Source organism: uncultured Senegalimassilia sp., assembly GCF_934630535.1.
Classification (GTDB): Bacteria; Actinomycetota; Coriobacteriia; order Coriobacteriales; family Eggerthellaceae; genus Senegalimassilia.
The window spans coordinates 172,104-212,967 of sequence record NZ_CAKTVU010000003.1; the positions used below are offsets into that span (position 1 = coordinate 172,104).

At 63.1% G+C, this 40,864-nt stretch carries 35 protein-coding genes and 1 tRNA gene (1 of these 36 running past the window's edge); 26 read left to right on the forward strand and 10 right to left on the reverse strand.

Going from position 1 to position 40,864, the window contains the following annotated elements:
- A protein-coding gene (locus Q0D52_RS03375; RefSeq protein WP_294380127.1) for a methyltransferase domain-containing protein crosses the window boundary here: on the reverse strand, positions 1-408 show its beginning. Its footprint begins 570 nt before the window's first position; only the first 408 of its 978 coding nucleotides appear in the window; it begins with the start codon at positions 406-408; its stop codon lies off the left edge, out of view.
- A 126-nt stretch (positions 409-534) separates the two neighbouring features.
- Here Q0D52_RS03375 and thyX point away from each other — a divergent pair, with 126 nt between their 5' ends.
- Both thyX and Q0D52_RS03385 read left to right on the forward strand, forming a co-directional pair.
- The gene (gene thyX / locus Q0D52_RS03380; protein ID WP_294380129.1) at positions 535-1,215 is read left to right on the forward strand and encodes an FAD-dependent thymidylate synthase; all 681 of its coding nucleotides are present in this window, start codon (positions 535-537) and stop codon (positions 1,213-1,215) included.
- A complete protein-coding gene (locus Q0D52_RS03385; RefSeq protein WP_294380131.1) occupies positions 1,208-2,464 on the forward strand; it encodes a DUF1385 domain-containing protein in 1,257 nt (418 codons plus the stop codon). Before thyX ends, Q0D52_RS03385 begins: the two co-directional genes overlap by 8 nt.
- Before the next feature lie 335 nt (positions 2,465-2,799).
- On the opposite strand, the gene Q0D52_RS03390 is transcribed toward Q0D52_RS03385, so the two are convergent.
- Complete coding sequence (locus Q0D52_RS03390; RefSeq protein WP_294361880.1) at positions 2,800-3,279, reverse strand: hypothetical protein; 480 nt, start codon at positions 3,277-3,279, stop codon at positions 2,800-2,802.
- Between the two features lie 458 nt (positions 3,280-3,737).
- Between Q0D52_RS03390 and Q0D52_RS03395 the strand changes: the two genes are divergently transcribed.
- A complete protein-coding gene (locus Q0D52_RS03395) occupies positions 3,738-6,317 on the forward strand; it encodes a DNA topoisomerase I (protein WP_294380133.1) in 2,580 nt (859 codons plus the stop codon).
- Between the two features lie 189 nt (positions 6,318-6,506).
- On the opposite strand, the gene Q0D52_RS03400 is transcribed toward Q0D52_RS03395, so the two are convergent.
- Positions 6,507-7,184, reverse strand: coding sequence for a TetR/AcrR family transcriptional regulator (locus tag Q0D52_RS03400; protein ID WP_294361882.1), 678 nt, complete (start codon positions 7,182-7,184; stop codon positions 6,507-6,509).
- 219 nt (positions 7,185-7,403) lie between these two features.
- Between Q0D52_RS03400 and Q0D52_RS03405 the strand changes: the two genes are divergently transcribed.
- Both Q0D52_RS03405 and Q0D52_RS03410 read left to right on the forward strand, forming a co-directional pair.
- Positions 7,404-9,155: an FAD-binding protein gene (locus Q0D52_RS03405; RefSeq protein ID WP_294380134.1), complete on the forward strand. Its 1,752-nt coding sequence runs from the start codon at positions 7,404-7,406 to the stop codon at positions 9,153-9,155.
- A 3-nt stretch (positions 9,156-9,158) separates the two neighbouring features.
- Entirely contained in the window at positions 9,159-9,695 is a 537-nt protein-coding gene (locus tag Q0D52_RS03410; RefSeq protein ID WP_294380136.1) for a cytochrome c3 family protein, read from the forward strand.
- 134 nt (positions 9,696-9,829) lie between these two features.
- On the opposite strand, the gene Q0D52_RS03415 is transcribed toward Q0D52_RS03410, so the two are convergent.
- Both Q0D52_RS03415 and Q0D52_RS03420 read right to left on the reverse strand, forming a co-directional pair.
- Positions 9,830-10,384, reverse strand: coding sequence for a FumA C-terminus/TtdB family hydratase beta subunit (locus tag Q0D52_RS03415; protein WP_294380138.1), 555 nt, complete (start codon positions 10,382-10,384; stop codon positions 9,830-9,832).
- On the reverse strand, positions 10,381-11,274 hold the full coding sequence (locus Q0D52_RS03420) for a fumarate hydratase (RefSeq protein WP_294380139.1): 894 nt from the start codon (positions 11,272-11,274) through the stop codon (positions 10,381-10,383). Before Q0D52_RS03420 ends, Q0D52_RS03415 begins: the two co-directional genes overlap by 4 nt.
- 437 nt (positions 11,275-11,711) lie before the next feature.
- On the opposite strand from Q0D52_RS03420, the gene Q0D52_RS03425 reads away from it, so the two are divergent.
- From Q0D52_RS03425 to Q0D52_RS03460, 8 genes are all read left to right on the forward strand, one after another.
- Positions 11,712-13,187, forward strand: coding sequence for an anion permease (locus tag Q0D52_RS03425; RefSeq protein WP_294380141.1), 1,476 nt, complete (start codon positions 11,712-11,714; stop codon positions 13,185-13,187).
- Between the two features lie 90 nt (positions 13,188-13,277).
- Entirely contained in the window at positions 13,278-14,123 is an 846-nt protein-coding gene (locus Q0D52_RS03430; RefSeq protein ID WP_294380143.1) for a fumarate hydratase, read from the forward strand.
- A 31-nt stretch (positions 14,124-14,154) separates the two neighbouring features.
- Positions 14,155-14,712, forward strand: coding sequence for a Fe-S-containing hydro-lyase (locus Q0D52_RS03435; protein WP_294361889.1), 558 nt, complete (start codon positions 14,155-14,157; stop codon positions 14,710-14,712).
- Positions 14,713-14,724: 12 nt separating this feature from the next.
- Positions 14,725-16,437, forward strand: coding sequence for an FAD-dependent oxidoreductase (locus Q0D52_RS03440; RefSeq protein ID WP_294380145.1), 1,713 nt, complete (start codon positions 14,725-14,727; stop codon positions 16,435-16,437).
- On the forward strand, positions 16,438-17,415 hold the full coding sequence (locus tag Q0D52_RS03445) for a succinate dehydrogenase/fumarate reductase iron-sulfur subunit (RefSeq protein WP_294380147.1): 978 nt from the start codon (positions 16,438-16,440) through the stop codon (positions 17,413-17,415).
- Positions 17,408-18,304 carry a CoB--CoM heterodisulfide reductase iron-sulfur subunit B family protein gene (locus tag Q0D52_RS03450; RefSeq protein WP_294380149.1) on the forward strand — a complete coding sequence of 299 codons (897 nt, stop codon included), beginning with the start codon at positions 17,408-17,410 and terminating at the stop codon, positions 18,302-18,304. Before Q0D52_RS03445 ends, Q0D52_RS03450 begins: the two co-directional genes overlap by 8 nt.
- 1 nt (position 18,305) lies before the next feature.
- Positions 18,306-18,860, forward strand: coding sequence for a hypothetical protein (locus Q0D52_RS03455; RefSeq protein ID WP_294380151.1), 555 nt, complete (start codon positions 18,306-18,308; stop codon positions 18,858-18,860).
- Between the two features lie 124 nt (positions 18,861-18,984).
- Entirely contained in the window at positions 18,985-20,742 is a 1,758-nt protein-coding gene (locus Q0D52_RS03460) for a helix-turn-helix transcriptional regulator (protein ID WP_294380153.1), read from the forward strand.
- Positions 20,743-20,779: 37 nt separating this feature from the next.
- Here Q0D52_RS03460 and Q0D52_RS03465 read toward each other — a convergent pair whose 3' ends face one another.
- Positions 20,780-21,217, reverse strand: coding sequence for a universal stress protein (locus tag Q0D52_RS03465; protein WP_294380155.1), 438 nt, complete (start codon positions 21,215-21,217; stop codon positions 20,780-20,782).
- A 330-nt stretch (positions 21,218-21,547) separates the two neighbouring features.
- Here Q0D52_RS03465 and Q0D52_RS03470 point away from each other — a divergent pair, with 330 nt between their 5' ends.
- From Q0D52_RS03470 to Q0D52_RS03520, 11 genes are all read left to right on the forward strand, one after another.
- Complete coding sequence (locus tag Q0D52_RS03470; RefSeq protein ID WP_294380158.1) at positions 21,548-22,702, forward strand: NADP-dependent malic enzyme; 1,155 nt, start codon at positions 21,548-21,550, stop codon at positions 22,700-22,702.
- Between the two features lie 4 nt (positions 22,703-22,706).
- Positions 22,707-23,606, forward strand: a complete 900-nt coding sequence (gene tmk, locus Q0D52_RS03475; RefSeq protein ID WP_294380160.1) for a dTMP kinase — start codon at positions 22,707-22,709, stop codon at positions 23,604-23,606.
- A 5-nt stretch (positions 23,607-23,611) separates the two neighbouring features.
- Positions 23,612-24,787 carry a DNA polymerase III subunit delta' gene (locus Q0D52_RS03480; RefSeq protein ID WP_294380162.1) on the forward strand — a complete coding sequence of 392 codons (1,176 nt, stop codon included), beginning with the start codon at positions 23,612-23,614 and terminating at the stop codon, positions 24,785-24,787.
- A 14-nt stretch (positions 24,788-24,801) separates the two neighbouring features.
- A complete protein-coding gene (gene ricT / locus Q0D52_RS03485; protein WP_294380163.1) occupies positions 24,802-26,406 on the forward strand; it encodes a regulatory iron-sulfur-containing complex subunit RicT in 1,605 nt (534 codons plus the stop codon).
- Positions 26,407-26,466: 60 nt separating this feature from the next.
- Entirely contained in the window at positions 26,467-27,930 is a 1,464-nt protein-coding gene (locus Q0D52_RS03490) for a nicotinate phosphoribosyltransferase (protein ID WP_294380165.1), read from the forward strand.
- Between the two features lie 51 nt (positions 27,931-27,981).
- The gene (locus Q0D52_RS03495; protein ID WP_294361901.1) at positions 27,982-28,884 is read left to right on the forward strand and encodes a DegV family protein; all 903 of its coding nucleotides are present in this window, start codon (positions 27,982-27,984) and stop codon (positions 28,882-28,884) included.
- A 63-nt stretch (positions 28,885-28,947) separates the two neighbouring features.
- Positions 28,948-29,883 (forward strand): DegV family protein, encoded by a 936-nt coding sequence (locus Q0D52_RS03500; RefSeq protein WP_294380167.1) that lies wholly within the window; start codon positions 28,948-28,950, stop codon positions 29,881-29,883.
- A gap of 3 nt (positions 29,884-29,886) precedes the next feature.
- Positions 29,887-30,864, forward strand: a complete 978-nt coding sequence (locus Q0D52_RS03505; protein WP_294380170.1) for an NAD(P)-binding domain-containing protein — start codon at positions 29,887-29,889, stop codon at positions 30,862-30,864.
- Positions 30,865-31,116: 252 nt separating this feature from the next.
- Complete coding sequence (locus tag Q0D52_RS03510) at positions 31,117-32,076, forward strand: 4Fe-4S cluster-binding domain-containing protein (protein WP_294361904.1); 960 nt, start codon at positions 31,117-31,119, stop codon at positions 32,074-32,076.
- A gap of 86 nt (positions 32,077-32,162) precedes the next feature.
- Positions 32,163-33,635, forward strand: coding sequence for a putative DNA modification/repair radical SAM protein (locus Q0D52_RS03515; RefSeq protein WP_294380172.1), 1,473 nt, complete (start codon positions 32,163-32,165; stop codon positions 33,633-33,635).
- Positions 33,632-34,483 (forward strand): TIGR03915 family putative DNA repair protein, encoded by an 852-nt coding sequence (locus Q0D52_RS03520; RefSeq protein WP_294380175.1) that lies wholly within the window; start codon positions 33,632-33,634, stop codon positions 34,481-34,483. Before Q0D52_RS03515 ends, Q0D52_RS03520 begins: the two co-directional genes overlap by 4 nt.
- 143 nt (positions 34,484-34,626) lie before the next feature.
- On the opposite strand, the gene Q0D52_RS03525 is transcribed toward Q0D52_RS03520, so the two are convergent.
- The gene (locus tag Q0D52_RS03525) at positions 34,627-35,868 is read right to left on the reverse strand and encodes a putative ABC transporter permease (RefSeq protein ID WP_294380177.1); all 1,242 of its coding nucleotides are present in this window, start codon (positions 35,866-35,868) and stop codon (positions 34,627-34,629) included.
- 342 nt (positions 35,869-36,210) lie between these two features.
- Here Q0D52_RS03525 and Q0D52_RS03530 point away from each other — a divergent pair.
- Positions 36,211-36,285: transfer RNA gene (locus Q0D52_RS03530), tRNA-Thr, on the forward strand.
- A 96-nt stretch (positions 36,286-36,381) separates the two neighbouring features.
- Complete coding sequence (locus Q0D52_RS03535) at positions 36,382-38,763, forward strand: HAD-IC family P-type ATPase (RefSeq protein WP_294380179.1); 2,382 nt, start codon at positions 36,382-36,384, stop codon at positions 38,761-38,763.
- A gap of 137 nt (positions 38,764-38,900) precedes the next feature.
- Here Q0D52_RS03535 and Q0D52_RS03540 read toward each other — a convergent pair whose 3' ends face one another.
- From Q0D52_RS03540 to Q0D52_RS03550, 3 genes are all read right to left on the reverse strand, one after another.
- A complete protein-coding gene (locus Q0D52_RS03540) occupies positions 38,901-39,536 on the reverse strand; it encodes a GNAT family N-acetyltransferase (RefSeq protein WP_294380181.1) in 636 nt (211 codons plus the stop codon).
- Positions 39,537-39,788: 252 nt separating this feature from the next.
- Positions 39,789-40,379, reverse strand: a complete 591-nt coding sequence (locus tag Q0D52_RS03545) for a helix-turn-helix domain-containing protein (RefSeq protein WP_294361910.1) — start codon at positions 40,377-40,379, stop codon at positions 39,789-39,791.
- Between the two features lie 297 nt (positions 40,380-40,676).
- On the reverse strand, positions 40,677-40,864 hold a 188-nt coding region (locus Q0D52_RS03550; RefSeq protein WP_294361911.1), incomplete at its 5' end, for a hypothetical protein.

Here is a 40,864-nt window from a genome sequence, read left to right on the forward strand (position 1 = left end):
ATCGGCCTGTTCAAGCGCCTCCGACATACGGTCGAGCATGCCGCGCGAGAAGTCGGCGGCGACCACCTTGTGGCCGGCCAGCCCGAGCGGCACGGCAAGCGCCCCGGTGCCGCATCCCATATCGAACACGGTTTCCCTGGGCTGGATATCCGCCAGCTCGATGAAACGTCGCGCGTAAGCGCTGGGTTCGGTGCTGGTGGGGAAGGTGTGGGAGCGGGAATCCCAGTAGGAGGGGTCATCGGCTTTGCGACGTACCTGCTGCAGCGCCATCCACTCCGCGTTCCAATCGGTGGTGGTGAGCTTCGGGATGAAGGGTTGCGCGTCGATGATGGATTCGGCGCCGTCAAGGGGGCGGCGAGCTGCCTGAGCGGCGGGTGCAGAGGGTTCGGGCGTGTTGTTTCCGGCCATTTTGAGCATCCCTTCTATGAAACGGCTTGGCGGCCGATATATTCGTTAGCACGTATAACCATAGTATCCGATTGCGCGCCCGCCTAAGCGACGGATGGGCAATCGTTCTCAGATAAGGAGCATACCATGCACGTAGAGCTGCTCTACCACACACCCGATCCGGAGCGCGCCATCGCCACGGCGGCGCGTTTGTGCTATGCACCTGTAGGCGCGGCCGAGCTGATGGAGACCATGCCGCCCGAGCGCATCAAGAGCGTGCTTACCACCATCATGTCCTCGGGGCATTTCAGCACTCTTGAACATGCAAGCTATACGTTCGCCGTCGACGGTGTGTCGCGAGCGCTTACGCATCAGCTTGTGCGCCATCGCATCGCCAGCTTCAACCAGCAAAGCCAGCGATACGTGAAGTTCACGGGCGACGTGGCAGTGGTCAAGCCTGAGAGCATCGCGGGCAACGCCGAGGCGTCCGAGGCGTTCGACAAGGCCATCCAGGCTGCGGTGGACGCCTACCATGCGCTGCTCGAGGCGGGCGTGCCCGCCGAGGACGCGCGCTATCTGCTGCCCAACGCTGCGGAGAGCAAGATCGTCATCACCATGAACGTTCGCGAGCTGCTGCATTTCTTCAGCTTGCGCTGCTGCAACCGCGCTCAGTGGGAGATCCGCGACATGGCGCACCGCATGCTGGAGCTGGCGCGTCCCACGGCTCCGTTCATCTTCGCCGACGCCGGCGCGCCGTGCGTGCGCGGTACATGCCCGGAAGGTAAGATGACCTGCGGAAACCCGTATCCGAAGGTCGTGCGTGAGTAACGTGGCGAAATCGAAGAGCGATCTTTCCCGCGCGTTTTCCGAGGACGGAGCGCGCAAGACGCACGTGGGCGGCCAGGCGCTGCTCGAGGGCGTGATGATGCGCGGCAAGTACAACTGGGCCGTGGGCGTGCGCGAGCCTGATGGCGGCGTGTACGAGGAGTCCCATGACCTTGCAAGCGGCCGCGCGAAGAACGGCTGGATGTACTGGCCGTGCGTGCGCGGCTGCCGTGCCATGGTGGAATCGCTGGTGCTGGGCTACAAGGCGTTGGAAATCGCCGCGCTCCATGCGTTCAGCGATGACGAGGAGGACGGGGCGGAATCAGCGCCGGCGCAACCGTGTGCTTCCGATTCTGCCGGCGAAACGTCTTCGTCCGACCCCTCTGATGCCTCGTTTTCCTGGAAGGACGATTTCGGCCGCCCCGACACCGTGATCGATGCCTTGGGTGTGCAGCGTGCGTTGGAGGTGGTCGCCGAGCCGGCCTCGGCCGATGACGCCACCGCTACGGCTGCAAGCGAGCCTTCGCCGAAGTCCGACGGCGATGCGGTGTTCGGCAAGAAGGAGATGGCGTTTTCCATGGTGCTGGGCCTGGTCATGGGTGTGGTGTTGTTCATCGTGGCGCCGGCGTTCATCACGAACCTGCTGGTGGGCGAGTACGATGCGCACACGCTTGCCTGGAACATCGTGGACGGCCTTTTGCGCGTTGCCGTGTTCGTGTTCTACATTTGGCTGATCGGGCGCATGAGCGACATCAAGCGCATGTTCGGATATCACGGCGCCGAGCACAAGACCATCCACTGCTACGAGCACGAGCTGCCGCTCACCCCGGAAAACGCGCGGCAGTTCCCGCGGCTGCACGTGCGCTGCGGCACGGCGTTTCTGATCATGGTGATGATCATCGCCATTTTGGTGTACACCGTCACACCGCTCAATGCACTTATCTCGGCGTGGGGCGTGCCCGATGGCGCCCCGAAGCTGGCGCTCGTTATCGCGGCGCGCATCGCGTTGATGCCGGTGATCGCGGGCATCAGCTACGAGATCACCGTGCGTTGGGCGGGCAGCCATCCGGAAAACCCGCTGGTGAAGGTGGTGCTGTGGCCGGGGATGCAGATGCAGTACCTGACCACCAACGAGCCCGACGATGGCATGCTCGAGTGCGCCATCGCCGCCATGCAGCAGGTGCTCGAGCGCGAGGAGCTTGAGGCGGCGAAAGCCGCCGCTGCGGCCAGGGGAGCTCAAGCGCAGGCTTAGCTGGTTACATAAGCGAAGAAGAAAGGCGGCTTGCGAGGGAATCGCAAGCCGCCTTCTGTATGTTGGGCGTTGCCAAGGATGGTCGCCGGCAGCGAACGGGACAGGTTGCGGGAAGCCCTGATACGCAAGGTTGCGTCTGGGAATTTGGCGTTAGGGGCCTCCGGCTTTGACCCGAATGCGCTCGCGTTCGACTAGGGTTTCAGTTTGTGGAGCGTAGGCTATGGACTTTGAGCGGAAATGCGATGCATGCAAAAGGAAAGCCCTTCTCAAGACGGTGCTTGGGAAGGGCTTTCGAGCTTTCGGTTGGAAAAGGCTTTGCGCCTTTCACGTTGCGTCTACCGGTTTGCGCAGGCGATGAGCGGGAGATATTGCTGCGCGGCGGCCGGGACGGCAAGGTCGATGCTTTGGCCGTAAGCGCTTACGGTGACGTAACCGGGTGTGTTGTACGTGGTAAGCGTGGCAGGGACGCCTGCGGCCGATCCGGACACGGTATTGGCGGGTACGGCGTTGGCGGGAAGGTCGGCAACCTGCCAATCCTTGATGTCGAGGTTCTCGATGCAGGTTTGCACCTGCGAGGAGGAGATGCCCGTGGCGTTGGCGATATCCCAAGTGTGGGCCAGAAGCGCATCGGAAACGGCGTCTTTGATGCCTGATGCGTCGATGGCGGAGTTCATGGCGGTGGTTTTAACACTGTTTGCGGCGTTAGTAACCGGGGCTGCGGTGGATGTGGCGGGCAATAACGCGCTTGCGCAGCCTATGCCCACGCAAACGATCAGAATGCTCCCAAGGCAAACTCCCAGTGCTTTTCGTACCATGCGACGCTCCCTTTCCGCCCGACGGGCGGCCTCCATGTTGCTTCGTACGGACAGGATGCCGTCGGTGATGCTGTTATACGACGATTGCGCTGCGAAGATGCGGCGGTTCGACGGCTCCTTGAAGCTAAGGTTACGCGAAGGCGGGCGGCGTGGACCGAGGTTCTCGAAACCATCGCGGTTCCTTCGCGCGCCGCCGACGAAATCAACACGCATTCTGCAATATCGCGGTATCGTCGCGTATAAGGCGGCCGGTTTTGCGTTGTTTGGGGCCTGGTGCGGGCGGCTCGCGCAGAATCGCAAGCTCATCTTCGCCGTCAATCGTGTATAGTACCCCCTGCGCCGCCCGCGACGTTTCGCCGCGCGGCGCGACTATCCCCGCACACGTAAAACTACGAATGGGGCAACCGTGTGAACGAGCAGGCTGCAAGGGCGGCCGGAGCAGGCAAGGAGGGTGCCGCATGAAGCTGGTGGTAACCGAGAAGAACGACGCGGCGACGAAGATCGCGGCGTTGCTGGGCGTGAAAAAACCCAAGGCCGACAAGGTGTATTCCACGCCGGTGTACCGGTTCGAGGTAGACGGCGAGGAATGGGTGACCATCGGCCTGCGCGGCCATATCCTAGAGCCCGATTTCACGCCTACCCTTATATATAAGAAGCGCGGCGGCTGGCGCGGCGTCACCGCGGAGGGCGAGGCCATCCCGGCACAGCTGCCCGCAAGCCTGGCGCGTCCGCCGTTCAAAAAGAAGAAGCCCTTCATCGAGGACGGCGTTGAGCTGAAGGCGTGGAAGATGGACGCCCTGCCGTATCTGATCTACGCGCCCATCGAGAAGCTCCCGAAGGAGAAGGAGATCATCCGCAGCCTGAAGAACCTGGCGAAGAAGGCGGACTCCATCGTCATCGCAACCGACTTCGACCGCGAGGGCGAGCTGATCGGCTCGGATGCCCTGTCGTGCATCCAGGAGGTCAATCCCACGGCGCCGGTTTCACGCGCCCGTTACAGCGCCTTCACGAAAGAGGAGATCACGCACGCGTTCTCCAACCTGGTGGAGCTTGATACCAACCTGGCCTCGGCCGGCGCGTCCCGCCAGGACATCGACTTGATCTGGGGCGCGGTGCTTACGCGCTATCTTACGCTCGTGAAGTTCGCCGGCTACGGCAACGTGCGCAGCTCCGGCCGCGTGCAGACGCCCACGCTGGCGCTGATCGTGGCGCGCGAACGCGAGCGCCTGGCGTTCATCCCCGAGGACTACTGGGTGATCAAGGGCGCCTTCGATGCAGCCGCGATCGCCGGTCCCACCGCCGGCGACGGCGAGCTTGCCTTCACGGCGCCGCACTCCACGGCCCGCTTCAAGGACGAGGCGGCGGCGAAGGCCGCCATGGCCGCTGTGGCCGGCGCGGCAAGCGCCACGGTGGCGGCGGTGGAGAAGCGCACGCGCAAGCAGCAGCCGCCCGTGCCGTTCAACACCACCAGCCTTATGGCGGCGGCCTCGGCAGAGGGCCTTTCGCCGGCGCGCACCATGCGCATCGCCGAAAGCCTGTACATGGACGGCTACATCTCATACCCGCGTGTCGACAACACGGTATATCCCAGCTCGCTCGATCTGTCCGAAGTGGTGAAGACCATCTCGGGCAACCCGGCGTACGCCCCGTATTGCCAGCAGCTGCTCTCCGCCGGCGAGCTGCACGCCACGCGCGGCAAGAAGGAGACCACCGACCATCCGCCTATCTATCCCACGGCCAAGGCCACGCCCGACGACCTGGCCCCGGCCGATTACAAGCTGTATAACCTCATCGCGCGCCGATTCCTGGCAACGCTGTCGGATGCTGCCGTGGTCGAGGGTACGAAGGTGACGCTTGAAGTGGGCGGCGAGCATTTCGCGGCCAAGGGCGACGTGCTGGTGACGCCGGGCTATCGCGCCATCTACCCGTACGGCATGAAGAAGGACGAGCAGCTGCCCGCTATGACCGAGGGCCAAAAGATCGCCTTCAACGGCGCCGAGTGCACCAAGAAGCAGACCGAGCCGCCGGCGCGCTACAGCCAGGGCAAGCTGATCCAGGAGATGGAGAAGCTGGGCCTGGGCACGAAGTCCACGCGTCACAGCATCATCGAGCGCTTGTACACGGTGAAGTACATCCAGAACGACCCCATCGAGCCCAGCCAGCTGGGCATGGCGGTTTGCGACGCCCTTGACAAGTTCGCCCCTCATATCACGCATCCGCAGATGACGGCTGAGCTGGAAGAGGAGATGGACAACATCGCCGAGGGCCGCAACACCAAAGATGCCGTGGTCACCAACAGCCGCAACCTGCTCTCCGAGCAGCTTGCCAACCTGCTGCCGCACTCCGAGGAGGTCAAAGACGCCCTGGCAGATGCCGTGGCTGCCGACGCATACGTGGGCAAATGCCCCAAATGCGGCAAGGACCTGCAGATCCGCGTTTCGCAGAAAACGCGCGGCATGTTCATCGGCTGCGCCGGCTGGCCGGATTGCGACGTCACCTATCCGCTGCCGAAGGGCAAGGTGGAGTCGCTGCCCGACCCGTGCCCGACGTGCGGCATGCCCCAGGTGAAGGTGACGGCGTTCCGCTCCAAGCCGCGTACGCTGTGCATCGACCCGAACTGCGAGACGAACAAGGAACCCGACGTGGTGGTGGGCGAGTGCCCGAAATGCGCCGAGGCCGGCAAGAAGGCCAAGCTCATCGCGCAGAAGAACCCGCGTACCCTGAAGCGCTTCATCCGCTGCGAGAACTACGACGAGTGCGGCGTGGGCTATCCGCTTCCGCAGTACGGCGCCATCACTGCCACCGACGAGGTTTGCGAGCACTGCGGTGCGCCCATGGTCATCGTCGCGACCACGCGCGGCCCCTGGAAGCTGTGCCCGAACTTCAGCTGCCCGGGCAAGGAAATCGAGGCGGAGAAGAAGGCCGCGGCCAAGGAGGCCAAGGCGGCGGGCAAGAAAGCGCCGGCAAAGAAGACGGCTGCGAAAAAGCCCGCAGCAAAGAAAACCGCCGCGAAGAAAACGGCGAAAAAGGCCGAGTAGAACAAGCACGAAAGTCGAGTAGCGTAAGCTAGCAATAAGCGCCTGCAAAGTGAAGAAGGCGGCACCCAAGCGGGGGTGCCGCCTTCTTGCATAGTGAGTCAAAACCTCCGTATCGTTTCGACTCACTAACTTTTGCGGGTAAGAAAATGACGCGGCAATTGACGCGGGCGGCGTGCCCGAAGCCATGTGCTATTCCTTGCCCCACTGCCAATCGGCGGGGTTTTCGGGCGTGCGCCAGGTGCGCCAGCCTTCGGCGCCGGGCAGCGTTTTCGTGCCGGCTATGATGATGTCGAGCCCCTCATGAAACCGCTTTTCACCGGCGGAATCGTTGCAAATGGTTGCCCAATCGCCGTTGTCGAACGGGTCTTCGCCACTTGCTTGCGTCATGCATAGCTCCGCAACCTCGCGGTCGATGAAGCCCGAAAGAAATGCGCGCAGGACACTCCACATGGGGTCGTATACCTCGCGTGGCATGCCTTGGTCGGCGTGGAGCAAAAACGTGTTCCGGTTGTGCTCAAGCGGCCAAGCTATCTGCGTTTGCGTTTGCATGAGGCGTACCCGCGCGTTCTCAAGGGAGTTGCTGCGGATAGAGGCGCACGTGCGGTGCAGCGTGTCCTCCCAATATTCACCGGCAACGGGGGCGTTGTCGAAGCCCTCGCGCATTTTCGCCAGCACTAAAAACAGCAGCTGCTTTTTTGAAGGAACGTAGGTGTATACGCTCATGGTGCCAATGCCTAGCTGCTCGGCAAGGGCGCGAATGCTGAATTTCGCGTAGCCCTGCTCGTTAATCATGGCAAATGCGGTGCTTACTACCTCTTCTTGGGAAGAAGCGTGCGAAGCGGTTGGTTTATGTTTGGTTTCCTCCATGGGTGGCGCCTGCTCATCGTTTCTCGTTTTTCGTCTTTCGAACTATAAAGCACGCTTCAGGGTTGCCCCTCAGCTTTGCGAAATTGCGCACAAAGAATGCTTGAAAAGCTACTCCGTACAGTGTACGATACATAGCGTACCCCGTACGGTGTACGAACGGAGAGGAATGGGAGGCGAACGGCAGGTTCGCTTGCTGAACTAGAACATTAGGGAGGGAAAATGGCAGAGCAAGCAGAAAGCGGAATGTCTCGTCGCGGCTTTATGCGCGCAGCGGGCATTAGCTTGATTGGCGCTGCTGCGGCTACGGGCGCTTTCGGTCTGACCGGCTGCTCCGGCGAGGCGAAGGCCGCCGGCGTTGCTGTTGAGAACAAAGGTGGCTGCGGAGATTTCAGCGAGAGCATCTACACCGATGCATTCCCGGTAAAAACGCGCAACGTTCCGGTGGTTGACGTTGATAGCGGCATTGTGCGTCAGGGTAACGTGGCGTTTGAGCTGCGCGATATCCCTGCGTCCGAGATTCTTCGTACCGAGGAAACGGACGTGCTGGTTATTGGCTGCGGTCTTACCGGCTCCGTTGCTGCTGTTGCGGCTTCGGATGACGGTAAAACCAAAGTCATGTGCGTTGAGAAGATGAACGTTGGGCGCGGCATGTTCGAAGGCATGGGCGTTATTGGCGGCAAGAAGATGGAAGAGGCCGGCAACATCATTGATAAGGCAGAGATGATGGACCGCATGCGTCACGCTGCGTACTATCGCGTGCCTGTTGATCCCATCAAGCTGTGGGGCGATCGTTCTGGCGAAGCCGCTGACTGGCTGCAGGAGAAGTTCGACGAAGGCGAAGGCAAAATCCAGACGTACTTCAAGAAGGGCAACCCCAACGCTCACAACTTCGATGTTCCGCAAACCGAGATTGCGTTTAAGAGCGAGTTGTGGAGCGAAAAAACCACGTCGAACGCTGGTGGCGCGGGTATTTACATTGTTGCCGACCTGGCCAACACGTTTAAAAAACGCCCGAACTCTGATTTGCGTTACAACGTTGCCGGTGTGCAGCTTATTCGCGAAGGCGACAATGGCCGTGTGACGGGCGCCATTTTGAAGGATTCCGATGGCTACTTCCGCGTGAACGCTTCCAAGGGCGTTATTGTGGCAACGGGCGGTTTCGATTCTAACCCGGCTATGCTGAAGGCATGGTGCCGTGCCGAGGACATTGCTGCGTGCGCAAGCTGGTGTCCCAACGAAGGCACTACGGGTGACGGCCAGCTGATGGGTCTTGCCGTGGGCGGTCAGATGGACCCGCTGCCGGCGGCCATCATGAACTTCGATTATGGTAGCCCCGAGGCGTTTTATTCAGCTAACCTGGGCATTCGCACCATTGTGGGCGGCATCATGATTAACGAGCAGGGTCGTCGCTTCTGCAGCGAGGGCTTGCCGTTCCAGGCGCGTTCTAATTCCATTACCGCACAAGCGCATTATGGCACCGATACGTGGCGTGTTGCGTCTTCTACGCAGGTGGGCAAGGAAAAGGAAAAGGTGGAAGCCGCGTTCCAGCCGTTTATCGACAAGGGTTGGGGCTTCAAGGCTTCAAGTCTCAAGGAGCTCGCTGGTATGATGGGCGTGCCCGCCGACACGCTCGAATCTGAAGTTGCTCGCTTCAACACGTTCTGCGACAACAAGAAGGACGAGGACTTCAACCGTCCCATGGAGAAAGCTACGAAGGTCGAAGGCGACACATACTATGCCGTGAAGCACCAGTCTTCTATTCTGGCTACGGTGTCTGGCCTGGTTGTTGACTACAACTGCAATGTTGTTGACTACGACAATAAGCCCATCGAGGGCCTGTTTGCCGCCGGTGGCGCTTCGGGCGGTTTCTTCTCCGGTAACTATCCGCGTCATATTTTCGGCCCGTCGGTTGGCCGCTGCGTCACATTCGGTTACGTGGCTGGTCAGACCGCCGCGCAGGGGGTGAAGTAGCACATGGTAGAGAACAAAACTGGCAAGAAGCGCTGGCCTATTGTGGTAGGTGTTGTGGCCGCGGTGCTGATTGTGGCTTGCTGCGGCGGCTGGGTGTGGCATAGCACGCCGAGCTTCTGCGGCACGGTGTGCCATGATTCCATGGGTAACCACTTGGCGAACTACGAAGGCACCGATGAGTCGAACGGTGCGGGCCTTGCTGCATGGCACGGCCAGCATGAGGGAACTACGTGCCTGGATTGTCACACGGCTGAGCTTGATGTGCAGGTGGCCGAGCTGCAGTCGCAGCTGGCTGGCGACACGGATAACCTGGGTCTTGCCGATCGCTACTACATCGATAACGACAAGTGCCTGTCGTGCCACGGTGGCTCGTACGAAGAGCTGGCAAAACAGACCGCTCAGCTTGGTGAGTACAACCCGCATCAGAGCCCGCATGGCAATTTGAATTGCAACGAGTGCCACAAAGGCCATGCCGCTCAGGTTGACACCTGCGGTCAGTGCCACGAAAACGGCGGTCAAACCATGCGTGGCAACAACTAGACAGTTGCTGTTTGCAAGTACTTATAGCTGTGAATAACGAAGGTGGCGTCCCATATGGGGCGCCACCTTCTTGCGTGTTGGGTTGGGCGAAAAAGTTAGTGAGTCAAAACGTTACGGAGCTATTGACTTACGTGCTAGAGGGTTTCGCCACGTTCGATGGCGCGATAGAGGTCGCGGCCGCGGGTGTCGACGGCCACGAAGACGGGGAAGTCGTCGAGCGTGATGCGGCGAAGCGCTTCGGTGCCCAGGTCGTCCCAGGCAACGGTGTCGCTTGCGGTGACGTGCTTGGCCAGCAGCGCGGCGATGCCGCCGACCGCCGCGAAGTACACGGCGCCGTTTTCAACGCAGGCGTCGATGACGGCCTGGTTGCGTTTGCCCTTGCCGATGCACGCCGCGATGCCGGCCTGCATAAGCTGGGGCGTGGCGAAGTCCATGCGGCTTGCCGTGGTGGGGCCCACGCTGCCAAGCGGGCGGCCGGCAGCGGCGGGGGTGGGGCCGGCGTAGAACAGCGTCTGGCCCGCCAGCCCGAACGGAAGCTTGCCGGTTTGCTCGAGCGCCTCGAGCGCGCGGGCGTGGCCGGCGTCGCGCATGGTGTAGCAGGGCCCGGTCAGGCGCACCTCCTGGCCGGCTTTCAGGTTCGCCAGCTGAGATTTATCCAGCGGCAGGCTCAAGCGTACAGGTTCGCTCATTTCCCCTCACCCCAATCGATCAGCTCGATGGATGCGCTGCGCATGGCCGAGCAGCCCATGTTCACTGCTACAGGCAGCGCGGCGATGTGGCACGGCGCGGTTTCCAGATGCACGGCCAAGGCGGTCGCGCCGCCGCCGAGGGCCGCCGGGCCGATGCCCGTGGCGTTGATGGCGGAAAGCAGCTCGGCCTCCCGCTCGGCGGCCTGCGGGTTTGCGGCGGGGGTTCCCACCTCGCGCAGCAGTGCGTGCTTGGCCAGGCCCGCCACCTTGTCGAACGTGGCACCCACGCCCACGCCCACGATAAGCGGCGGACAGGCGTTGGCAGCCTTCTCGCGCACGCAGTCGAGCACGACCTTCTTCACGCCCTCCCAGCCGGCGCCGGGCGCGAGCATGATCACGCGGCTTGCGTTGTCCGAGCCGCCGCCCTTGAGCAGCACGTGCAGCGTGGCGCCGCGGCCGGGGCGCAGGGCGATCTCGGCGAAGGCGGGCGTGTTGTCGCCGGTGTTGGTGCGGTCGAGCAGCGCGTCGGCCACGACGCTCATGCGCAGGCGGCCGTCGGTATAGGCGCGCGCCACGGCGTCGTTGACGCCCGACAGGATGTTGCCGGGGATGAGCAGCTCCTCGCCGACCTCCAGGCGCACCCAGCAGGTGCCGGTGTCCTGGCAGATGGGCACGCCGTCCTCCTGCCCGATGCGGGCGTTTTCCAGCAAGCAGTCCAGCACGGACTGCGCACGCGGCTGCGTCTCGTCCGCGCGCGCCGCCTGCATGGCGGCAAGCACGTCGGGGCGCAGGTGCGTGGCGCAGCGGCGCACGGCGCGGTACACGGCGTCGGCCACGGCGTCGGCGGTGAGCGCGCCAGGCTGCGCCGTGGGCATGTTCTCGTCTTCCACGTTGTTCCTTTCCTTGGTATCCGTGCCCCTATTGTGCGCCATGCGCCCGCGCCGGTGGGCGAACTCCACGCAATCCGGGGATGGCGGGGCTTTCTCGCCTGCCTTTCGATGGGTATCGGCGTTTGGGCCAGGGGTGTCCCGGAGTTTCCCAACGAACCCATGGTGGGTGGGGTGGTGGGTGTTTTATCGCCTTCCAACTGGGCAAACGTTGAAGTACACCCACGGCGGGTGTGGGAAGTTAGCCACGGTTCCAGGCACCATGCATCCCAGCGAACGGCCGCCGAGGGGCGTGGCCGGGCGCGGCGGGCTCGACGGTGCGGCGCATGGTACGCCGGCATCGCGGGATCCTCCTTACCGTCGCGCTAGCCTTCATGTCCGCCGCCCGTGGGTCGATCGCCGGATCGACGGGCGGCGGAATCGAAAGGAAAGGAATGCACGTGGAAGCAGTTGCACAGTTCGGTGCGCGAACCAAGGCGGCGCGCGCCAAGCAGAGGACGGGAGGGAAGACGGGCGTCAACTGGCCGATGCTGATCATCATGTTGGCCGTGGGCGTTGCGCTGTGGTTGTGCCCGGTGCCCACCAGCCTCGATGCGAAGGCCTGGCATATGTTCGCCATCTTCGCCGCCACCATCGTGGGCCTGATCATCAAGCCGCTGCCGATGGGCGCCATCGCCATCATGGCCATCACCGTCAGCGTGCTCACGGGCACGGTCGGCTTGAAGGATAGCCTGTCGGGCTTTTCCAACACCACGATCTGGCTCATCGTCATCGCGTTCTTCATCAGCCGCGGCTTCATCAAAACGGGCCTAGGCAATCGCGTGGCCTATATCTTCGTGGAGAAGTTCGGCAAGAAGACGCTGGGCCTGGCATATTCGCTCATTGCCACCGACCTGGTGCTTTCCCCGGCCATGCCGTCGAACACGGCTCGCGCGGGCGGCATCGTGTGGCCTATCGTGCAGTCCCTTTCCCATACGTTCGGCAGCCGCGCCGAAGATGGCACGGCGGGTCGTATCGGTTCTTTTCTGCACCTTGCAGCGTTCCAGGGCGACATGATCACCTCCGCCATGTTCGTCACCGCCATGGCCGCGAACCCCTTGGCGGTGCAGCTTGCCGCCGATACGGCGGGCATCGAGATCACCTGGGTGGGCTGGTGCATCGCCGCGCTCGTGCCCGGCCTGGTCGCGCTCATCGTGGTGCCGCTGGTGCTCTACAAACTTAACCCGCCAGAGGTCAAGGAAACTCCCGACGCCGCCGTGGTCGCCCGTGCGAAGCTCTCCGAAATGGGCCCTGTCACCAGCGCCGAGAAGAAGATGATCTTCGTCTTCGCGCTCATCCTGATCCTGTGGATCGCCGGAAGCGCTATCAGCCTCTCCGCAACCACCACCGGCTTCATCGGCTTGTCCGTTCTGCTGCTGACCAACGTCCTTACATGGGACGACGTGAAGAACGAGAAGGGCGCGTGGGACACGCTCGTATGGTTTTCCGCCTTGGTCATGATGGCGGGGCAGCTGAACACGCTCGGCCTTATCCCGTGGTTCGGCAACCTGATGGCAGGCAGCGTCGGCGGCATGAACTGGGTGGTTGCGCTGCTCATCCTGGCGCTGGCCTACTTCTTCAGCCACTACCTGTTCGCCTCCGCCACCGCCCACGTCACCGCCATGTACGCGGCGTTTCTGACGGTGGCCATAGCCGCCGGCGCGCCCGCGATGCTCACGGCGCTCGTGCTCGGCTTCTTCGGAAACCTGATGGGCTCGCTCACCCATTACGGCGCAGGTCCGGCTCCGATTCTGTTCGGCGCTGGTTATGTGACCCAGGGCAAATGGTGGGTTATGGGCGCGATCGTGTCGGTGCTCAACATCGTCATCTGGCTGGGTATCGGCGGCATGTGGTGGAAGGTGCTCGGCCTGTGGTAGGCCGCGCGTTTTGCGAAAACCGCTAGCAACCAAGACGGGAAACGGGCCGTCTTCCCCAAGGCGGGCGGCCCTCTTACGAAAGGACATCTCATGAAGGAAATCAACGTTGCCGACATCACCGCCGAGGTGCGACGCCTGTGCATCGAGGCCGCTTGCGACCTGCCTCGCGACGTGGAGAAGCTTATCTGCCAGGCCACTGAGACCGAGGAGAGCGAGTTCGGCACCTACGCGATGGAGAAGATTTGCCGCAACATCAAGATCGCCCGTGAGAACAACGTTCCCATGTGCCAGGACACCGGCATGGTCATCGTGTTCGTGGAGATCGGCCAGGAGGTGCACATCGCCGGCGGCCTGCTCGACGATGCCATCAACGCCGGCGTCGCCGCGGGCTACATCGACGGCTACCTGCGCAAGTCCACGGTGAATCACCCTGTGCTCAACCGCAAGAACGCCGGCGACAACACGCCCGCCATCATCTACACCTCGCTCGTCGCCGGTGACGAGCTGCGCATCACCGTGATGCCGAAGGGGGCCGGTTCCGAGAACATGAGCCAGCTCAAGATGCTCAAACCCGCCGACGGCCTGGAGGGCGTGAAGCGCTTCATCGTGGATGCCGTGGTCAACGCCGGCGGCAACCCCTGCCCGCCGACGGTGGTGGGCGTGGGCATCGGCGGCAACGCCGATAAGGCCATGCAGCTGTCGAAGATGGCGCTGCGCCGCGAGGCCGGCGCGCCCAACCCCAACCCCGAGTACGCCGCCATCGAGCGCGAGCTGCTCAAGGAGATCAACAAGTCCGGCGTCGGCCCGCAGGGCTTCGGCGGCCGCAACACCGCGCTGGCCGTGCAGATCGAGACGTATCCCACGCATATCGCCACCATGCCGGTTGCCGTGACGCTGAACTGCCACGCCGCCCGCCACAAGGAAGTCGTTCTGTAGGTTTTCGCATACGATCAAGGAGAAGCAAGTTATGGCACAAGCAAAGAACATCTGCACGCCGCTGACCGACGAGGTGCTGTCCGAACTCAAGTGCGGCGACATGGTGAACATCTCCGGCATCATCTACACCGGCCGCGACGCCGCGCACAAGATCATGGTCGAGATGATCGACGCCGGCGAGCAGCTGCCCGTCGACTGGGATCGTCAGGTCATCTACTACGCCGGCCCCACTCCGGCAAAGCCCGGCCGCGTCATCGGATCGTGCGGCCCCACCACCTCCGGCCGCATGGACAAGTACAGCCCGGCCATGATGGAGCAGGGCTTGAAGGGCATGATCGGCAAGGGCCCGCGCTCTGCCGAGGTGGTCGAGGCCATGGTGAAGAACAAGGTGGTGTACTTCGCGGCCATCGGCGGCGCGGCGGCGCTCATCGCCGACAGCGTCAAGGAGTGCGAGGTCATCGCGTTCGACGACCTGGGTCCGGAGGCCGTGCGCCGTCTTCGCGTGGAGAACTACCCGTGCATCGTGGTGATCGATGCCGAGGGCAACAACCTGTACGAGCAGGGCGTGGCCAAGTACCGCATGGAGTAGGGGGACGCTAAGGTGAAGACGTACGACGTTGTCATCGTGGGCGCCGGCGGCGCCGGCATGGCGGCCGCGCTCAACGCATCGCGCGGCGGCGACCTGTCCGTGGCGGTGCTCACGAAGGTGTTCCCCACCCGCAGCCATACCGGCGCGGCGCAGGGCGGCATGAACGCGGCGCTGGGCTATCGCGACGAGACGGACACTATCGAGAGCCATTTTTACGACACGGTCAAGGGCAGCGACTTTCTGGCTGACCAGGACGCGGTGGAGTTCTTCGTGTCCGGCATGCCCGAGCTGGTGCTCGAGCTCGAGGGCATGGGCGTGCCGTATTCGCGCGATGAGCAGGGCCGCATCGCGCAGCGCCCGTTCGGCGGCGCAAGCCATCCGCGCTGCTGCTACTCGGCGGACAAGACCGGCCACGTGGTGCTGCACGCGCTGTACGAGAACTGCGTGAAAAACGGCGTGGAGTTTTTGGACGAGCACAACCTGCTCGACATCGCCCAGGTCGACGGGCAGCTGCAGGGCGTCGTGGCGATCGACCTGCGCCGCGGCAAGATCGAGACCTTCCAGGCCAAGGCCGTGGTGATCGCCGCCGGCGGGTTCGGCCGCGTGTACTGGAGCCGAACCACCAACGCCACGAACATGACCGGCGACGGTGTGGCGGCGTGCCTGCGCGCCGGCGTGCCCATCAAGGACCCGGAGTTCGTGCAGTTCCATCCCACGGGCCTGGCGTCGACGGGCGTGCTGCTCTCCGAGGCGTGCCGCGGCGAGGGCGGCTACCTCATCAACAACGAGGGCGAGCGCTTCATGGCGCGTTACGCCCCCGAGAAGATGGAGCTGGGCCCGCGCGATTTGGTGGCGCGCTCCATCGAGACCGAGATCAAGGAAGGCCGCGGCTTCGGGCAGGGCATGGGAAGCTATGTTCTCATGGACCTGCGCCATCTGGGCGCCGAGCGCATCATGGAGCGCCTGCCGCAGGTCCGCGAGCTTGCCATGGCGTTCGAGGGCGTGGACATGATCACCGACCCCGTGCCCATCCGCCCCTCGAACCACTACATGATGGGCGGCATCGACGTGGTCGACTTCCGCACCTGCGCCACGGCCGTCGACGGCCTGCACGCGGCGGGCGAGTGCAGCTGCATCAGCGTGCACGGCGCGAACCGCCTGGGCGGCAACTCCGTGTCCGAGGTGGTGTTCTTCGGCAAGCAGGCCGGCATCGGCGCCGCCGAGACGGCGCGCCGCCGCGATTTCGCGGGCACCGATCGCCTCAAGGAGCTTGAGCGGCAATGGGACGAGCGCTTCCGCGCCGTGCGCGCAAAGCGCACCGGCGAGCCCATGTTCGCCATCCGCGACCGCATGGCCGAGGCCATGTGGAACGGCGTGGGCATCTTCCGCACCGAGGAGGGCATGGCGGCCGCCGAGGCCGTGGTGGACGAGTGCATGGCGGCTTACGCCGACGCGCGCATCGATGACGACTCCCAGGTGTACAACCAGGCGTTCATGAACTACGTGGAGCTGGGCAACGTGCTGTCCATCGCCAAGACGGTGTGCATGGGCGCCCGCGCCCGCACCGAGAGCCGCGGCTCGCATTCGCGCGAGGATTACCCGGTCCGCGACGACGAGAGATTCCTGGCGCATACGCTGGTGTCGCTCAGCTCCGATGGCGCCTTCACGCTGGGGTACCGCCCCGTGCGCGTGACGAAGTTCGCGCCCGAGGAAAGGAAGTACTAAATGGCAGACCGCATGATCACCTTCAACGTGCGCCGCTTCGATGGCGAGCGCGCGTTCAACCAGGAGTATTCCATCCCCTACGAGAAGAACACGCTTTTGGGCTGCCTTACGAAGATCCGCGAGGAGCAGGATGCCAGCCTGTGCTTCACGAGCGCGTGCCGCCACGCCATCTGCGGCAGCTGCGCCGTGCAGGTCAACGGCAACGCCTTCCTTGCATGCGAGACGCAGCTGGATACGCTGCTGGAAACCTTCGGCACCGACGAGCTGTACCTTGAGCCGCTGAACAACCTGCCCGTCGTGCGCGATCTGGTTGTGAACTTCGACGGCATCGCCGACAAGATGCGCAAGGTGGAGGCCTGGATGTGCCCGCACAAGGACCGCAAGGACCACCTGCAGATGCCCGAGCAGTTCCACCTTATCGCCAAGCCCGCCGACTGCGTGCTGTGCGGCAGCTGCATCTCCGAATGCCGCGAGCTTGCCTATGACGACGGCACCTACCTGCCGCCTGCCATGATGAACAAGGCGTACCGCTTCGAGCGCGACAGCCGCGACGGCGATCACGGCAAGCGCGTGCTGGCGGCGCTCGAGAACAACCTGTGGAAGTGCATCCACTGCCAGCAGTGTTCGACGAAGTGCCCCAAGCACATCCCGGTGGCCGAGGAGATCAGCTATCTGCGCCGCCGTGCGCTGTCCATGGGCCAGACCAAGTCCGAGGGCGCGCGCCACGCGTACAGCTTCTACAACGATGTGAAGCGAACGGGCCTGCTCAACGAGACGATGCTGGCCCTGCGCACCGAGGGCATGGTCAAGACGGCGGTGAACCGCACGCCCTTCGCGGTGCGCATGGTGGCGGCGGGCAAGATGAATCCGCTGCACATGCCGCGCCCGGTCAAGGGCATCGACGATGTGCGCCGACTGTACGAGTTCGCGGCCAAGCAGCCGCGCGATTGCGACGAGAAGGAGGTGTCCCGTGGCTAAGCATCGCTATGCGTTCTTCCCGGGCTGCACGCTTGAAAGCGCTGCGGGCGAGCTGAAGATCGCCACGCTCAAGACCTGCGAGCGCCTGGGCATCGAGCTTGAGGAGATCGAAGGCTGGACGTGCTGCGGCGCCGCCCAGATCCAAGACATCGACGACTTTCTCGGCGTCGCCGTGAACGCGCGCAACATCGCGCTTGCAGAGGCTGCCGGTTTCGATCGCATCCTCACCGTATGCAATACCTGCACGCTTATGCTCCGCACGGCGAAAAAGCGCCTGGACGAGGATGCCGAGCTTCGCGCGAAGGTCAACGAGGCGCTTGCGGAAAGCGGGCTGGAGTACAAGGGCACGTGCGAGATCACGCATTACCTCTGGGTGCTCGTCGATGAGCGGGAGTACGGCTTGAAGGAGCTTGCCCGCCACGTGGTCAACCCGTTGGAGAACCTGTCGGTGGCGAACTTCTACGGATGCCATATCCTCATGCCGCCCGACGTGATGGGCTTCGAGAACCCGCGCAACCCGCGCTCCATGGAGATGCTGGCAGAGGCGCTCGGGGCGAACAACGTGGACTTCGAGCAGCGCCTGGCGTGCTGCGGGTTCCACAGCATCTACCCGGCTGAGCGCGAGGCTTTGCTCTCCAACGGCGTGAGCTGCCTGACGGCGAAGGACGCCGGCGCGGATTGCCTGGTCACGCCCTGTCCTTTGTGCCATATGGCCATCGACATGTGGCAGGCGGATGCGCAGAAGGGCTACGAGGCCGACATCACCATGCCGACGCTGCACCTGCCGCAGCTGGTGGGCCTGGCCCTGGGCTTCACCGCCAAGGAGATGGCGGTGAACCGCCATATGGTCAACGCCACCAAGATGCTCTCCCGGAAGCTGGCGTCCTGATATGGGCGCGGCCGGGGTGTCGGTGACCGCCGCGGTGCGCGACGCGCGCCGCGGCAGGCCGTTGCGCGTGGAGGATCCCCGCACGGGCGAGCTTCTCGATGAGCTGGCCGGCCATATGCGGGACGCGGGCGAGCTGACGGACGCCGGCGAGGTGCGTGTCGACGATGCGGGCCTGGAAGAGGGCCTTGTGTTGGAGCAGAAGGCGAAGCTGGTGCTCCTTGCCGGCGTCGATGCCGCCTACGTGGTCCCGTCCGGTCAGGACTGGGCGCACGATGCGCTGGGCGACGCCATGATATGCCCGGGGATGCTGTATTCCGACGGCGAGCCGTTTTCGGAAGGCGATGCGTGCGTGACCGGCTATTTCCAGGCCGACGCCGACGGGCGTTGGGCGCGCGTCGAGTCCGGCAGGGCGGCGGCGGGCGCCTCGGGCGTGCAATGGCGCGATGGCCTTGAGGAGTTTCCCGAGGTGGTCGCGCAGCTTGAGGAATGTATGCGCGTGAGCGCGTATCGGCACGTCGCCGAGCAGGCGGCGCTGAAGGATTTGGCCGGCGCGTAACATAAGCCGGGTTTCAGGCATGATATCATCGGCGAAATCGTGGATCTGCCCCCGGCGCATCGCGTCGGGGGTTTGCCGCGTTTTACGTGGGCGCCGTTTTTAGGCGCAGGGGAAGGATGACGGGATGGTTTGGTCTGAGGATAACGGAGGCACGCCGTCGCGCGGCTCCGATGTGCGCACGGCGTTTGCGGCCGTGTTGGGCCTTTCGTGCATGTTCGGCGGCATCTGGCTCTCGGATGGGCAGCTGCTCGGCACGAACGGGTCGGAAGCCGGAACGCTTGCCATGCGCGTGTGCACCTGCGTGGTGTATTTCGCGTTCTTCCTGATAGCGCGGCGGTTCTCCCGTCGCGGGAACGGGGATGTGCGCTGGCTGTTCGGCGTTGCCGCCACCGCCGGCATGGTCTTGTTCGCAGTCGGGGCGCTGTGCATGCTGCTCGTCATGCCCGGCCTTGAGCGCGGCGGCGCGGCATGGACGGCGTTGGGCGTCTTGTCGCTTTTCATGGTGAAGACGATCGGCGCCCCGGTGAGCGTGGGGCTGGTGTGCCTGTTCGCCCGGCTTGACGGCGTCATGGTGGTCCGTGCCTGCACGCTGGGGATGCTGGGCGCGTTCGCGCTGTACTCGCTGGCATCGCAGCAGCAGGTGGCTGCAGCGTTGGGGGCGTACGGCATCGTGAGCGCGGCCGGTGCGCTGCTTTGCGCCTCCCTGCTGCTCGCCATGCTCGGCTTCGGCGGCGCGCCTGTCGGACGCGGGTCTGAAAAACGCTCTCCCGTTCCGGCCGCGCTTTCCGTGCCCGGCGTGGTGAAGCGCCCCATGGCGAAGGTGGTCACCCCGGGCTTTGTCATCATGCTGGTGTTCTCCGCCATGATGCTGGGCTTTTTGCGCAACGGCTTCACCGGCGGCGATCCCCATGGCGATCCCGCGTCGTTCGCGACGTTGCTCGTGTTGCTGGTCGTCGCCCTCGCCTGGCGCGGCCTGCGCATCGAGCACGTGTTCTACGGCGCCTTGCTGTGCACGGCGGTCGGCATCTTGCTGGCGCCGTCGATCGCGTGGGCGTTGCCGGGGCTTGAGCAGGTGATGTGCGGCCTGGGCACTTCGCTGTTCGAGGTGGTGTCGTGGGCGCTTGTGGTTTGGGCGGCGCGCAACAGCATCGAGACGCTCGAGGCGGCGGCGGCGATGCGCCTTGCCGCCGCGGCGGGTCATCTGCTGGGCACGTTGGTGGTCGCCGCCGGCGTGGTGCTGGCGGCCTCGCCTGCCGAGGCGATGTTCGCCAGCGAGCAGCTCATGGTGTTCGTGTACATGGTGCTTCTGGTGGTGTTGTTGAAGTTCCCGGGATTGCAGGCGCCGTTCGCGGGCGCCGGGGATGTTTCGGAGTACGGCATCGGGACCGCCGGGGCGGGCGATGCGGTTTACTCTGAGCAGGATGGCGGCGATGGTTTGCCGGCGGCTGCCGGTGCCGGCGCTTGCGCTGCGCCAGGCGGTGCGGCTGCCGGTTCGCAAGCTGCGCTGCAGGCGGTGGAGCGCGCGGCCGGGGCAGGGGCCGATCGGGGCTCCGCGCGCGAGGCGGCCGGGGACGGCGCGGCGACCTCGGCCAGGGTGCCGGTGCCTTTCATGCCCGATAGCGCCTCGCCGCAGCCCGGGCAAGCGCCTGTCGACCCGGTTTCCGCGCCTTGCGACACCATTGCGCGCACGTATCGCCTGACGGCGCGCGAGCGCGAGGTCCTGGGGCTTATCGCCCATGGCCGCAACATGCCGTTCATGGAGCAGGAGCTTGTCATCTCGCGCAACACGCTCAAGATGCACATCCGCCATATCTACACGAAGCTCGATGTGCACGGCAAGCAGGAGATCATCGATATGGTCGAGGCGCTCATCGCGCGGTGAGCGCCCCTCCCCGCGGCGCGCGTGCCGGCTCGGCCTCTTAGCGGACCACCAGCACGTCGCAGCGCAGGGTGCGCACCAGGTGGGCGCTCACCGAGCCTGACAGCGCATACCCCAGTTTGCTTAAACCGCGCGACCCGCAAACCACCGTGTCGGGGTCCCAGGGAAGGATGAGCCTGCTCGTGAGCGTCTGCTTCACCGGGCCCGCGGCCACGCACACCTCCACCGACGGGATGCGCTCGGACGCCTTTGCCAGCGCCAGCACATCGGCTAGGTCCGCGCACAGGCGCCTGCGCACCGAATCGGATAGCGCCGCATGGTTCGCGACGCTCGCATCGGTCGGCAGGGCGTCCACGATGTGCCCGAGCCGCAAAGCCGCGCCTTCGTCGTGGGCGATGCGGACCGCCCGCTGTGCCACAAGGCGCATCGTCTTGCCGTCGTCGAGCGCGGCGAACACGCGCTTGCGGGTTTCTTCCATGTCGTTTCCTTTCATCTTCGCGCCGACGCTGCGCTTCGATCGCGCTCGGTTTCGCGGGGCGGCCCGAGGATCGCCGGGTTTTGCGCTTCCTCGCGGCCCGAGGGCTCGGCCGCTTTTCCCGTATTCGCTTACCTATCGTTTGTACGCCCCCAGCTCATCGGGCGAAACACACCTCATGGGCGTTTTTCGGGGAGAGCGGGCATGGTGTGCGGGCGGCAAGATGCAAGGGGTATAATCCCTACCAGGACAACCGCTTTCCGCAAGGGGCGGGAACACTCACGTTAAACGGCGCCGCCGGCGCCGTGCATAGGGAAAGGTGCATGGAGCAGCATGGATATCGCGCAGGAATCGTTGCGTTTGCATGAGCAGTGGCAGGGCAAGCTGGAAACCGTCCCGAAGATGAGGATCGAAACGCGCGAGGACCTGGCGCTGGCCTACACCCCCGGCGTCGCCGAGCCGTGCCGCAAGATCGCCGAGAACCCTTCCGATGCGTACAAGTACACCATGAAGGCCAACACCGTGGCCGTCGTCTCCGACGGCTCTGCCGTGCTCGGCCTGGGCAACATCGGCCCGGCCGCGGCCATGCCCGTCATGGAGGGCAAGTGCGCGCTGTTCAAGACCTTCGGCGGCGTGAACGCCGTCCCGCTGTGCCTTGACACGCAGGACGTCGACGAGATCGTCGAGACCGTCAAGCGCCTTGCCCCCAGCTTCGGCGGCATCAACCTTGAGGACATCTCCGCGCCGCGCTGCTTCGAGATCGAGCGCCGTCTGATCGACGAGCTCGACATCCCGGTGTTCCACGACGACCAGCACGGCACCGCCATCGTGGTGCTCTCCGGCGTCATCAACGCGCTTCGCCTGACGGGCAAGCAGAAGGAAGCGTGCCGCGTGGTGGTCAACGGCGCCGGCTCGGCGGGTATCGCCATCGCCAAGCTGCTGCTCAACTACGGCTTCAGGAACCTTATCCTGTGCGACAAGTGCGGCATCATCAACTCGCGTTCCGAGGGCATCAACGAGGCCCAGCGCGCTATGCTCGCCACCACCAACCTCAACGATGAGCAAGGCTCGCTGGCCGACGCCATGCGCGGCGCCGACGTCTTCGTGGGCGTGTCCGCCCCGGGCATCGTGTCCGCCGAGATGGTGAAGTCCATGAACTCCGACGCCATCCTGTTCGCTATGGCCAATCCCACGCCCGAGATCTTCCCCGACGTGGCCCGCGCCGCCGGCGCCCGCGTGGTGGGCACCGGCCGCTCGGATTTCCCGAACCAGATCAACAACGTGGTGGCGTTCCCCGGCATCTTCAAGGGCGCCCTGGAGTCGCGCGCCACGCGCATCACGAAGCAGATGAAGCTGGCCGCCGCTGAGGCGCTCGCCGCGCTCGTCTCCGATGACGAGCTGTGCGAGGACTTCATCATGCCCGAGCCGTTCGACCCGCGCGCCGTGGAAGCCGTGGCGGCCGCCGTGGCCGGCGCCGTGCAGGGATAGCAACGTGGCCGATATCCGCAACACGGGCATCGTGAGCGAGGTGCCGATGATGCGCGAGGGCCGTCCGGCCTCGGGCGCCCCGGTGCACCCGGCTGCTCCTGCACAAGCTGCCGATCAGGGGCTTTCCGCAGAGCAGGCGCCCGAGCGCGGCGTGTTCGTCACGTTCGAGGGCGGCGACGGCGCCGGCAAGACCACCCATATCCGCTTTCTGGCCAACGCCCTTTCCGCCATGGGCCGCGAGGTCGTGTGCCTTCGCGAGCCCGGCGGCACCGAGGTGGGCGAGCAGCTGCGCGGCGTGGTGCTGAACCCGGCGAACTCCGATATCTGCGATGCTTCCGAGCTGCTCGTCTTCGAGGCGGCACGCGCGCAGCTGGTCAGCCAGGTCATAGCCCCGGCGCTCGAGCGCGGGGCTGTGGTGCTGTGCGACCGCTTCACCGATTCCACCGTGGCCTATCAAGGCTATGGGCGCGGGCTTGACCGTGCGTTCGTGGAGGCGGCCAACGCGTTCGCATGCCAGGGCATCGTGCCCGATCGCACCATCTTGCTGGTGGCGGCAAGCGCCGCCGAGGGCCTCGAGCGCGCCACGCGCCGCGCCGGGGCCGATCGCATGGAACGCGCCGGCGAGGACTTCCATGCCCGCGTGAACGCGGCGTTTTTGGAGATTGCGGAAAAGAACCCGCGCCGTGTGCGCCTGGTGCGTTCGAACGGGCGCAAATCGCATACGGCCGTGCAGGTGTTTGCCCAGCTGGCGGACCTGTTTCCGTGGATGGGCGATTTCGTGCGCGCCAACGAGGCCTACTTCGAGCGCCTTGACGTGCATCGCACCCATGAGGGCCGCGTGGACTATCGCGAGGATCCCGCATCGGCGCCTCGTGCGGAGCGTTCGGGCAAGGAGCAGCAGTAGCGCTTATGGCAGACGCATTCGAGAACATCTTGGGCCAGCCTCAGGTGCGCGAGTTCCTTCGCGCCACCGTGGCATCGGGGCGCGTCAGCCACGCGTACCTGTTCTGCGGGCCGGCAGGCTCGAACAAGACGCTTGCGGCGCTCGCCTTCGCCCAGGGCATCATGTGCCCGAAAGGCCCCAAGGGCCCTCGCGGCGGCAACTGCGGCGCGTGCGACACTTGCGGGCGTATCATGCGCAAGAAACACCCCGATGTGCGCATGTTCGAGCCCGAGGGCGCTGCCGGCTACCTGGTCGAGCAGGTGCGCGGTATCGTGGCCGACACGGCCTTGGCCCCCATCCAGGCCGATCGCAAGGTCTACATCCTCGATCGCGTGGACCTGCTCGGCGTGCAGGCGGCAAACGCGTTCCTGAAAACGCTCGAGGAGCCGCCCGCCGACGTGGTGCTCATCCTGCTCGCGCGTACCCGCGAAAGCGTGCTGCCCACCATCGTCTCGCGCTGCCAGGTGGTGCCGTTCCGTACCATCCCGGTTTCGGAGGCTGCGGGCATCGTGGTGCAGAACTCGGGCGCAAGCCCCGAGCAGGCGCGCGTGGCGCTGCAGGCCTGCGACGGCTCCATCACCCGCGCGGTGGAGTTCCTGAAGTCCAACGAGCGCTTGGAGTTCCGTGCCCGGGTGCTCGAGGTGCTGGCGTGCCTGCGCCGCGCCGACGACTGGGATGTTATCGGGTTCGCCGCCGATTTGGTTGTGCGCGTGAAGCTTCCGCTCGACACCGTGCGCGCCGAGCAGGAGGCCGAGCTTGCCGAGAACGCCGACTTTTTGGCGAAGTCGGCCATCCGCCAGATCGAGGCGCGCAACAAGCGCCAGCTCACGGCCAAGACCGCCGAGTCGCTGCGCCAGCTCACGGGCATCACCCGCTCGTGGCTGCGCGACGTCATGGCCCAGGCCGCGGGCGCGCCCGATCAAGTGGTCAACGCCGATGTCAGGCCCTCTATCGAGGAAGCTGCGGCGCGCACCGACTCAGCACGCGCCGCAGCCGCCATCGCGGCCGTGCGCCGATGCGACGCCGCCATCTCTTATAATGTATCTCCTGAGACGTGCATCGACGCGATGCTGCTCGAGGTTCGCGACATACTGTACGGCCGTGCGCTGCCCAACGCGGCGCCGCGGGCGTATACCAGATAGAAAGAAGGAGCGCCATGGTCCGCATAGCGCCTGTCAACCTGCCCTACAACCCCAAAACGCTGTGGTTCGATGCGGGCGAGCTGGAACTGCACGCCGGATGCGACGTCGTGGTCCAAACCGCCCGGGGAACCGAGTTCGGTCATATGCCCGAACCGGCGTTCGAGGCAACGTCAGACCAGGTCAAGAAGCTGAAAACCCCCCTGAAGCCCGTGCTGCGCGTCGCCGACGGCGAAGATCGCGCCAAGCAGGCCGAGCTCGAGGCGCGCGCCGCCGAGGCGCTTCCCGTGTTCAAGGAGCTTGCTGCGAAGGCCTCCGAGGAGATGCGCCCGGTTTCGGTGGAGTACCTGTTCGACGGCGACAAAGCGGTGTTCTACTTCGAATCCGAGAACCGCGTCGACTTCCGCGAGCTGGTGCGCACGCTCTCATCGCGCCTGCATGTGCGCGTCGACATGCGCCAGATCGGCGTTCGCGATGAGGCTCGCATGGTGGGCGGCTTGGGCCACTGCGGCCAGGAGCTGTGCTGCAAGCGCCTGGGCGGAGAGTTCTGCCCGGTGTCCATCCGCATGGCCAAGGAACAGGACCTGTCGCTGAACCCGCAGAAGATCTCGGGCGTGTGCGGCAGGCTCATGTGCTGCCTACGCTACGAATACGATGCCTACAAGGACTTCAAGAGCCGTGCGCCGAAGAAGAACGCCCAGGTGGAAACGCCGGACGGTACGGCGAAGGTGGTGGATTTGGACGTCCCGCGCGAAGTGGTGTCGCTGCGCATCGAGGGTGAGAAGCCCGTGGGCGTCCCGCTTTCCGATTTCGACGCGCCCGAGGAGGGCGCCCGTCCGAAGTGCGTGGGATGCGAGGCTTGGGAGCGCGCGTTGAGCGAGCAGCCCGGCGATGCCTTCGGCGCGGCCGCGGCCATGGCAACGCCGCAGCTGTCGGGCAAGGACAAGCTTGCCGATCGCGCCAGCGTGCGTCACGTTTCGGGCGGCAAGAAGGCCGACGGCGCCGCCGAGGCCAAGCCCGGCCGTTCCAGCAGGCGCGGCCGCGGCAAGGGCGAGCACGCCGAGCAGCAGAAGGCTGCCGCGGCACAGCCCGCGCGCAAGCCGCGTCGCCGCCGCTCCACCAAGGTGTCGGGCGGTGCCGCGCAGGGCGGGGAGAATCAAGCTCCGCGCGCCGATTCCGCTCAGTCTGCCAACGCGGCACCCGCGGGCAAGCAGTCCAACCAGGACGGCAAGCAGCCTAAGGAAGGCCAGGCAAAGCGTCGCGGCATGCAGCCGAGCAAGCGCCGCAGCCAGGGCGGCAAGGACGCCAAGCAGCAGTCGGGCCAGGGCGGCAAGCAGCCCGGCTCCTCCCAGCAGGCGGGCAAGCGCGGTCAGGGCCCCAAGGGCGGCTCCGATGCCCAGCGCGGCGGCAAGCCCGACAATCAAGGGCCCAAAGCTCGCGTCCGCCCGGGTCAGAAGTCCTCGGGCCTGGCGCAGGGCCCCCGTCCCGACCAGGGCGGTCAGCGCAAGCAGCGCGAGGGCGGCCAGGAGGGCCAGGCTCCCGGTCAGCATCGTCGCGCCCGTCGCCGCAGCCACAAAGCCGCAGGCGCCGGCGAGGGCCAGGGCTCCGCGCAAGGTAACTAGCAGCATCTCGCGCCCCCGCTTCGGCAACAAGCGGGGGCGCCTTCGTCAGGAGGTATCAACGTGCACGGGGAAAACGGTCACGAGCTGCTCACCGATCTGTATCAGCTGACCATGGCGCAAGGGTATTGGGAAACGGGGCAGGGCGCCACGCAGGCGTGCTTCCATGCGTATTTCCGCGACTATCCCTTCCGTGGCGGCTACGCCATCGCTTGCGGAATGGACCAGCTCGCCGAGCTTATCGACGGGTTCGCGTTCAGCGCCGAGGACGTGGAGTACTTGGCAAGCCTTGATGCGCCCGGCGGGGGCAGGCTGTTCAAGCCCGCGTTTCTGGATTACCTGCGCACGTTCTCGCTGCGTGTGGACGTCGATGCCGTGGTCGAGGGCTCCGTGGTGTTCCCGCACGAGCCGATCGTGCGCGTGATGGGCCCCATCATGGATTGCCAGCTCATCGAGACGGCGCTTCTGAACTGCGTTAACTTCGAAACGCTCATCGCCACCAAGGCCGCTCGGGTGTGCTTGGCTGCCCACGGGCTGCCCGTCGCCGAGTTCGGCTTGCGACGTGCTCAGGGCGCCGGCGGCGGCATGTGGGCAAGCCGCGCCGCCGTGGTGGGCGGCTGCGCATCCACGTCCAATGTGCTTGCGGGCAAAACCTACGGCCTGCCGGTGTCGGGAACGCATGCGCATTCGTGGGTCATGTCGTTTCCCAGCGAGCTCGAGGCGTTCCGCGCCTATGCGCGCGAGTTCCCGCGCAACTGCGTGCTGCTCGTGGACACCTACGACGTGGAGCAGGGCATCCGCAACGCCATCACCGTGGGCCTTGAGATGCGCGCCCGGGGCGAGCGCCTGGCCGGCATCCGCATCGACTCGGGCGACCTTGCCTGGTTGGCGAAGATGGCGCGCCGCATGCTCGATGAGGCAGGCTTGCAGGATTGCGGCATCGTGCTGTCCAACGACCTGGACGAATACACCATCCAGTCCATCTTGGACGAAGGCGCCCCCGTCAGCAGCTGGGGCGTTGGCACCAAGCTTGCCTGCGCGTTCGACCAGCCCACGCTCGGCGGGGTATACAAGCTTTCGGCAACACGCGCTCCGGGGCAGGCGGAATGGGTCGACCGCCTGAAGATCAGCGAGTCGGCGGCGAAGCTGACGGTGCCCGGCGTGCTCGATGTGCGTCGCTACTATAACGATGACGGTACCATCGCCGGCGATATGGTGTTCGACGTGAACGCCGGCGTGGACGAGCGCCAGGTCATCGTGGACCCGCTCGACTCCATGCGCCGCAAGAAGCTTGCGGGCAAGCGGTTCTGCACGATGCTCGAGCCTCTGGCACGCAACGGGCAGGTGGTGCTCGACGCAGGCGACCGTAGCGCCATGGAGGCGCAACGGCGTTGCCGCGAAGGTCTGGCTTGTTTGGACGAGAGCCAAAAGCGCATGCTCAACCCCCATACCTATCCGGTGGGCTTGGAGTATGGTCTTTGTGAGCGCCGCCGCGCGCTTGTTGGCAAGCTTCGCGGTATCGCGTAGGGTTGAACGTAATGTACGCGCGTCTCGGTCGCGCTTTCGATAGGGGGATTCATGATCAGGATCATCACCGATTCCGTGTCTTCGATCACGCAGGAGATGGCGGCCCAGTTGGATATCCAGGTGGTCACGCTGTACGTGAACCGCAACGGCAGGGAATACGAGGACGCAACCATGGACTTGGATGCGTTCTATGCCGATATCTACGACATGGTGGATGATATCCCCACGTCAAGCCAGCCTTCCCAGCATTTGCTGGAAGAAGTGTTCGAGGATGCTGCCCGCGCCGGAGACCAGGTGTGCGGCATCTTCATCTCCACCGGCCTTTCGGGCGCCTACGACGGCGCCTTGCGCGCCATCCGCGCGGTGGCCGCGCGCAACATCGGCTTCAAGTGGGAGTTGATCGACTCGCAGTCGTGCGGTTTCGACGAGGCGTTCCCCGTGCTCGAGGCCGTGGCGGCTCGCGATGCGGGCGAGGACCTGCGCGGCGTGGCTCAGGCGGCGCTTGACGCCATCGAGCGCACCCGCTTCCTGTTCACGCCGGAAAGCCTGACGTTTCTGCAGAAAGGCGGGCGCATCGGCGGCGCGGCGGCGCTTCTGGGCAACCTTATCCAGCTGGCGCCGGTGCTCGCCGTACGCGACGGCTCCCCGATCACCTTCGCCAAGGTGCGCACGCGCAAAAAGGCCCTGGACAAGATCGTGGCGGCCATGAAGGCCGATATCGAGGAGCATGGGCTGCGCGATGTGGTGGTGCACTACATCGGCGATAAGGCCCCGGCGGTGAAGTGGGCCCACGAGGTCATCGAGCCCCTGCTCGGGCGCAAGGTCAGCGTGCTTCCCGTAAGCCCGGTGGTGGGTCTGCATGTGGGCCCGGCGGTCGGCGTCGCCTATGAATGCGCGCATGCCATCTCGGGTAAGCTGACCGGGCCGAAGGCGGCTTTGGCCTGCACATCTTAGGGGCACAAAGCGAAAACCCGTCCACGGCCTGAGGAGCGTGGGCGTTTCAACGAAAGGAGATGCATGGAAGCCCAGCCGAAATGCAATCTGATCATCGACTCCTGCTGCGACCTCCCTTTCGAGGTGATCGACCGTCCCGGCGTGCAGCTGCTGGAGTTTCCCTATATCGACGAGAAGGGCGAGCATAGCGACGATCTGTATCGCAGCGTCACGCCGCACGAGTTTTACGAGGGCATGCGCGCCGGCTTGCAGCCGTCTACGGCGCAGGTGCCCGTGACGGTGTTCCATGACATGTTCTCGAAGGCCATCGAAAGCGGCATCCCCACGGTGTACTTGAGCTTTTCCAGCGGCCTTTCCGGCAGCTTGAACACGGCGGTGATGGTGCGCGATCAGCTGATCGCCGAGCACCCTGAGGCAGAGCTGTACGTGGTCGACACCTATTTGGCGTCTATCGCCGAGGCACTTCTGGTCTACGAGGCGCTCAACCAGCGCGACAACGGCATGACGGCGCGCGAGCTGGCCGCATGGGCCGAAGAGGCGCGCTACTTCGTTGACGCCGAGTTCATGGTCGACGACCTGGAATCGCTGCGCCGCGGCGGCCGCATTCCCAGCACCGTCGCCTATGCGGGCGCGAAGCTTGACGTGAAGCCCCTGCTCAACATCAGCATCGAGGGCAAGCTTGCGCTGACGGGCGTGGCGCGCGGGCGCAAGAAGGGCATCAGGCAGCTTGCCGAGTACTGCTCGAAGCGCATGACCGATCAAATGCCGGGCCGTTGCGTGGTCATCGGCAACGCCGATTGCCCCAAGGACGCGGCGCGTCTGAAGGAGCTGCTGGCGAAAGAGGATGACAACCTGCTGTTTTTGGAAAGCAGCATCGGTCCGGTCATCGGCAGTCACGTCGGGCCGGGCATGCTGGCCGTGGTGTTTTGGGGCGGCGATAAGCGCGAGGAGCTTTCGGTGGCCGACCGCATCGCCCGCAAGATCAAGAAAGAGGGTTAAGCCATGACGAAGGCTTTCGTGTTCGCAGGAAACGATATGGTGGGGAATATGGTGGCCGATCGCCTGTGCGGCGCCGGCTGGCAGCGCGTGGGCGATGCGGGTGCGGCGGATGCCGTCATCACCTACTTCACCGCGCAAAACGCGCTCGAGGACGCGTACTTCGGCGACAACGGCATCGTGCAGGGCGCGAGCAAGGGCACGCTGCTCATCGACCTGTCCTGCACCACGCCCACCTTCGCCCGCGAGCTCAACGCCATGGCCTGCGTCGCCGACCTGGTCGCCGTCGAGGCACCGCTCGTGGTCACCGATGTCGCCGTGCCCGATGCGTTCGCGACACGTGAGAACCTGGGCTGCTTCGTGGGCGGCGAGGAGGACTGCGTCGAGGCGGCACGCAAGGTTCTCGACCTGCTGGTTGCCCACATCACCGATGCCGGCGGCCCGGGTTCGGCCCAGCTTGCCCGCGCCGCGTACAGCCTGCAGGCCTCGGCGCAGCTGGTCGCTGCCGTGGAGGCCGATGCGCTGTACCATGCGGTGCGCACGTCTTCGGACATGGGCGAGATCGCGGGTATGCGCGCCGGTGCGCTCACTCCGGCTGGCGATGCGCTGCTGGCAGCCGTCACCGACGGCCGTTTCGATGGCACCTACACCGTGGAGATGCTCATGGGCGAGCTGACCGCGGCGTTGACCACCGCCGACGATGCGGACCTTATCCTGCCGCAGGCCGAGGCCGTTCAGCGCCTGCTGGAGCTTCTGGCCATCATCGGCGGGTCGGATAAGGCGCCCTCGGCGTTGTCTCTCGTGTATCGCGAGGAAGACGCATGCGCGAAGGAGGGCCTGGACTGGACCCGCGCCGAGCAAACGTACGGCGACCATGACCATGACCATGACCATGATGAGGATGCCGACTGGGGCGACGATTTCGGCGATGCCGGCATCATGGACGATGACGGCATGACGGGGGCTTATCCCGGCTTCAACTAGGTACTCGCCCGTTAAGGGCGATCGAGCAATGCATGGGGCCCGCGAAGCGGTTGCCCGGCTGTTTGGATGGATGGGCGCAGGCGCTGAGACGGCGCTGCCCGCCATGGGCCGGGTTGCGCGTTGCGGGCCTTTTCGTCTGCCGGGCGGCTTGGGTTTCGCTTGGCAGGGGTGAACGCCGCGTCGCGTCAGGACATGGCGTGCGGCCGGGCTTTCAGCTAGCGGTCGTGTATGGAAGCAGGGAAGGGATCTGCTATGGAGTTCGAAGAAGAGTTGTCTTGCTGCAAGCTGTGCCCGCGGGCGTGCGGCGTCGATCGCGCTGCTGGCGAACGCGGTGTGTGCGGGGCGCAAGGGCAGCTGGTGGTGGCCCGTGCGGCGCTGCACATGTGGGAGGAGCCGCCCATCAGCGGTTCTCGCGGCAGCGGCACCGTGTTCTTCTCGAACTGCCCGCTTCGGTGCGTGTACTGCCAGAACCAGGTGATCGCCGCGGGGTGCGCAGGTGTGCCCGTGGCCGTGGACGATGTGGCCGATATGTGCCTTGACCTGCAGCAGCAGGGGGCGATGAACGTCAATTTCGTCACGCCGACGCACTATGCGCCCCACATTCGCGCTGCCGTTGCCCGCGCCCGCGCCCGCGGTTTGACGCTGCCCGTGGTCTGGAACACCTCGGGGTATGAGACGGTGCAGGCCGTGCGGGACAATATGGGTACGGTGGACGTGTACCTGACCGATTTCAAATATTGCTCGAGCAGCCTTGCCCGCCGCTATTCTGCGGCGCCAGATTACCCTCAGGTAGCTCTGGCGGCCCTTGAGGAGATGGTGCGTTGCGTGGGCGTCCCCGCCGGCGATGAAGTCGAAGGCCAGCCGCGTCTTACGCGCGGGGTGGTGGTGCGTCACCTGATGCTGCCTGGGGCTTTGGAAGATTCCAAACGCGTGGTGCGCACGATATGGGAGCGCTTCGGAGGCGATGTGCTGTTGTCGTTGATGAACCAGTACACGCCGGTGCTGGCTGAAACGGCGAAGGCCGGTGATGCATGGGCCAAGCGCCAGCTTGCGCGTTGTCCCGAGCTGGCCGGACGCGTGTCCGATGCGGAATACGAGGAACTGCTGGACTATGCCGACTCGCTGGGGATCGACGACTATTTCTGGCAGCAGGGCGGTGCGGCCCAGGACAGCTTCATCCCTGCATTCGATTTGACCGGGGTTCTGCGATAATATCGCACAAACGTTCTTGACCACGAACAAGCGTACGAGTATAGTAGTTGCTTATAACACGTACGGATGTTTGTGGAAGGGGAGCCATGGATGTGCAGGAGAAGCTGGAGATCCTTGCCGATGCGGCGAAATACGATGTCGCCTGCACATCGTCGGGGTTGCAACGCAGCTCGAAGGCCGGTTATGTCGGCAACGCGCTCGGTGCAGGATGCTGCCATAGCTTTACGCCCGATGGGCGTTGCATCTCGCTGCTCAAAGTGCTCATGACCAACGCTTGCGTGTACGACTGCGCATATTGCGTTAACCGTTGCAGCAATGAAGTACCGCGCGCAGCGTTCACGCCCGAAGAGCTGGCCGATCTTACCATGGCGTTTTATCGCCGCAACTATATCGAAGGGCTGTTCCTCAGCTCGGGCGTCATCGGTTCGCCCGACCATACCACCGAGCTTATGATCCGCACGTTGCGGCTGCTGCGCGATCATCACCGGTTTCGCGGATATATCCATGCAAAGGTCGTGCCGGGAACCTCGCCGGAGCTTATCGATAGGCTTGGGCATCTTGCGGATCGCATGAGCGTGAACCTTGAACTACCTAGCCAGACAAGTTTGAGCTTGCTGTGCCCTCAGAAAACCAAACAGCGCATCATCGCCCCTATGCGTCAAATCAGGGACAACATGGCGCAGGATCGTGAGTCGCGGGGAATATCGCGGCGCAGCACAACGTATCTGCCATCTACCCGTCCGAAGGAGCGGGGGCGTGCGTTCGTGCCAGCGGGGCAGTCCACGCAGATGATCATAGGGGCTACTCCAGAAACCGATTTCCAAATCCTTAACCTGTCGCAGGCGCTATATAAGACCTTGCAGCTCAAGCGCGTGTTCTTCAGCGCATATCTGCCGGTAAGCTCCGATGAGCGCCTGCCGCAGAACGTTGGGGTGCAATTGAACCGCGAACATAGGCTGTATCAGGCTGATTGGCTGCTGCGCTATTACAAATTCGACGTGTCGGAGATCATCAGCGCCGATGCGCCGAATCTGGAGATGGATGTTGACCCGAAAGCCGCATGGGCGCTGAATCATCTGGATTTGTTTCCGGTGGAGGTGAACACGGCTCCGTTGGAGGTGTTGCTACGCGTGCCAGGGATAGGTCCGCGTGGGGCACGTCTGATCGTGCGCGCCCGACGTAGCTCGTGCTTGCGGGAAGGGGAGCTTCGAAAGCTGGGAATCGCCTTTAAGCGGGCGCGTTACTTCATCACCTGCAACGGGAAATACCAAGGCAATGGGGTGGAGTTTTGCCCCGAGGCTTTGCGGGCGCAGCTGGCAAGTCCCATCGAAGGCGGTCGTCATGGCGCCCGTTCGGGGAAGGTGCTGCCTGGGCAGCTTAGCCTATTCGGGTCGGAAGTCGGGCGTGTGGCCATAGGAGCAGGGGATAAGGCGACCGCGCAGGGCGGCAGCGCGAGAGGAGCGCAGCGGCTGCAGGCGCCGGTGGTTCAGGAAGGCGTGGCCGATGGGATCTTCGGTTGGCAGCATGCGTTGCAGGGCCGGCAGAAGGTGCCCGCATGAGCTTGGATGTCGGTAGGGAGCCGCTGGACAATGTGGCATACGTGCACGATGGCACTACCGAAGGGCTGCTAACGGCGATATTCCAAGCATATGCGTTGCACGAGCAGCCCGAAGACTTTTCGACCGAGACCGCGTTGCAGCCTCGGTTGGGGCAAAGCGTGCGCTATATCGAAACCGATGCGACATTGGCGGCGCGTGTGAAGACGGGCATCGTGCGAAAAGCAGGTCGGGATGCCTGGGATGCGGTGCTGCATACGTCGTTGTCGGACGACTACTCGGCGGGCATTGCGGTGTATCGGTTCGTTCGATTCGTCATGGCGCATCCTGTTGCCATTAATCGCGGCTTGATACGGAACTTCGCACATCCTATAGCCGGTCCCGTAGCGCGTCTGGAGCGGTCGGTCATGAACGAGCGGCACTTGATGATGCAGTTCTTGCGTTTCGAGCACTTTGAAAACGGCATATGGTTCGCGAAGTGCAACCCCAAGGCCAATGTGGTGCCGCTGCTCATGGATTGGTTTGCCGATCGGTTCAATACCGAGCGTTTCGTCATCTACGATGAGGTTCATCAAGTTGCGGGCATCTACGATGGTTCGGGCTGGTATTTAGCGCAAACCGATGAGGTGCATCTGCCGCGGTATGCGGCGGATGAAGCCGCTATGCAGGCAGCGTGGAAAGGGTTCTACGATGCCATGTCCATATCCGCGCGCTATCATCCGGAGCTTCGAAGGCATTTCATGCCGAAGCGCCTGTGGCGCAATATCACAGAATTGCGTGATGGGCTGACGGGCGGTAATGCAAAGGACGCTTTGCCCGCTGTTGGAATACTTCCGGAAAAGCGGCTGTAAAACCACGATCGCACGCTCGGATAATGCCCCTTTGCTGTCGCAATACCCCTGGGAAGCTGGTGTAAAACGCGCTCGATGGCAGAGGGGAGCTGTGTTTGGCATATCGCCGATGCCGTCCTCGGGCATCGGCGATATGGTTCTTCTTACAGCGTACGTGCCGCGTTGTCCGGGTTTATCGACATGCTCTGGAAGCGGTCCTCCATGTACTGGTTGTCGAAATGATCGTCGATGAATCGGGAGATGGCGTTGTCGGGCGCTACGCCGGCTTCACGCTGGTACCAGCGGTCGAGCGACATCAAGGTCATGCCGCAGTCGACGATCATCAAGGCGGCGCATACGGTGGTCAGGGAATAACGCCAGTTCCAAGGGATGCGATTGACCAGTCGCAGCATCCAGGGCAGGCACAGCTTCACCCAGAACAGGCCAAGCACGCCCCACATGGCCATGAACATGCCGTTGGTGCGGCCGTCGATGGAGAGGAACGTCCCGGTGTAGTCCCAGGCAACGATGCCGAAGGCGAACTGCATAAACCAGCTGACCGCATATTCGAATGCCCCACCGATCACTGCGCTCACCAGGAAGATCACGGGAAAGGGCGCTTTGTGGAAGCGGTTGAGCGCCATGGTCATCAACATCGCGCCAACGCCATAAATCGGGCTGAAGGGTCCGAACAGCAAACCGGCTCGATCTTCGTATACGCCGGGGTCAACCACCAGCACGTGATATATGGTCTCAATGACAAGGCCCAATACGCTGCACACCACGAATATCCAAAACAGGTTGAAGAAGTTCAAGGTGATGTAGCCGCGACCGGTGGGGTCGAGGCCAAGCGTGCCATCTTCCGCTTGCTCCCTGGTTTCCATGTCGCGTAGCTTGCGATGCAGCTCGCGCTCGCCGGCGAGCGCCGGGTCAAGGTAGGATTGCATGACGATAAGGAATACCGCCACCACGGCATGAGGAATCACATTGGCGCCAAGGCCGTTGAGCATGATGGAGCAGATGATGATAGCCGCCAAGATAAGGATCATGGCCTCGGTGCCTCGTGCGGCATGTTTACGCTTGTTTCGCAGCAAACGGATGCCGAAGATGGCGAACATGGCGGCCAGTGCCGTGTACAGCACCGTTTCCACAACGTAGATGACTACGGTGGCGGTGGAGGCTCCGATGTCTAAGTTCCCAGAAGTGAACGCCAGGACCATAGTCACAATGGTTATCGTCAAAAGAACTGCGGTGGCGCCTCCTGCCACCAGGCATAGCACGCCGAATACCTTTACCGCTAAGGGAAGTCGTTTGCGGTCGATGGCATCGCGGTCGGTTCGAAAGCGTTTCCTCACCTTGGAGGACGATGTGGCGTTAGGGGCGGAGTTCTGTTCGTCGTTGGTCATGGGGCTCCCAAATAGATATCGCGTTCGCTGAATGGCGGATTCTTTCCGCGAACAAGTATAACCAGATAACGATGGTAGTTTGGCAAGAGCGGTTAACGGTTCGGTTGCGATACGGAAAACGCAGGCATTCGTGTAATCGTTTGCGGTAACAATGATACCTGTGGTCTGAAGGCTCGAGCAAAGGCCTGCAGTCAAATGGCGGCTTAACGGCTATTGGAGCGCGTGCGCGAGCGCAATATGCCCGGGCGTTCTTCTTGTGACGGCCTTATGCCTTTTTTTGCAGGATGATGCTTTGAGAATTCAGGTTGTTGACGTACAATGGCTCGACACGCATTTTCGTGTGCCGGCATGACGCAATGGTAGCGTAGCAGTTTTGTAAACTGCCTGTTGCAGGTTCGAGTCCTGTTGCCGGCTCCATCGTTACGTCAAGGCCATCGCTTACCGCGGTGGCCTTTTTGCTACACGCTGTTCTTGCTTGTTTTGCAATGGCTTGCCTTGTTCGGAGGGGGCGGTATGAACGAGACGGCTGTGGATGAAGCTGCGCTTGGGCTGACATCGGAAGAAGCGCAGACGCGCATCGCTGCAGGCGAAGCCAATGTCGATGCGGGTGTTAAAACGCGATCGGTTGGACAGATCGTGCATGATAACGTATGCACGTTGTTTAACTTGGTAAACGCCATCTTGGCGCTTATCGTGCTGCTCACCGAGTCGTACAAGAACATGTTGTTCATGGTGGTCATCGTGTGCAACACCGTGATCGGAATCGTCCAAGAGGTACGTTCGAAGCGCATCACCGATAAGCTGTCGATCATATCCGGATCAAAGGCCCATGTGCTGCGTGACAACTTGGAAACCGAACTGCCCCTCGATCTGCTGGTGCGCGATGATGTGGTGGTGCTGCGTCGCGGGGATCAGGTCCCTGCGGATGCGGAGGTCGTGAGCGGTGAATGTCGGGTTAACGAGAGCCTGCTCACCGGTGAAGCCGATCTTGTCCGCAAGCAGCCTGGTAACACGCTCATGAGCGGATCGTTCATCAACTCGGGAACGGTGTTTGCGCGTGTGATCCACATCGGTGCCGAGAACTATGCGGCAAAGATCTCCGCTGAGGCAAAGGAGCGCAAGGCCGTGTGCTCCGAGATCATGCGCTGCCTGAACGGCATCATCAAGTTCGTCAGCTGCATCATGTTTCCGTTGGGCGCGTTGCTGTTCGCGAGGGATTACCTCTCGGGCAACTCGGAGCTGAATAGCGCCATTCTATCCACGGTGTCTGCGCTGGTGGGTATGATCCCCGAGGGCCTGATCCTTCTCACATCAACGGTTCTGGCTGTGGCTGTCGTGCGCTTGTCGAAAAGCCAGGTGCTCGTTCAGCAGCTCTACTGCATCGAAACGTTGGCGCGCGTGGATGTGCTGTGCTTGGATAAAACGGGCACCATCACCACGGGCGACATGGAGGTTGCTTGGGTGCGGCCCGTAGAGGGCGAAGCCGCCCAGGATGCGCCCGAAGCGCTTGAGAGGGAAACGTGCCGCGCGTTGCGCGCCATAGCCTGCGCTGACGATGATCCAAACGAGACATCGCGAGCGATCGCGGACTACTTCAAGGATGCCGAAGGCCGTCCCGAAACGTGCTCGCGTATGATTCCCTTCAGTTCGGATAAGAAATGGTCCGGCGTTCAGCTTTCGGGCGGGTCGTGCTATGTCATGGGTGCTGCGCAATTCGTGCTCGGCGACGATTTCGAACGCGTCAGATCGCAAGTTGAAAGACTGGCCGCTGATGCGCGCTTATTGCTTATCGCCCGCGTGCGAGGTTTTGATGAGTTGGGAAGCCTTCAAGGTTCCCCTCAGCCGTTAGGATTCGTGGGCATTCGCGATCAGGTCCGCCCAACGGCGGCGGAAACCATCGCCTATTTCAAAGACCAGGGCGTGCGCGTGCTCGTCATCAGCGGTGATGATCCGCATACCGTTTCGGGTATCGCAGCGAAGGTGGGGGTGGAAGGTGCGGAACGCTTCGTTGACGCCACCACGCTGAAAACCGAATCCGATGTGGAACGCGCGCTAGTGTGCGACAGCGTGTTCGGTCGCGTAAGGCCCGAGCAGAAAAAGCAGTTCGTCTTGGCGCTTCAAAAGGCGGGGCATACCGTTGCCATGACCGGCGATGGCGTGAACGATACGTTGGCGCTCAAGGCAGCCGACTGCAGCATTGCCATGGCTTCAGGTTCAGATGCCGCGCGTAACGTGGCGCAGCTGGTGCTCGTCGACAATGATTTCGCCAGCATGCCGAAGGTGGTGGCCGAAGGCCGTCGTTCCATCAACAACCTGCAGCGCTCCGCATCGCTGTTCCTGGTGAAAACGCTGCTGTCCATCGCCGCCGCCCTGCTGTTCATAGCGGCACCGTGGCAGTATCCCTTCCAACCTATCCAAATGACGCTCATCAGCGCATTCACCATCGGCATACCGTCGTTCGTGCTTGCGCTTGAGCCGAATCGAGAGCGCATCCGGGGTCGTTTCCTGGACAACGTCATCGTCAAGTCGATTCCCGGCGCCGTATGCTCGGTGTGCTGCATTCTTGTGGCGAACGTGGTGGGCTATTACCTCATGGGCCTTGACTACGAGCAGGTGTCCACGTTGTGCGTGTTGCTGACGTCCTGGATTGGATGCAACCTGGTCATCCGCCTATCCATACCGTTTACGGCTATCCGCGCGGTGCTGCTTGTCGTTGTGATCGGCGGCACCGCTGGTGCGTGCCTGCTCATGCCCGGCGTGTTCTGCATAGCGCCGTTCACACCGGGTATGTGGGTGTTTTACGGCATCATCGCGGCGTTATCCGCCGTGGCGTTCCACGCGCTCTACCTTAAGCTCGATGCGCTACACGCAGCGCGCATCGGCGAATCGGAGTAGGGGCCCGTCCCGACGGGGGAGGGTGGCGGTCTGTCTCCTTGCGAGGGCGACAGGCGGCAGCCTGCGTCCCATCGGGGGCAAGGGCGGCAAACCGCTCGTTAGCGCCTACGCCCCCGCGTGCGGTGCGGCTTCCGGCGCTATCGCCCGATGTCTTTCAGGTCCATCTCGTAAACGAACATGCGCTCGGGAAGAATCGACGCTGCATTCTCCGCAAAAGACTGCTCTGCAGCGCGTCTCATGCCCCTGTGCTCGTAATACTCCCACGTGCAATCGGTGTCGGTGAACAGGAATGCCTTCGATGCCCCTTGGGCCGCCAAATAGCGCTGGGCGTGGTCCATAAGCGTGCTTCCGATTCCGAGTCCTCTGACCTTGTCGGACACGGCGAACAGCACCAGCTCGAAATCGGGGTCGCAGCCGCTTTGCGCAAGTAACGCGCGGTCGGCTTGTTTTGCGGTCTTAAAGAAGTGCACAAGGTCTGCGCTGCTGCCGCCTAGCTCGTCAAGTTCCTTGCGCGCGTCTTGCTCGATGATCTTCCAATGCGCCTGCGTTTGCTCGCTAAAGGCGCCTGCCCGTGCCATGATCACGCCGATGGGGGAGTCGTTGACAACGGCAACTTCGGTGAAGGTGTTGCGCTGTGCAAAGTTGGCAAGATCGACGATTCCCGAAACTACGCGTTTTCTGCCATCAGCGTAGGTATGCCACGTGTTGCCAAGGATGACGCCAGCTGCCTCGATATCCTTGTCTTGAAGCGGGCGATATTCAACAGGTTCCATGAGTCGTAGTGCTCCTTGCAAATAGTCCATTATCAGACCAAGTAGTCTTATAATGGACCTTAACAGAGAGCAGCTTGCATTGCAATCCGGCATATAGGACAAAAAGGGCGTTGGCTTCCGCCAACGCCCAAAGTCGGAAAACACTGTTTTCCTGCAAGCCGCAATCCCGGACAATCGCAAATTCATATCCTGTGATACATGGGGGGGGTGAATCGAAGCATTGATTTACGCCCCCCCATGTATCAATCGGCATTAAACGTTCTGGGTGATGTCAAGTGCGCGATAGAGCCTATCAGGCACGAGGCTTACCAAATCGTCGGTCCAAACAACCAAATCGGTATCAGCGTCAGAACGGAACCAATCGTTCAGTACTTCGCACTCTAGCTTCGAGAACATCTCCACCAAGAACTGCATATTGTGATCAACGGGCACGTTTCGATACGTTCTAAGCGTCTCAAGCAGAACCGTTTGCCTGTTTTGCGGCATGACCGTCTGACCGAATGGCGTATTGATGCTGTACTGAATGGACTTCTTGAAGAACTCTCGCTCCGTTGACAATATCCGGATGTGGTGATAATACCCGGTGCGCCAGTTGATGGTTCGCCCGATTTCGTTCAGATAAAACTGTCGGCAAAAGATACAGAACCACCAAGGAATATCGTACTTACTACGAAAATGACGGTAAAACGTCTGGCGGGAAATGTTCGCTTTCTCGCAAATCTCCGAAATAGTCATGCAATCCAAAGACCGATCGACCGCATGCAAGATACTCATTTTCGTTTTTAGATCAGGAGTGTTGAAAATATCCTGACTCGAAAGCAGGTCCGTCAGCATGAATGCCATCTCCCCCTGTAATAAGCCTCAATTCCATGTCATTAAAAACCGATAGACAGGAGTAATAACTCCCGAACACATTTAACCACAGCGTTTATAGGACGAGCGGCGCGAATGCAACGCCGGGCGGTGTAGCAGGTAGTCAAATCCAAGTCCGAAAATGGACCATAATGGTTGACATATCAAGTCTTTTGTTCCATCCGTTGGAATATTCTAATGACGGGAGTCCCCCAAGGCAATACGATACAGAAGAGAAATCTACCTTTTTGGTACAATCTTTGAATCATTTCCTTTGTTTCGAAAGCATTAAAAGCGCACAATGGAGCCATGGAAAAACGGTGAAGGAAGCACCGGAGATCCTGCGGAAAGGAAGAGCACTTCCTCCGCAAAACGACAGCGGTATTTAATAATACCGCGAAGAAAGGAGACAGTCATGGCGAAGATTGTCAACTCTTGGAACGACTGGGATCCGTTGAAGCGCGTCATCGTTGGCC

Excerpts from the sequence above, each read along its gene's own strand:
- thyX (WP_294380129.1), top strand. The coding sequence starts at position 535 with ATGCACGTAGAGCTGCTCTACCACACACCCGATCCGGAGCGCGCCATC.
- Q0D52_RS03390 (WP_294361880.1), bottom strand. The coding sequence starts at position 3,279 with ATGGTACGAAAAGCACTGGGAGTTTGCCTTGGGAGCATTCTGATCGTT.
- Q0D52_RS03395 (WP_294380133.1), top strand. The coding sequence starts at position 3,738 with ATGAAGCTGGTGGTAACCGAGAAGAACGACGCGGCGACGAAGATCGCG.
- Q0D52_RS03400 (WP_294361882.1), bottom strand. The coding sequence starts at position 7,184 with ATGGAGGAAACCAAACATAAACCAACCGCTTCGCACGCTTCTTCCCAA.
- Q0D52_RS03405 (WP_294380134.1), top strand. The coding sequence starts at position 7,404 with ATGGCAGAGCAAGCAGAAAGCGGAATGTCTCGTCGCGGCTTTATGCGC.
- Q0D52_RS03410 (WP_294380136.1), top strand. The coding sequence starts at position 9,159 with ATGGTAGAGAACAAAACTGGCAAGAAGCGCTGGCCTATTGTGGTAGGT.
- Q0D52_RS03415 (WP_294380138.1), bottom strand. The coding sequence starts at position 10,384 with ATGAGCGAACCTGTACGCTTGAGCCTGCCGCTGGATAAATCTCAGCTG.
- Q0D52_RS03430 (WP_294380143.1), top strand. The coding sequence starts at position 13,278 with ATGAAGGAAATCAACGTTGCCGACATCACCGCCGAGGTGCGACGCCTG.
- Q0D52_RS03435 (WP_294361889.1), top strand. The coding sequence starts at position 14,155 with ATGGCACAAGCAAAGAACATCTGCACGCCGCTGACCGACGAGGTGCTG.
- Q0D52_RS03445 (WP_294380147.1), top strand. The coding sequence starts at position 16,438 with ATGGCAGACCGCATGATCACCTTCAACGTGCGCCGCTTCGATGGCGAG.
- Q0D52_RS03455 (WP_294380151.1), top strand. The coding sequence starts at position 18,306 with ATGGGCGCGGCCGGGGTGTCGGTGACCGCCGCGGTGCGCGACGCGCGC.
- Q0D52_RS03460 (WP_294380153.1), top strand. The coding sequence starts at position 18,985 with ATGGTTTGGTCTGAGGATAACGGAGGCACGCCGTCGCGCGGCTCCGAT.
- Q0D52_RS03465 (WP_294380155.1), bottom strand. The coding sequence starts at position 21,217 with ATGGAAGAAACCCGCAAGCGCGTGTTCGCCGCGCTCGACGACGGCAAG.
- Q0D52_RS03470 (WP_294380158.1), top strand. The coding sequence starts at position 21,548 with ATGGATATCGCGCAGGAATCGTTGCGTTTGCATGAGCAGTGGCAGGGC.
- Q0D52_RS03480 (WP_294380162.1), top strand. The coding sequence starts at position 23,612 with ATGGCAGACGCATTCGAGAACATCTTGGGCCAGCCTCAGGTGCGCGAG.
- ricT (WP_294380163.1), top strand. The coding sequence starts at position 24,802 with ATGGTCCGCATAGCGCCTGTCAACCTGCCCTACAACCCCAAAACGCTG.
- Q0D52_RS03495 (WP_294361901.1), top strand. The coding sequence starts at position 27,982 with ATGATCAGGATCATCACCGATTCCGTGTCTTCGATCACGCAGGAGATG.
- Q0D52_RS03500 (WP_294380167.1), top strand. The coding sequence starts at position 28,948 with ATGGAAGCCCAGCCGAAATGCAATCTGATCATCGACTCCTGCTGCGAC.
- Q0D52_RS03505 (WP_294380170.1), top strand. The coding sequence starts at position 29,887 with ATGACGAAGGCTTTCGTGTTCGCAGGAAACGATATGGTGGGGAATATG.
- Q0D52_RS03510 (WP_294361904.1), top strand. The coding sequence starts at position 31,117 with ATGGAGTTCGAAGAAGAGTTGTCTTGCTGCAAGCTGTGCCCGCGGGCG.
- Q0D52_RS03515 (WP_294380172.1), top strand. The coding sequence starts at position 32,163 with ATGGATGTGCAGGAGAAGCTGGAGATCCTTGCCGATGCGGCGAAATAC.
- Q0D52_RS03520 (WP_294380175.1), top strand. The coding sequence starts at position 33,632 with ATGAGCTTGGATGTCGGTAGGGAGCCGCTGGACAATGTGGCATACGTG.
- Q0D52_RS03525 (WP_294380177.1), bottom strand. The coding sequence starts at position 35,868 with ATGACCAACGACGAACAGAACTCCGCCCCTAACGCCACATCGTCCTCC.
- Q0D52_RS03535 (WP_294380179.1), top strand. The coding sequence starts at position 36,382 with ATGAACGAGACGGCTGTGGATGAAGCTGCGCTTGGGCTGACATCGGAA.
- Q0D52_RS03540 (WP_294380181.1), bottom strand. The coding sequence starts at position 39,536 with ATGGAACCTGTTGAATATCGCCCGCTTCAAGACAAGGATATCGAGGCA.
- Q0D52_RS03545 (WP_294361910.1), bottom strand. The coding sequence starts at position 40,379 with ATGGCATTCATGCTGACGGACCTGCTTTCGAGTCAGGATATTTTCAAC.